This window comes from Blastococcus litoris, from assembly GCF_003075095.1.
Classification (GTDB): Bacteria; Actinomycetota; Actinomycetes; order Mycobacteriales; family Geodermatophilaceae; genus Blastococcus_B; species Blastococcus_B litoris.
The window spans coordinates 1-55,910 of record NZ_QCZF01000011.1; the positions used below are offsets into that span (position 1 = coordinate 1).

Annotated in this window: 54 protein-coding genes, 3 tRNA genes and 1 pseudogene (1 of these 58 running past the window's edge); 40 read left to right on the plus strand and 18 right to left on the minus strand. The window is 74.1% G+C overall.

The genetic code is table 11. From position 1 onward, the window contains the following. A pseudogene (locus DCS98_RS19540) lies at positions 1 to 458 on the minus strand (DUF222 domain-containing protein); the annotation flags it as partial. Between the two features lie 145 nt (positions 459 to 603). Then, entirely contained in the window at positions 604 to 1,770 is a 1,167-nt protein-coding gene (locus DCS98_RS19545) for a PQQ-dependent sugar dehydrogenase (protein ID WP_116453217.1), read from the minus strand. A gap of 48 nt (positions 1,771 to 1,818) precedes the next feature. Here DCS98_RS19545 and DCS98_RS19550 point away from each other — a divergent pair, with 48 nt between their 5' ends. Continuing rightward, complete coding sequence (locus tag DCS98_RS19550) at positions 1,819 to 2,766, plus strand: 2-hydroxyacid dehydrogenase (protein ID WP_206340355.1); 948 nt, start codon at positions 1,819 to 1,821, stop codon at positions 2,764 to 2,766. On the opposite strand, the gene DCS98_RS19555 is transcribed toward DCS98_RS19550, so the two are convergent. Continuing rightward, complete coding sequence (locus tag DCS98_RS19555; RefSeq protein ID WP_241038432.1) at positions 2,760 to 3,143, minus strand: PH domain-containing protein; 384 nt, start codon at positions 3,141 to 3,143, stop codon at positions 2,760 to 2,762. The genes DCS98_RS19550 and DCS98_RS19555 overlap by 7 nt on opposite strands. A 47-nt stretch (positions 3,144 to 3,190) precedes the next feature. Continuing rightward, a complete protein-coding gene (locus DCS98_RS19560; RefSeq protein ID WP_116453079.1) occupies positions 3,191 to 4,009 on the minus strand; it encodes a helix-turn-helix transcriptional regulator in 819 nt (272 codons plus the stop codon). 86 nt (positions 4,010 to 4,095) lie between these two features. On the opposite strand from DCS98_RS19560, the gene ilvD reads away from it, so the two are divergent. The 6 genes from ilvD (at position 4,096) to ilvC (ending at position 14,975) form a co-directional block, all read left to right on the plus strand. After that, positions 4,096 to 5,808, plus strand: coding sequence for a dihydroxy-acid dehydratase (gene ilvD / locus DCS98_RS19565; protein ID WP_116453080.1), 1,713 nt, complete (start codon positions 4,096 to 4,098; stop codon positions 5,806 to 5,808). A 108-nt stretch (positions 5,809 to 5,916) separates the two neighbouring features. Then, the gene (locus DCS98_RS19570; RefSeq protein WP_164704669.1) at positions 5,917 to 8,559 is read left to right on the plus strand and encodes a putative bifunctional diguanylate cyclase/phosphodiesterase; all 2,643 of its coding nucleotides are present in this window, start codon (positions 5,917 to 5,919) and stop codon (positions 8,557 to 8,559) included. Next, the gene (locus tag DCS98_RS19575) at positions 8,556 to 11,261 is read left to right on the plus strand and encodes a putative bifunctional diguanylate cyclase/phosphodiesterase (protein WP_116453082.1); all 2,706 of its coding nucleotides are present in this window, start codon (positions 8,556 to 8,558) and stop codon (positions 11,259 to 11,261) included. The genes DCS98_RS19570 and DCS98_RS19575 overlap by 4 nt, the downstream gene beginning before the upstream one ends. A 182-nt stretch (positions 11,262 to 11,443) precedes the next feature. Next, a complete protein-coding gene (locus DCS98_RS19580) occupies positions 11,444 to 13,354 on the plus strand; it encodes an acetolactate synthase large subunit (protein WP_116453083.1) in 1,911 nt (636 codons plus the stop codon). Between the two features lie 2 nt (positions 13,355 to 13,356). Next, positions 13,357 to 13,884 carry an acetolactate synthase small subunit gene (gene ilvN / locus DCS98_RS19585; RefSeq protein WP_116453084.1) on the plus strand — a complete coding sequence of 176 codons (528 nt, stop codon included), beginning with the start codon at positions 13,357 to 13,359 and terminating at the stop codon, positions 13,882 to 13,884. Between the two features lie 62 nt (positions 13,885 to 13,946). Next, positions 13,947 to 14,975 carry a ketol-acid reductoisomerase gene (gene ilvC, locus DCS98_RS19590; RefSeq protein WP_116453085.1) on the plus strand — a complete coding sequence of 343 codons (1,029 nt, stop codon included), beginning with the start codon at positions 13,947 to 13,949 and terminating at the stop codon, positions 14,973 to 14,975. A gap of 61 nt (positions 14,976 to 15,036) precedes the next feature. On the opposite strand, the gene DCS98_RS23150 is transcribed toward ilvC, so the two are convergent. Both DCS98_RS23150 and DCS98_RS19600 read right to left on the minus strand, forming a co-directional pair. Next, complete coding sequence (locus DCS98_RS23150) at positions 15,037 to 15,633, minus strand: hypothetical protein (protein ID WP_164704670.1); 597 nt, start codon at positions 15,631 to 15,633, stop codon at positions 15,037 to 15,039. A 110-nt stretch (positions 15,634 to 15,743) separates the two neighbouring features. After that, positions 15,744 to 16,526, minus strand: coding sequence for a hypothetical protein (locus DCS98_RS19600; RefSeq protein ID WP_116453087.1), 783 nt, complete (start codon positions 16,524 to 16,526; stop codon positions 15,744 to 15,746). A gap of 157 nt (positions 16,527 to 16,683) precedes the next feature. On the opposite strand from DCS98_RS19600, the gene serA reads away from it, so the two are divergent. Next, on the plus strand, positions 16,684 to 18,285 hold the full coding sequence (gene serA, locus DCS98_RS19605; protein ID WP_116453088.1) for a phosphoglycerate dehydrogenase: 1,602 nt from the start codon (positions 16,684 to 16,686) through the stop codon (positions 18,283 to 18,285). Positions 18,286 to 18,301: 16 nt separating this feature from the next. Then, positions 18,302 to 19,324, plus strand: coding sequence for a 3-isopropylmalate dehydrogenase (locus DCS98_RS19610; protein ID WP_116453089.1), 1,023 nt, complete (start codon positions 18,302 to 18,304; stop codon positions 19,322 to 19,324). Here the strand turns inward: DCS98_RS19610 and DCS98_RS19615 are convergent. Then, positions 19,321 to 19,722, minus strand: a complete 402-nt coding sequence (locus DCS98_RS19615) for a hypothetical protein (RefSeq protein WP_116453090.1) — start codon at positions 19,720 to 19,722, stop codon at positions 19,321 to 19,323. The two genes, DCS98_RS19610 and DCS98_RS19615, sit on opposite strands and share 4 nt — an antisense overlap. Before the next feature lie 215 nt (positions 19,723 to 19,937). On the opposite strand from DCS98_RS19615, the gene cimA reads away from it, so the two are divergent. Further along, the gene (gene cimA, locus DCS98_RS19620) at positions 19,938 to 21,539 is read left to right on the plus strand and encodes a citramalate synthase (RefSeq protein ID WP_116453091.1); all 1,602 of its coding nucleotides are present in this window, start codon (positions 19,938 to 19,940) and stop codon (positions 21,537 to 21,539) included. 1 nt (position 21,540) lies between these two features. On the opposite strand, the gene DCS98_RS19625 is transcribed toward cimA, so the two are convergent. Both DCS98_RS19625 and DCS98_RS19630 read right to left on the minus strand, forming a co-directional pair. Continuing rightward, on the minus strand, positions 21,541 to 21,870 hold the full coding sequence (locus DCS98_RS19625; protein WP_116453092.1) for a putative quinol monooxygenase: 330 nt from the start codon (positions 21,868 to 21,870) through the stop codon (positions 21,541 to 21,543). Between the two features lie 119 nt (positions 21,871 to 21,989). Beyond that, entirely contained in the window at positions 21,990 to 22,370 is a 381-nt protein-coding gene (locus tag DCS98_RS19630) for a VOC family protein (protein WP_116453093.1), read from the minus strand. 55 nt (positions 22,371 to 22,425) lie between these two features. Between DCS98_RS19630 and DCS98_RS19635 the strand changes: the two genes are divergently transcribed. The 10 genes from DCS98_RS19635 (at position 22,426) to DCS98_RS19675 (ending at position 30,810) form a co-directional block, all read left to right on the plus strand. After that, positions 22,426 to 23,238, plus strand: a complete 813-nt coding sequence (locus DCS98_RS19635) for a fumarylacetoacetate hydrolase family protein (protein ID WP_116453094.1) — start codon at positions 22,426 to 22,428, stop codon at positions 23,236 to 23,238. Continuing rightward, entirely contained in the window at positions 23,235 to 24,728 is a 1,494-nt protein-coding gene (gltX, locus tag DCS98_RS19640; protein WP_116453095.1) for a glutamate--tRNA ligase, read from the plus strand. The genes DCS98_RS19635 and gltX overlap by 4 nt, the downstream gene beginning before the upstream one ends. Beyond that, a complete protein-coding gene (locus DCS98_RS19645) occupies positions 24,725 to 25,957 on the plus strand; it encodes a CPBP family intramembrane glutamic endopeptidase (RefSeq protein ID WP_164704671.1) in 1,233 nt (410 codons plus the stop codon). The genes gltX and DCS98_RS19645 overlap by 4 nt, the downstream gene beginning before the upstream one ends. 67 nt (positions 25,958 to 26,024) lie before the next feature. Beyond that, positions 26,025 to 26,096 (plus strand) — tRNA-Gln (locus DCS98_RS19650). A gap of 49 nt (positions 26,097 to 26,145) precedes the next feature. Then, positions 26,146 to 26,218: transfer RNA gene (locus DCS98_RS19655), tRNA-Glu, on the plus strand. Between the two features lie 102 nt (positions 26,219 to 26,320). Further along, positions 26,321 to 26,393: transfer RNA gene (locus tag DCS98_RS19660), tRNA-Glu, on the plus strand. A gap of 154 nt (positions 26,394 to 26,547) precedes the next feature. Next, complete coding sequence (gene galT, locus DCS98_RS23380; RefSeq protein WP_206340356.1) at positions 26,548 to 27,633, plus strand: galactose-1-phosphate uridylyltransferase; 1,086 nt, start codon at positions 26,548 to 26,550, stop codon at positions 27,631 to 27,633. After that, positions 27,630 to 28,799, plus strand: a complete 1,170-nt coding sequence (gene galK, locus DCS98_RS23385; protein ID WP_206340357.1) for a galactokinase — start codon at positions 27,630 to 27,632, stop codon at positions 28,797 to 28,799. Before galT ends, galK begins: the two co-directional genes overlap by 4 nt. 24 nt (positions 28,800 to 28,823) lie before the next feature. Next, entirely contained in the window at positions 28,824 to 30,509 is a 1,686-nt protein-coding gene (locus DCS98_RS19670; RefSeq protein WP_116453097.1) for a sodium:solute symporter family protein, read from the plus strand. A gap of 16 nt (positions 30,510 to 30,525) precedes the next feature. Continuing rightward, a complete protein-coding gene (locus tag DCS98_RS19675; RefSeq protein WP_116453098.1) occupies positions 30,526 to 30,810 on the plus strand; it encodes a hypothetical protein in 285 nt (94 codons plus the stop codon). Here the strand turns inward: DCS98_RS19675 and DCS98_RS19680 are convergent. Next, positions 30,807 to 31,922 (minus strand): sulfite oxidase, encoded by a 1,116-nt coding sequence (locus DCS98_RS19680; protein ID WP_116453099.1) that lies wholly within the window; start codon positions 31,920 to 31,922, stop codon positions 30,807 to 30,809. The genes DCS98_RS19675 and DCS98_RS19680 overlap by 4 nt on opposite strands. Before the next feature lie 17 nt (positions 31,923 to 31,939). Beyond that, complete coding sequence (locus DCS98_RS19685) at positions 31,940 to 32,641, minus strand: IclR family transcriptional regulator domain-containing protein (RefSeq protein ID WP_116453100.1); 702 nt, start codon at positions 32,639 to 32,641, stop codon at positions 31,940 to 31,942. 74 nt (positions 32,642 to 32,715) lie between these two features. Between DCS98_RS19685 and leuC the strand changes: the two genes are divergently transcribed. Then, positions 32,716 to 34,128, plus strand: a complete 1,413-nt coding sequence (gene leuC, locus DCS98_RS19690; protein WP_116453101.1) for a 3-isopropylmalate dehydratase large subunit — start codon at positions 32,716 to 32,718, stop codon at positions 34,126 to 34,128. A 5-nt stretch (positions 34,129 to 34,133) separates the two neighbouring features. Beyond that, positions 34,134 to 34,733, plus strand: a complete 600-nt coding sequence (gene leuD, locus DCS98_RS19695) for a 3-isopropylmalate dehydratase small subunit (RefSeq protein WP_116453102.1) — start codon at positions 34,134 to 34,136, stop codon at positions 34,731 to 34,733. An 18-nt stretch (positions 34,734 to 34,751) separates the two neighbouring features. Here the strand turns inward: leuD and DCS98_RS19700 are convergent, their stop codons facing one another. Genes DCS98_RS19700 through cofC form a run of 3 tightly spaced genes read right to left on the minus strand, consistent with a single transcriptional unit; the run spans position 34,752 to position 38,416 of the window. Further along, positions 34,752 to 35,681 (minus strand): NUDIX hydrolase, encoded by a 930-nt coding sequence (locus DCS98_RS19700; RefSeq protein WP_116453103.1) that lies wholly within the window; start codon positions 35,679 to 35,681, stop codon positions 34,752 to 34,754. Beyond that, the gene (locus DCS98_RS19705; protein WP_241038443.1) at positions 35,665 to 37,734 is read right to left on the minus strand and encodes an RNA degradosome polyphosphate kinase; all 2,070 of its coding nucleotides are present in this window, start codon (positions 37,732 to 37,734) and stop codon (positions 35,665 to 35,667) included. Before DCS98_RS19705 ends, DCS98_RS19700 begins: the two co-directional genes overlap by 17 nt. Positions 37,735 to 37,771: 37 nt before the next feature. After that, positions 37,772 to 38,416 (minus strand): 2-phospho-L-lactate guanylyltransferase, encoded by a 645-nt coding sequence (gene cofC, locus DCS98_RS19710; protein WP_241038445.1) that lies wholly within the window; start codon positions 38,414 to 38,416, stop codon positions 37,772 to 37,774. Positions 38,417 to 38,534: 118 nt separating this feature from the next. Between cofC and DCS98_RS19715 the strand changes: the two genes are divergently transcribed. The 3 genes from DCS98_RS19715 to DCS98_RS19725 are packed head-to-tail and all read left to right on the plus strand — an operon-like array spanning position 38,535 to position 41,601. Further along, positions 38,535 to 39,368 (plus strand): lysophospholipid acyltransferase family protein, encoded by an 834-nt coding sequence (locus DCS98_RS19715; RefSeq protein ID WP_116453105.1) that lies wholly within the window; start codon positions 38,535 to 38,537, stop codon positions 39,366 to 39,368. After that, positions 39,365 to 40,360 carry an NAD(P)H-dependent glycerol-3-phosphate dehydrogenase gene (locus DCS98_RS19720; RefSeq protein ID WP_116453106.1) on the plus strand — a complete coding sequence of 332 codons (996 nt, stop codon included), beginning with the start codon at positions 39,365 to 39,367 and terminating at the stop codon, positions 40,358 to 40,360. The genes DCS98_RS19715 and DCS98_RS19720 overlap by 4 nt, the downstream gene beginning before the upstream one ends. Continuing rightward, positions 40,357 to 41,601: a cystathionine gamma-lyase gene (locus DCS98_RS19725; protein ID WP_116453107.1), complete on the plus strand. Its 1,245-nt coding sequence runs from the start codon at positions 40,357 to 40,359 to the stop codon at positions 41,599 to 41,601. Before DCS98_RS19720 ends, DCS98_RS19725 begins: the two co-directional genes overlap by 4 nt. Here the strand turns inward: DCS98_RS19725 and DCS98_RS19730 are convergent. Then, complete coding sequence (locus DCS98_RS19730) at positions 41,575 to 42,390, minus strand: CDP-alcohol phosphatidyltransferase family protein (protein ID WP_241038447.1); 816 nt, start codon at positions 42,388 to 42,390, stop codon at positions 41,575 to 41,577. The genes DCS98_RS19725 and DCS98_RS19730 overlap by 27 nt on opposite strands. A gap of 41 nt (positions 42,391 to 42,431) precedes the next feature. Here DCS98_RS19730 and DCS98_RS19735 point away from each other — a divergent pair, with 41 nt between their 5' ends. Further along, the gene (locus DCS98_RS19735; RefSeq protein ID WP_277394628.1) at positions 42,432 to 43,583 is read left to right on the plus strand and encodes a D-alanine--D-alanine ligase family protein; all 1,152 of its coding nucleotides are present in this window, start codon (positions 42,432 to 42,434) and stop codon (positions 43,581 to 43,583) included. Beyond that, positions 43,580 to 44,245, plus strand: a complete 666-nt coding sequence (locus DCS98_RS19740) for a hypothetical protein (RefSeq protein WP_116453109.1) — start codon at positions 43,580 to 43,582, stop codon at positions 44,243 to 44,245. The genes DCS98_RS19735 and DCS98_RS19740 overlap by 4 nt, the downstream gene beginning before the upstream one ends. Positions 44,246 to 44,252: 7 nt before the next feature. Here DCS98_RS19740 and DCS98_RS19745 read toward each other — a convergent pair whose 3' ends face one another. Both DCS98_RS19745 and DCS98_RS19750 read right to left on the minus strand, forming a co-directional pair. Further along, positions 44,253 to 44,867, minus strand: coding sequence for a DUF3515 domain-containing protein (locus DCS98_RS19745; protein WP_241038449.1), 615 nt, complete (start codon positions 44,865 to 44,867; stop codon positions 44,253 to 44,255). Further along, positions 44,868 to 45,101, minus strand: coding sequence for an Lrp/AsnC family transcriptional regulator (locus tag DCS98_RS19750; protein WP_116453110.1), 234 nt, complete (start codon positions 45,099 to 45,101; stop codon positions 44,868 to 44,870). 92 nt (positions 45,102 to 45,193) lie between these two features. On the opposite strand from DCS98_RS19750, the gene DCS98_RS19755 reads away from it, so the two are divergent. Genes DCS98_RS19755 through DCS98_RS19770 form a run of 4 tightly spaced genes read left to right on the plus strand, consistent with a single transcriptional unit; the run spans position 45,194 to position 47,554 of the window. Beyond that, positions 45,194 to 46,231 carry a thiamine-phosphate kinase gene (locus DCS98_RS19755; RefSeq protein ID WP_116453111.1) on the plus strand — a complete coding sequence of 346 codons (1,038 nt, stop codon included), beginning with the start codon at positions 45,194 to 45,196 and terminating at the stop codon, positions 46,229 to 46,231. Next, a complete protein-coding gene (locus tag DCS98_RS19760; RefSeq protein WP_116453112.1) occupies positions 46,215 to 46,751 on the plus strand; it encodes a GNAT family N-acetyltransferase in 537 nt (178 codons plus the stop codon). Before DCS98_RS19755 ends, DCS98_RS19760 begins: the two co-directional genes overlap by 17 nt. After that, the gene (locus DCS98_RS19765; protein WP_116453113.1) at positions 46,739 to 47,368 is read left to right on the plus strand and encodes a cytidylate kinase-like family protein; all 630 of its coding nucleotides are present in this window, start codon (positions 46,739 to 46,741) and stop codon (positions 47,366 to 47,368) included. Before DCS98_RS19760 ends, DCS98_RS19765 begins: the two co-directional genes overlap by 13 nt. 30 nt (positions 47,369 to 47,398) lie before the next feature. Continuing rightward, complete coding sequence (locus DCS98_RS19770; RefSeq protein ID WP_206340358.1) at positions 47,399 to 47,554, plus strand: hypothetical protein; 156 nt, start codon at positions 47,399 to 47,401, stop codon at positions 47,552 to 47,554. A gap of 32 nt (positions 47,555 to 47,586) precedes the next feature. Here the strand turns inward: DCS98_RS19770 and rpmB are convergent, their stop codons facing one another. Next, positions 47,587 to 47,829 (minus strand): 50S ribosomal protein L28, encoded by a 243-nt coding sequence (rpmB, locus tag DCS98_RS19775; protein ID WP_456557909.1) that lies wholly within the window; start codon positions 47,827 to 47,829, stop codon positions 47,587 to 47,589. A 120-nt stretch (positions 47,830 to 47,949) separates the two neighbouring features. On the opposite strand from rpmB, the gene DCS98_RS19780 reads away from it, so the two are divergent. From DCS98_RS19780 to mutM, 9 genes are all read left to right on the plus strand, one after another. Next, positions 47,950 to 49,560, plus strand: coding sequence for a DAK2 domain-containing protein (locus DCS98_RS19780; RefSeq protein ID WP_116453114.1), 1,611 nt, complete (start codon positions 47,950 to 47,952; stop codon positions 49,558 to 49,560). A 4-nt stretch (positions 49,561 to 49,564) separates the two neighbouring features. After that, positions 49,565 to 51,754 carry an ATP-dependent DNA helicase RecG gene (recG, locus tag DCS98_RS19785; protein ID WP_116453115.1) on the plus strand — a complete coding sequence of 730 codons (2,190 nt, stop codon included), beginning with the start codon at positions 49,565 to 49,567 and terminating at the stop codon, positions 51,752 to 51,754. Next, positions 51,751 to 52,305: a 16S rRNA (guanine(966)-N(2))-methyltransferase RsmD gene (gene rsmD, locus DCS98_RS19790; protein WP_116453116.1), complete on the plus strand. Its 555-nt coding sequence runs from the start codon at positions 51,751 to 51,753 to the stop codon at positions 52,303 to 52,305. Before recG ends, rsmD begins: the two co-directional genes overlap by 4 nt. After that, positions 52,302 to 52,790, plus strand: coding sequence for a pantetheine-phosphate adenylyltransferase (coaD, locus tag DCS98_RS19795; RefSeq protein ID WP_116453117.1), 489 nt, complete (start codon positions 52,302 to 52,304; stop codon positions 52,788 to 52,790). The genes rsmD and coaD overlap by 4 nt, the downstream gene beginning before the upstream one ends. 73 nt (positions 52,791 to 52,863) lie before the next feature. Next, the gene (locus DCS98_RS19800; protein ID WP_116453118.1) at positions 52,864 to 53,553 is read left to right on the plus strand and encodes a hypothetical protein; all 690 of its coding nucleotides are present in this window, start codon (positions 52,864 to 52,866) and stop codon (positions 53,551 to 53,553) included. 265 nt (positions 53,554 to 53,818) lie between these two features. Continuing rightward, positions 53,819 to 54,343, plus strand: a complete 525-nt coding sequence (locus DCS98_RS19805) for a YceD family protein (protein ID WP_241038457.1) — start codon at positions 53,819 to 53,821, stop codon at positions 54,341 to 54,343. A 2-nt stretch (positions 54,344 to 54,345) separates the two neighbouring features. Beyond that, the gene (gene rpmF, locus DCS98_RS19810) at positions 54,346 to 54,525 is read left to right on the plus strand and encodes a 50S ribosomal protein L32 (RefSeq protein WP_116453120.1); all 180 of its coding nucleotides are present in this window, start codon (positions 54,346 to 54,348) and stop codon (positions 54,523 to 54,525) included. Positions 54,526 to 54,575: 50 nt separating this feature from the next. Then, the gene (gene rnc / locus DCS98_RS19815) at positions 54,576 to 55,322 is read left to right on the plus strand and encodes a ribonuclease III (protein WP_241038466.1); all 747 of its coding nucleotides are present in this window, start codon (positions 54,576 to 54,578) and stop codon (positions 55,320 to 55,322) included. Between the two features lies 1 nt (position 55,323). Then, positions 55,324 to 55,910, plus strand: the 5' portion of a protein-coding gene (gene mutM / locus DCS98_RS19820; protein ID WP_116453121.1) for a bifunctional DNA-formamidopyrimidine glycosylase/DNA-(apurinic or apyrimidinic site) lyase. The gene runs 289 nt beyond the window's last position; 587 of the gene's 876 nt are visible here — the first part of the coding sequence; the start codon lies at positions 55,324 to 55,326; the stop codon falls past the right edge of the window.

Here is a 55,910-nt window from a genome sequence, read left to right on the forward strand (position 1 = left end):
AGCGCCCGGGCCCGCGGCCAGTCCACCTCCCCGTCGGCCAGCGCCGCCCACGTCGCGGGCAGCCGGTCGCGCAGCAGCAGCGCGCAGTCGGCCAGCTTCGTCGCCGCCGTCCGGGAGCAGCCCAGGATGATCGCCAGCTCGTCGGCGAAGAACTCGCTCACCCCCGCCGCCGGCTCCCGGCCCGGCCCGGGCAGCCAGTCCGGCGACGCCGCACCCGGCTCACCGATCTGCCGGTCGTGGGTGTCGGGGCGGCGGTCGGCGAGCTCGGCGACCACCTCCAGCTTGTAGGCGGCCAGCTGCCCCTCCGCCTGCTCGATCCGCTGCAGCTCGACGGCCAGCTCGGCGTCGGTGCGCGAGGAGACCGGCAGCAGCTCACCGAGCCGCGTATCCCGGGCGGTCACCCCCGCCGGCAGGAACTCCGGCTCCGGCGGGCCCACGTCGACGGACGTGACCGTCACGCCGACCCCGAACCCACCACCCTCGAACACATGAGCGAACGTACGCGCGGGGTACGACAGTTCTGGCTGGTCAGGCTCGCGGCCGCCGGCCCGACGGAACCGTCAGCGGCGGGAACGCCGGCGGCGCCGGCCGCGGCACCTCGGTTCAGAGCGGTGAGGTGCCTGCCGCGGACGGCGGGAGGATCCGGAGCACCCGGTCGTCCTCCTCGACCGGCGTACCGATGCCGTCGCGGTTGGACGTGGTGATCCACAGGGCGCCCTCGGCGTCGAGGACGACGGTGCGCAGCCGGCCGTACTGCCCGCCCAGGAACTCCTCCGGGTCGCCGACCACCGCACCGGTGCCGTCGAGGGCGAACGCGTGGATCCGCTGGCCGTCGAGCGCGCCCAGGAAGACCGCACCGCCGACCGCGGCGCACCCGCCCGGGCCGCCCTCCTCCGCCGGCACCTCGATCAGCGGCGCCACGACGCTGTAGTCGGCGCCCTCGGTGACCAGGTCGACCGCGTCGGGACCCTCGGTCGCGTCGTCCGTGGCGTAGAGGGTGGCGATCGGCTCCTCCTGGGCCTCCTCGTCGGCCACGACCACCTGGCACAGGGCCGTCACGTCGCGGTGCCCGCGGCTGTAGACCGGGGTGGGACCCACGGGCCGGCCGAAGACGTCGATCCGCAGCACCTTCCCGTTCAGGGAGTTCGGGTCCTGCGCTCGGACCGGGTCGCCCGCGTCGCCGGTGCCGACGAAGAGGTGGCCGTCGGGGCCGAAGACCAGGCCACCTCCGTTGTGCCGCTCGCCGCGCGGGATGCCGGTGAACACGGGGTTCGGGGTCCCGCCGAGGGGGAAGCGCACCACCCGGTTGTCGGTCGCGGTGGAGACGTACGCGTAGAGCAGCCCGTCCTCGAGGTAGGTCGGCGAGGCGGCCAGCCCGAGCAGCCCGCCGTCACCGGCGGTGTCGATGCCGGGCACGGTCATGAGCTCGCGCGCGGGGGAGCGGTCGGCGAACACCTGCAGCAGCCGGCCGGTGTCGCGCTCGCCGACGATCGCGCTGCCGTCCGGGAGCACCACGAGCCCGGTGGGCACCGCCAGCCCGGACGCGACGACGTTGGGGTCGCCGCCCTCCTCGCCCGAGCCCGGTTCCGCGGGCTGACCCGGCACCGGGGCCTGCGACGTGGGCGGCCCCACCTCCGGCGGCGCCCCCTCGGGGAGCGGGCGGAACGGGCCGCTGGGCTCGTAGCCGTCGTCGCCGCAGCCGGTCAGGACGGCGGCGGCCAGCACGACGGCGAGCACCCGCGCGGTGCGTCGTCCCGGCCGTCGTCCCACCCGGATCACAGTACGTGCGCCCGACGGGTCGCCGCCTAGAGTCCAGCCGTGCCGCAGCTCCCGCTGGACCCCGACGAGACCCTCCACGTCCTCGTGCCCTCCCGGGCCATCGGAGCGGCGGTCGAGGCGCTCTCCCCGCGCGTCCGAGCGCACCGCTTCGACCCGGCCGACGGTCTGCCCGCCGGTGAGGCCGCGCTCGCACAGGTGTGGGTGCCCCGGTCGGGCGGCGCCGCGCTACCGGGGCGGGACTTCTTCGACGCCCTGCCGGGGCTCCGGCTGGTCCAGCTGCTCAGCGCCGGGGCGGAGAACTTCGCCGGGCGGCTGCCCGAAGGTGTCCTGCTCTGCAACGCGCGCGGGGCGCACACGCCGTCGACTGCGGAGTGGGCGGTCGCCGCCACCCTGGCGGCGCAGCGCGGCATCCCGTTCTTCGTGCGGGAGCAGGAGGCGGGCCGGTGGACCTCGAGGACGCACCGGTCGCTCGTCGGCGCCCGCGTCCTCGTGGTGGGCGCCGGTGACATCGGCCGTGCGATCGGCCGGATGCTGGTCGGCTTCGACGTGCGGCTGACCTACGTCGCCCGCACCGCCCGCGACGGGGTCCACGCCATGGAGGAACTGCCGGCCCTGCTCCCGCACGCCGACGTCGTCGTCGTCGTCGTCCCGGTGACACCGGAGACCACCGGCATGGTCGACGCCGGCTTCCTGGCGGCCATGCCCGACGGCGCGCTCCTGGTCAACGCCGCCCGCGGGGTCGTCGTCGACACCGACGCGCTGCTGGCCGAGCTCGGCGCCGGCCGCCTCCGGGCCGCCCTCGACGTCACCGACCCCGAGCCGCTGCCCGGGGGTCACCCGCTGTGGGAGGCGCCCGGCCTGCTGCTGACCCCGCACGTCGGGGGAGCGGTGCCCGAGACCAACGCCCGGGCCGCGGCTGCCGTCACCGACCAGGTCGAGCGGATCCTGGCCGGTCAGCCGCTGGAGAACGTCGTCGGGAGCTACTGAGCCGGCGGCGGCGGGACGTCGATCCGGCCGCCCGAGGCGCTGGCGAGCAGGGGCAGGTCGCGCGCCCGCATCACCGGCAGGTGCACCTCCGTGCCGTGCGTCGTCACCAGCCACAGGTCGCCGCGGGGGGCGACGCGGAGCCCGGCGATCTCGGTCCACGGCACCCGGCGCTCGGCGGCGAGCGACCGCACGGTGACGGCGTCGTCGCCGATGTCCACGCCGACCCGCAGCACCCAGAGGGCGGCGACCACGGGGACGAGCAGGACCGGCAAGGTCCAGGGCGGGGCGCCGAACGCCAGCGGCACCGCGCACACCGCGAGCAGTCCGACGGGGAGCAGCGCGGTCCGGTTCATCCGCAGACGGGCAGGGGCGGCCACGTCTGCCGATGCTCCCAGACGGCGCCGGGACGCCGGCGGCCCGGCGCTCACGCCGTCATCCGTGCGAGCTTGGCGGCGGAGTCCGTGCCCACCGCGGCGGTGTAGACGACGAGTTGGAGCCCCGGCGCGTCGGCGGGGGTCAGCTGGTGGTGCTCGAGGAGCAGCGTCCCGACCTCCGGGTGCTCGAACCGCCGCTCGCCCGAGCTGAACCTGTCGACGTCGTGGCTGGCCCAGCCGGCCCGGAAGTGCGGGCTGGCCGCCTCCAGCCGGGCGACCAGGTCGACCACCTCCGGATCGGCGAGGCGGGGGCCGACCTCGGCGCGGAACTGGGTGAGGAAGCGCCGGCTGTCCGCGGTCCAGTCACCCAGCAGCTCCCGCACCGCGGGATCGGTGAACACCAGCCAGAGGAGGTTTCGCTCGTCGTCCGGGCAGGCCGCCACCCCCGGGTAGAACCGCTCGTAGGCGCGGTTCCACCCGACGATCGACCAGCTCGACGTGATGACGTAGGCGGGGGAGGAGCCGAGCGCGTCCACCAGCCGCTGCACGTGGGAGGGCATGCCGTCGGGCGCCCTGGCCGCGACCGACCCGCCGTGCCCGGCCAGGCGCAGGACGTACTCGTGCTCGGCCGGTGACATCCGGAGCGTGCGGGCGAGCGCGTCGACGACCTGCCGGGAGGGCCGGATGTCGCGTCCCTGCTCGAGCCACGTGTACCAGGTGTGGCTCACGCCCGACAGCAGCGCGACCTCCTCGCGGCGCAGCCCCGGTGTGCGCCGCGCGCCGCCGGACGGCAGGCCGGCCTCCCGCGGGTCGAGCTGACGACGGCGCGAGGCGAGGAAGTCGGCGAGCTCGCGACGGGACGACGACATGGGATCTCCCGGACTCGGTGGTGGTACCGGTACCAGTATCGACGCTCTCCTTGTCCCCGGCGACGACCGGCCTAGCATCGGCGCTCGTGACGACGCTCGAGGAACGCCCCGCAGGCACTGGCACCGCCGACCTGAAGCCCCGCAGCCGCGAGGTGACCGACGGGGACGCGAAGGCCCCCGCCCGCGCCATGCTGCGTGCCGTCGGCATGCAGGACGAGGACTTCAGCAAGCCGCAGATCGGCGTCGCGTCGTCCTGGAACGAGATCACCCCGTGCAACCTCTCCCTGGACCGGCTGGCCAAGCGCGCCAAGGAGGGCGTGCACGCCGCCGGCGGGTTCCCCCTGGAGTTCGGCACCATCTCGGTCTCCGACGGCATCTCGATGGGGCACGAGGGCATGCGCGCCTCGCTGGTCTCCCGGGAGGTCATCGCCGACTCGGTCGAGACGGTCATGTTCGCCGAGCGCCTGGACGGCTCGGTCCTGCTGGCCGGCTGCGACAAGTCGCTGCCCGGCATGCTCATGGCCGCCGCGCGCCTCGACCTGGCCAGCGTCTTCCTCTACTCCGGCTCCACGTTGCCCGGGACGCTCGGTGACCGCGACGACCTGACGATCATCGACGTCTTCGAGGCCGTCGGCGCCTGCGCGCGCGGCCTGATCACCCGCGACGAGCTGACCGCGATCGAGAAGGCCGCCTGCCCCGGTCAGGGCTCCTGCGGCGGCATGTACACCGCCAACACGATGGCCAGCGTCGCCGAGGCGCTCGGCATGGCACTGCCCGGCAGCGCCGCGCCGCCGGCGCCCGACAGCCGTCGAGACGCGTTCGCCGTCGCCTCGGGCGAGGCGGTCGTCAACCTGCTGCGCAAGGGCATCACCGCCCGCCAGATCATGACCAAGGAGGCGTTCGAGAACGCCATCACCGTCGTCATGGCCCTGGGTGGCTCGACCAACGCCGTCCTCCACCTGCTGGCCATCGCGCACGAGGCGCGGGTCGACCTCACGCTCGACGACTTCAACCGGATCGGGGACCGCACCCCGCACCTGGCCGACGTCAAGCCCTTCGGCCGCTTCGTCATGACCGACATCGACCGCGTCGGGGGCGTCCCGGTCGTGCTGCGGGCGCTGCTCGACGCCGGGCTGCTGCACGGCGACGCGCTCACCGTCACCGGCAAGACGATGGCCGAGAACCTGGCCGAGATCGCGCCGCCGGACCTCGACGGCACGATCGTGCACGCGATGAACAACCCGATCCACGCGACCGGCGGCCTCACCATCCTGCGCGGGTCGCTGTCGCCGGAGGGCGCGGTCGTGAAGTCGGCCGGGTTCGACGCGGAGGTCTTCGAGGGCACCGCGCGCGTCTTCGACGGCGAGCAGGGCGCGATGGACGCCGTCACCGAGGGCACGCTGCAGGCCGGCGACGTCGTCGTCATCCGGTACGAGGGCCCCCGTGGCGGCCCGGGCATGCGGGAGATGCTCGCCGTCACCGGCGCGATCAAGGGCGCGGGCCTCGGGAAGGACGTCCTGCTGCTCACCGACGGCCGGTTCTCCGGCGGGACGACGGGCCTGTGCGTCGGCCACGTCGCGCCCGAGGCGGCCGACGGCGGCCCGATCGCCCACGTCCGGGACGGCGACCGGATCCGGCTGGATCTCGCCGCCCGCACGCTCGACCTGCTCGTGGACGACGACGAGCTGGCCCGTCGGAAGGTCGGCTGGGAGCCGCTGCCCCCGCGCTACACCACCGGCGTCCTCGGCAAGTACGCCAAGCTCGTCGGATCGGCCGCGCAGGGCGCCATCTGCGGCTGATCGGGGCGCACCGTCACCCCTGGTCACCGGTTCGGGGCGCTTCACCCCGATGGGTGACGGCGTCCGCGGGCGGCTCGTCCTCCCCGGTGACGCTGCCGAGAGGACGGTGTGGACTCTCGTCGATGGTGGCTGCTCGCCGCCGCTGTGCCGGTCGCCCTCGGGTGCGCGCTGGCCGCGGCGCGCCCCGCGCTGCACGCCGCCGGTGAGATCGCCGTCGTGGGCGCCGGCCTGCTCGCCGCGGCCGTGCTCTGGACGACCGCTGCCCGCACGGCCCGCCCGCGGGCCTGGCGGCTGTTCGCGCTGGCACCCCTGTTCCCCGTGGCCGCCGCGCTCGTGGCGGCGGTCGCCTCTCCGGTCGAACCCGTCCAGCTGGCGGTCCTCCGCTGGGTGCCGACGGTCCCCGGCTACCTGATCGCCATCATCGCGATCCTCAGCCTGGTCGACTGCCGCGGGCTGCGCGCCCGGCCGAGGGCCGTGGTCGAGGTGGCCCTGTTCCTCTTCGCGTCGCTGATCATGGTCAGCCTGCTCGTCGTGGGTCCGGCCGGCCGCTGGTCCGCGCTCGGGCTCGACGAGCGCGTGGTGCTCGGCGCCGCGGTGCTCACGACCTCGGCGACGATGGCCGCGGCTCTCACGGCGCTGGGCGCCGTCGAGCCCAGCCGTCGGACGATGGCCGTCGTGCTCCTGGCCGGCACGGCCCTGCTGACCGCCGGCCGGGGGCTGAGCACGTCGGCGATGCTCGGCGGTTCGCCGGTGCCCCTGGGTGCGGCGCGCTTCCCGGTCGCCGCCGGGCTCCTGCTGCTCTCCCTCGCCGTCCTGCTGGACGCCCGGCCGGTCGAGGACACCCACCGACGACAGGGACGGCGCTCGTTCGACCTCGGGCAGGTCCTGCCGCACCTCGCGCTGTTCGCCGCCGTGGCCAGTGTCGGCGCCGTCTCGCTGACCGGTGAGCGTCCGACCAGCGGGATGGTCGTCGGTCTGGTCTTCTGCGTGGCGCTGGCCGCCCTGCACCGGTGGATGACCGCGCGCGAGGAGAACCGCCTCACCGCCCGTCTGCGGCGCAGCGAGTCCTACTTCCGGTCCGTGGTCCAGTCCTCGGGCGACGCCGTCGTCATCCTGGACGACGACCTGCGCATCACCTGGGCCTCGCCGGCGCTGGACCGGGCCCTCGGGGAGGCGGCGACGCGCCTGGTGGGGCAGCCCCTGCTCGCCTGCGTCCACCCCGACGACGTCCCGGCCCTGACGGCCGCGCTGCCGGAGGCCGGCGCCCTCTCCGCGCCGGTCGCCACCGACGCCGGCCTGCTGACCGTCCGCCTGCACGACGCGGAGGGGGACTGGCGCTACCTGGAGGCCGGCGTCTCCGACCTGCGCCGCGACCCCGATGTCGGCGCCGTCGTCCTGCACTGCCGCGACATGACCGAGCGGCACGCCCGCGAGCAGGCGCTGCAGGGCATCGCCTACACCGACCCGATGACGGGTCTGCCCAACCAGGCAGGTGTGCTGTCGACCCTGCAGGCGACGCTGACCGAGCCGCAGGACGTCCCGTCGACCTTCCTGATGATCGAGATCGTCGGGCTGGCCACGGTCCGCGAGAACGCCGGCCGCGACACCGCCAGCGCCGCGATGACCGAGATCGCCCGCCGGCTGCGCGCCACGGTGCGCGGCGAGGACACCGTCGCCCGGCTCGGCGGCGGCGCCTTCGCCGTCCTGGCCCTGGGCGAGGACGCCGACGCCGACCGGCTGGCCAACCGGTGCCTGTCGGTGGTCGAGCAGCCGATCGTCACGCAGGCCGGGCTCGTGGAGCTCACGGCCGGGATCGGGATCGTGTCCATCGAGCCCGGCATCGGTGTCGAGGCGGTCCTCGAGCGGGCCGATCTGGCCGTGCGCGCCGCCCACGAGGCGGGCGAGGGCACCGCCCGCCGCTACGACGTCTCGCTCGGCGACGCCGCCGCACGCCGGGAGCGGCTGCGGCACGACCTGCGCAGCGCCCGCGGCCGGGACGAGCTCTACCTGCTGTTCCAGCCGATCGTGTCCCTCGAGCAGCAGCGGATCACCGGCGTCGAAGCCGAGCTGCGGTGGCGGCACGGCACCCTCGGTGAGATCGCGCCGACCGAGTTCATCCCGGTCGCCGAGCGCGCCGGCCTGATCGGCGAGCTCGTCCGCTGGGGCCTCGAGGAGGCCGCCACCGCCGCCGCCGCGCTGCCCGTCAGCGGTGCGCCGCTGCGCATCGGGATGAAGGTCTCGGCCGGCTACCTCGCCGGCGGCACCGTCGTCGGCGACGTGGAGTCGGCCCTCGCCCGCTCCGGGCTGTCGGCCGAGCGCCTGGTCCTCCAGGTCGGCGCGCCGGCCGGCGGTGCCGACGACGAGCGCCTGCACCTCGACATCTCCAGCCTGCGGCTCATGGGCGTGCACGTGGCCCTCACCGGGTTCGGCGGCCAGTCGTCGGCGCTGGCCCACCTGACGCGGCTGCCGATCGACATCGTGAAGCTCGACCGCTCGCTGATCACCCGCATCGACCGGGACCCGCAGAGCCGGGCGCTGTGCGAGTCGGTCGTGGGCATCGGCCGGGCGCTGGGGCTCGACGTCGTCGCCGAGGGCGTCGAGACGACGGCCCAGCTCGCCGCGCTCACCGGCTTCGGCTGCGGGTTCGCCCAGGGCTTCGTCATCTCGCGCCCGCTGTCCCTGACCGGCTTCCTCGAGCTGCTCACCGACGGCGACGACGTGCTCCTGCCCGGTCTGGTGGGTGCCCGATGACCTCCGCCCTCCGGCGCGGCTCGCGGGCGACCTACCTCCTGCTCGCCGCGATCGCGCTCGTCATGACGGTGCTGCGGCTGGCCGCGCCTTCGGCCGCCGCCGCGCTGGCCGCGCCCCTGCTAGGCCTGGCCTCGGGCGTCGCCGCGGTGGTCCTGATCCGCCACGCGGCCCGGCTCCCGGCCCGCTCGGCGCGCCCCTGGCGGGCCGTCGGCCTCGCCGGGGCGCTCCTCGCGGTCGGGCAGGCGGTGGCCACCTTCACGTGGGGCGGCCCCGAGCGCGGCAACTGGGGCGACGTGCCCACGCTGCTGGCCGTCCCGACCGTCGTCACGGCCTGCCTCCTGCTCCTCCCGCCCAGCACGGGGCGCCGCATCGGCTCGCGCATCCTCCTCGACGGCGCCATCGTGCTGGTGGCCGTGGCGCTCCTCGGGGCCGTGGTCCTCCGCGACGTCGTGGCGCGCACCGACGGCCTCGCGTCGGCCCTCATCACCGTCGGCTACCCGGCGGTCGGCGCGCTGCTCTGCGGCGTCGGCCTGATCGCCCTGGCCCGCGTGCACGACACCCGCCGGCGCGCCGCCGCGTGGCTGCTCGCCGCGGTGGTCGCCATGACCGTCGTCGCGGTGTCCGGCGCACTGGGCCGGGTCCTCGGCAGCGCGATGTCGGAGATGCTGACCGTGGTGGCCTGGACGGCGATGCTCGCCGCCGCCGTCCGCGCCGTCGACTCCGACCCGGGTGAGCCCGCCGAGGTGCTCGAGCCCTCCGCCGGCCTGCCGCTGCTCGGGTTCTGCGTGAGCACGGTGTCGGCCTACGCGGTCGGGGCCTTCGTGCTCGTGCAGCTGTTCACCGGTCGCGCGCCCACGGTGCTCGAGGGCGTCGGCCTCGGCGGCCTGCTGAGCCTGAGCTTCGTCCGCCAGCTGCTCTGGGCCCGCGACGGCGCCCGGCTCACCGGGCGGCTCCAGCGGACCGAGGCGTACTTCCGCGCGCTGGTGTCCAGCGCCGAGGACGTGACCGCCGTGGTCGACGCCACCGGGACCGTCACCTGGCTCTCCGGTGCCGTCCGCACCCAGCTCGGCTGGACCTCGCAGGACCTCACCGGCCGCAACCTCACCGAGCTGCTGCACCCCGACGACCGGAGCATGGTCGCGCGGGCATCGGCCGTGCTGTCCGGCGCGCCGGCCGACGGCCTGCCCGCCACGGTCCGCCTCCGCACGCAGGACGGCGGGTGGCGCGACGTCGAGATCACCGGCGCCGCGCGCGCCGGCGTCCCCGGCACCGCCCTGCGGGACGGCCTGGTGCTGCACCTGCGCGACGTCACCGAGCGGCGCTCCAGCCAGCGGGAGCTCGAGCGGCTGGCGTACACCGACTTCCTCACCGGGCTGCCCAACCGCGCCCGCCTCATGGCCGGCCTGTCGGCCGCACGGGCACGTGTCGGCACGGGCCGGGCGGCCAGCCTGCTGCTCCTGGACCTCGACGGGTTCAAGCCGGTCAACGACGTCGCCGGGCACGAGGCCGGCGACCACCTGCTCGTCCAGGTGGCGGAACGGCTGCGGGCCAACGTCCGCGACGGCGACCTGGTGGGACGCCTGGGCGGTGACGAGTTCGCGGTGCTCGTGACCGACGGGCTGGAGGAGGCCACCGCGCTCGCCGAGCGGATCGTGGCCGACCTCCGCACGGTGCGGCCGGCGGTCGGGACCGCCGCCCACACCGACGGCGTGGTCTTCGACATCTCCGGCAGCATCGGCGTCACGGAGCTGGACCCGGCCGACGACACCTCCGCCACCATCCGGCGGGCCGACGTCGCGCTGCGCGCCGCCAAGGCCGCCGGCAAGAGCTGCGTGCGCACCGCCGGCCAGGCCGTCGACACGGCGATGGGCCGCCGGGCCCGGCTCGCCCACGACCTGCCCGAGGCGATCGAGCAGGGGCAGTTCCGCGTCGTCTACCAGCCGGTCGCCGGCGTCGAGGAGCGCCGCATCCTGGGCCTGGAGGCGCTCGTGCGGTGGGACCACCCGGTCCTCGGCACCGTGCCGCCCGACGAGTTCATCGCCCTCGCCGAGGGTGACGGTCTGATCGTGCCCCTGCAGCAGTGGGTGCTGCGGCGGGCGACCGCGGACTTCGCCGGCCTCGTGTCCGAGGGGCGCGACCTCAAGCTCGGCGTCAACGTGTCCGTCCGGCACCTGCAGGCCGGCTGCCTCGCGCCGGACGTGGCGCAGGCGCTCGCCGACTCGGGTCTGGCCCCGGACCGGCTCATGATCGAGGTCACCGAGTCGGTGCTCCTCGACGCCGAGGACCGGCTGGAGAGCGACCTGGCGACGCTGCGCGAGATGGGCTGCATCATCTCGCTGGACGACTTCGGCCGCGGCTACTCCTCGCTGGCCTACCTCGCCCGGCTGCCGGTCGACGTCCTGAAGATGGACCGCGAGTTCATCGGCGACATCGAGGGCGACCCCCGCGGCGCGGCGCTCGTCGCGGCGGTCGTGGACCTGGGCCGGACGCTGGGCATGGACGTCGTCGCGGAGGGGGTCGAGACCCTCGGGCAGCTGCGCGCGCTGCAGGAGATGCGCTGCCGGTACGTCCAGGGCTGGCTCCTGGGCCGCCCGATGGATCTGGTGGACCTGCGGCCCTTCCTCGCCTCGTTCGACCCCGCGCTGTTCGACCCGGCCACGGAAATGGACAGCGATGTCCATCTGGTGGGACGGGCTGGTTGACGGGCCCCTCCGACCAGGCGCACAGTGTGCAGGTGCCTCGCGCCAGCATGCTTCTCGTAGTCGCCTAGCGCGCCGGTCCTGCGACCGACGCGCTGACCCCTCCGTGCCTGTGGCACGAGGGGTTTTTTGTTGCCCACGCCCCACCCGCTCCCTCGACGTTGCAAGGCCAGGAGAACGCCGCGATGACCACCACCCCGAGCGAGCCCGCCGCTCGCCACTCCTCAGGGGACCCGGCCGCCCGGGACGCTGCCACCCGCGAGGCGGCGGCCGCCCTCGCCGGTGTCGAGACCACCGCCCGGTCCGTCGCCGAGGCCGCCGCCCAGCCGGCGACCGGCATCACCGGGGCGCAGAGCCTCATCCGTTCCCTCGAAGCGGTCGGGGTCGAGGTCATCTTCGGCATCCCGGGCGGGGCGATCCTGCCCGCGTACGACCCGCTGTTCGACTCGTCGGTGCGCCACGTCCTCGTGCGGCACGAGCAGGGCGCCGGGCACGCCGCCACCGGGTACGCGCAGGCCACCGGCAAGGTCGGCGTCTGCATGGCGACGTCCGGCCCGGGCGCGACCAACCTGGTCACCCCGCTGGCCGACGCGCACATGGACTCGGTGCCGATCGTCGCGATCACCGGCCAGGTGCCCAGCCGCTCGATCGGCACGGACGCCTTCCAGGAGGCGGACATCCGCGGCATCACCATGCCGGTGACCAAGCACAACTTCCTCATCACCGACCCGGACGAGATCCCGCAGCGGATCGCCGAGGCCTTCCACCTGGCCGCCACCGGCCGCCCCGGCCCCGTGCTGGTCGACATCTCCAAGGACGCCCTCCAGGCGAGCACCGACTTCTCCTGGCCGCCGCGCCTGGACCTGCCCGGCTACAAGCCGACCACCCGGCCGCACGGCAAGCAGGTCCGCGAGGCCGCCGCGCTGCTCGCCGCCGCGCGGCAGCCGGTGCTCTACGTCGGTGGCGGCGTGCTCAAGGCCGCGGCCACCGAGGAGCTGGCCGAGCTGGCCGCGCTCACCGGCGCGCCGGTCGTCACCACGCTGATGGCCCGGGGCGCGTTCCCCGACAGCCACCCGCAGAACCTCGGCATGCCGGGCATGCACGGCAACGTCACCGCGGTCACCGCGCTGCAGAAGGCCGACCTGCTGGTGGCCCTCGGCGCCCGGTTCGACGACCGCGTGACCGGCGACCTGGCCAGCTTCGCCCCGCACGCGCAGGTCATCCACGCCGACATCGACCCCGCCGAGATCGGCAAGAACCGCAAGGCCGACGTCCCGATCGTGGGCGACGCCAAGGAGACCATCGGCCAGCTGGTCGAGGCGCTGCGCGGCGAGCAGGAGGCCGGCCGCACCCCGGACCTCGCCGCCTGGTGGGCCCAGCTGGACGACTGGCGGACCCGCTACCCGCTCGGCTACGACTGGCCCGAGGACGGCTCGCTGTCGCCGCAGTACGTGATCGAGCGGCTGGGCGCCATCGCCGGCCCCGACGCGATCTACGCCGCGGGCGTCGGCCAGCACCAGATGTGGGCCGCCCAGTTCGTGAAGTACGAGAAGCCGGGCACGTGGCTCAACAGCGGCGGCCTCGGGACCATGGGCTACGCCGTCCCCGCCGCCATGGGCGCCAAGTACGGCTGCCCGGAGACGACGGTGTGGGCCATCGACGGCGACGGCTGCTTCCAGATGACCAACCAGGAGCTCGCCACCTGCGCCATGGAGGGCATCCCGGTCAAGGTCGCCGTCATCAACAACGGCAACCTGGGCATGGTGCGGCAGTGGCAGACGCTCTTCTACGAGGGCCGCTATTCCAACACCAAGCTGCACGCCCGGAACCCCGACGGGACGCCGAAGCCGGTGCGCATCCCCGACTTCGTGACCCTGGCCGAGGCGCTCGGGTGCGTGGGGCTGCGGTGCGAGACCAAGGACGACGTCGACGCGGTCATCGAGAAGGCCATGTCGATCGACGACGCCCCGGTGGTCATCGACTTCGTCGTCGGCCACGACGCCCAGGTGTGGCCGATGGTCGCCGCCGGCGCCAGCAACGACGACATCCTCGCCGCGCGAGACGTGCGGCCCGTGTTCGGAGAGGGCCAGGTCTAGAGATGTCCCGCCACACGCTCTCGGTCCTCGTCGAGAACAAGTCCGGTGTCCTGGCCCGCGTCGCGGCCCTGTTCAGCCGCCGCGGGTTCAACATCGAGTCGCTGGCCGTGGGGCCGACGGAGAACCCCGACCTGTCCCGCATGACGATCGTGGTCGACGCCGACACCCAGCCGCTCGAGCAGATCACCAAGCAGCTGAACAAGCTCATCGAGATCATCAAGATCGTCGAACTGGACTCCGGTGCCGCCGTCCAGCGCGAGCTGCTGCTGGTCAAGGTGCGCGCACCCATGGCGGAGCGCACGCAGGTGCTGCAGACCGCCGAGCTGTTCCGCGCGCGGGTGGTCGACGTCAACCCCGACACCGTCACCCTCGAGGCGACCGGCACGCCGGACAAGCTGCAGGCGCTGCTCGCCGTCCTCGCCCCCCTGGGCATCAAGGAGATGGCGCAGTCGGGCACCGTCGCCCTGGGCCGGGGTCCGCGCTCGATGAGCGGCGCCGGTACCTTGCGGCCGGTCGAGCGCACCGCCTGAACCCGCCCCACCCCATCCGAGCTTTATCGCCATAAAGCACAACTCGAAGGAGCACGCACCGCATGGCCGCCGAGATCTTCTACGACGACGACGCCGACCTCTCGATCATCCAGGGGCGCACCGTCGCCGTCCTCGGGTACGGCAGCCAGGGGCACGCGCACGCGCTCTCCCTGCGCGACTCGGGTGTCGACGTCCGCGTCGGCCTGCCCGAGGGCAGCAAGAGCCGGCCGAAGGCCGAGGCCGAGGGCCTCCGCGTCGTCACGCCCGCCGAGGCGGCCGCCGAGGCCGACCTGATCATGATCCTGGCGCCGGACCACGTGCAGCGGACGCTCTACGCCGAGTCCGTCGAGCCCAACCTGCAGGACGGCGACGCGCTGTTCTTCGGCCACGGCTTCAACATCCGCTTCGGCTACATCAAGCCCCCGGCCGGCGTCGACGTCGCCATGGTGGCGCCGAAGGGCCCCGGTCACCTGGTGCGCCGCGAGTTCAGCGACGGCAAGGGCGTGCCCTGCCTGGTCGCCGTCGAGCAGGACGCCAGCGGCAACGCCCTGCAGCTCGCGCTGTCCTACGCGAAGGGGATCGGCGGCACCCGCGCCGGCGTCATCAGGACGACGTTCGCCGAGGAGACCGAGACCGACCTGTTCGGCGAGCAGGCGGTGCTGTGCGGTGGCGCCAGCGCGCTGATCACCGCGGGCTTCGAGACCCTGACCGAGGCCGGCTACCAGCCCGAGGTCGCCTACTTCGAGTGCCTCCACGAGCTGAAGCTGATCGTCGACCTCATGTACGAGGGCGGCATCGCCAAGCAGCGCTGGTCGGTGTCGGACACCGCCGAGTACGGCGACTACACCTCCGGCCCGAAGGTCATCGACGCCCGCGTCAAGCAGTCGATGGGCGAGGTGCTCGCCGCGATCAAGGACGGCTCCTGGGCCGCCGCGTTCATCGCCGACCAGGACGCCGGGGCGCCGGACTTCAAGCGCCGCCGGGCCGAGGCCGAGGCGCACCCGATCGAGGAGACCGGCCGCAAGCTCCGCGGCCTCATGAGCTGGGTGTCGGCGTCGGACGACTACACCGGCACCGCCGCCCGCAGCTGAACCACGCGACACGGCCCCCACCGCCTCGAGGCGGTGGGGGCCGTGTCGCGTGAGGGGGCGGTCAGTAGCCGATGCCCCGCGAGGCGTAGTACTGCTTCGACTGCGGCTGGAGCAGCAGGAACACGATCAGGATCGGCAGCACGAACGACAGCAGCCCGGAGAACCAGGTCTCCCCGTACGAGATCGCGAAGATCGTGTAGAGCAGCTGGACGCCGATCGAGGCGTAGCTGCCGAGCAGGAGGAGCCTCGGGGACTTGCCCTGGATGGCCTGGATGCCGCCCACCAGGACGACGACCGCGGTGGCCAGCGAGAGCAGGAACAGCAGGCCGAGGATCGCGCTGATCTGGAACAGCAGCCCGAGCGCGAACAGGCCGAGCAGCCCGAACAGCGACCCGATGCCGCCGATGACGATGCCGATGACCGCGGCAGCGGTCACCTGACCGGGGCGCTGACCCGCCCCGTAGCCGGCCGGAGCGCCGTAGCCGCCGGGGGCGCCGTAACCGCCCGGGGCCCCCGGAGCAGCGCCGTAGCCCTGCGGCGCCGGCGGCGGCGGAGGAGCGCTCCAGCCCTGCTGCCCGGGCGGCGGCGGAGGAGCACTTCCCTGCGGGTGGTTCGGGTTCGGACCTGGCTGGTCCGAACCGTAGGTGGGGCTGGACATGGGGCGTCTCCTCCTAGGCGTCCACTCCGCCGTGGCGGCGGTCGGTGGCGGAGTGTAGGGCCCGCCACCCGGTCATGGGAGCTTCCCGTGGACGGGGCGGATACAGCGCGTCAGCGCCCGCGACGCGCCCGGTGGGCGGCGAAGAAGTCCGCCGCCGGTCGGCGCGACAGCAGGATCACGATCGCGAGGGACCCCGCGAGGAGCAGCAGGCTCCAGATGATCCCGCCGGCGCCGTTCCCGTTGCCGGCGTCCCCGAGGCTGCCCAGGAAGCCGAGCAGGGTGAAGGCCAGCGCGATCGAGCCGGCCACCAGGAGCAGCACCCGGCTGCGGCCGGTCAGTGCCCAGACCGACCCCCAGATGGTCGCGGCCGTCCAGGCGGCCATGAGCACCGCGAACAGGATGACGACGGCGAGGATCGAGTTCTCGACGTCGTCGTTGTCGGTGAAGTCGCCGAAGAACGTCGAGGCCGCGGACCCGGCCACCAGCAGGAGCAGGGTGAAGATGACGCCCAGCGCGCCGAAGACGAAGCCCAGCACCGACGCGGTGACGACCGAGCCCGGCTTGGCCGGCTGGGCCGACCCGTACTGGCCGTAGGCCGGCGCCTGGCCGTACTGCCCGTAGGCGCCGGGGTACTGCTGCTGGCCGTACCCCGTGGGGTCCTGGGCAGGCTGGCCGTACTGCTGCCCGTAGGGCTGCTGGCCGTACTGGGGCTGGCCGTAGGGCTGCTGCCCGTACTGCTGCTGCCCGTACTGCTGGTGCCCGTACTGCTGGTCCCCGTACGGGGGCTGCCCGTACTGCTGCTCGCCGTACCGGGGCTGCTGCCCGTAGGCGGGGTCGCCGCCCGAACCGGGGGTGCTGGACTCGGAACGACCCTGGTCGTCGGACTGGCTCATGATCTCCTCCGTCGGCGCCGGCGTTCCCGGACTCCCGCGGTCAGGATGTCGGGGCGGTCGGACGGGCACAAGCGTGCCGCTCCGCGGCGTGGACGAGCGCCCCCTGCTCCGGGTGCGGTGTCGTCCCACTGGGTGGACGCTCCTAGGCTGTCGCGCTGTGACCACGCCGCGGCCCGTCGTCCTCATCGCCGAAGAGCTGGCCCCGAGCGTGCTCGAGGTCCTCGGTGCCGATGTCGAGATCCGGCACGTCGACGGCGCGGACCGGTCGGCCCTGCTCCCGGCGCTGGCCGACGCGGCCGCCGTGATGATCCGCAGCGCCACGCAGATCGACGCCGAGGCGCTGGCCGCCGGTCCCCACCTCAAGGTCGTCGCCCGCGCCGGGATCGGCCTGGACAACGTCGACGTCGCCGCCGCCACCGAGCGCGGTGTCATGGTGGTCAACGCCCCGACGTCGAACATCGTCAGCGCCGCCGAGCACGCCGTCGCCCTCCTGCTCGCCGCGGCCCGACAGATCCCCGCTGCCGACGCGACCCTGCGCCAGGGGCAGTGGAAGCGCTCGACGTTCATGGGCGTCGAGGTCACCGGCAAGACCGTCGGCGTCGTCGGCCTGGGCCGGATCGGCGTCCTCGTGGCCCAGCGCCTGGCCGCGTTCGGCGTCACCCTGATCGCCTACGACCCCTACATCCAGGCCGGGCGTGCGGCCCAGCTCGGCGTCCGGCTGGTCTCCCTGGACGAGCTGCTCCGCGAATCGGACTTCATCACCGTCCACCTGCCGAAGACCCCGGAGACGGTGGGCCTGATCGGTGCCGCAGAGCTGGCCACCACCAAGCGCGGCGTGATCATCGTGAACGCCGCGCGCGGCGGGCTGGTGGACGAGGCGGCGCTGGCCGACGCCCTGAAGACGGGGCAGGTCGGTGCGGCCGGGCTCGACGTCTACGCCACGGAGCCGACCACCGACAGCCCGCTGTTCGGCCTGCCGAACACCGTCGTCACCCCCCACCTCGGCGCCTCGACCACCGAGGCGCAGGACAAGGCGGGCACGGCGGTCGCCCACTCGGTGCGCCTGGCCCTGCAGGGCGAGTTCGTCCCGGACGCGGTCAACGTCCAGGCCGGCGGGATCGTCGCCGAGGACGTGCGCCCCGGCCTGCCGCTGGCCGAGAAGCTCGGCCGGGTCTTCACCGCCGTCGCCGGTGGCCTCGCCCAGTCGGTCACCGTCGACGTGCGCGGCAAGCTCGCCGAGTTCGACGACTCGGTGCTCCAGCTCGCCGTGCTCAAGGGCGTGTTCTCCGACGTCGTCGAGGAGCAGGTCACCTACGTGAACGCGCCCCTGCTCGCCGAGCAGCGCGGCCTCGACGTCGGTCTCACCAGCGACGTCGAGAGCCCCGACTACCGGAACCTCGTGGCGCTGCGCGGAGCCATGGCCGACGGCGCCGAGGTCACCGTCTCGGGCACGCTCTTCGGCAAGAACCAGGTGCCCAAGCTGGTCGAGGTGCTCGGCTTCGACATGGACCTCGACCTGTCGGGCTACCTGCTGTTCTTCGTCTACACCGACCGCCCGGGCGTCGTCGGCACCGTGGGCGCGGCCCTGGGCGAGGCCGGCATCAACATCGCCGGGGCCCAGGTCAGCCGCACCACCCGCGGGGGAGAGGCGCTCATGGCCGTGACCGTGGACAGCCCCGTGCCGACCGAGCTGCTCGGCGACATCGCCGTCCGCATCGGTGCCCGCGAAGCCCGGGCCGCCGACCTCAACCCCCTCTGAACCAGGAGTCGTCCGCATGCGCTTGGCAGTGATCGCCGGAGACGGGATCGGCCCCGAGGTGGTGGCCGAGGGCCTCAAGGTCCTGCGGGAGGTGGCTCCCGACATCGAGCCCACGCACTACGACCTGGGCGCGATGCGCTGGCAGCGGACGGGTGAGCTGCTGCCCGACACCGTCCTCGACGAGCTGCGCGGGCACGACGCGATCCTGCTCGGCGCGATCGGCGACCCGAGCGTCCCGCCGGGCATCCTCGAGCGGGGCCTGCTGCTGCGGTTGCGCTTCGAGCTCGACCACCACGTCAACCTGCGCCCGGCGAAGCTCTACGACGGCGTCACCAGCCCGCTGGCCGACCCGGGACCGATCGACATGCTCTGCGTCCGCGAGGGCACCGAGGGGCCCTACGTGGGCAACGGCGGGGTCCTGCGCAAGGACACGCCGCAGGAGATCGCCACCGAGGTCAGCCTCAACACCGCCTTCGGCGTCGAACGGGTGGTCCGCTACGCCTTCGAGCGTGCCGTCGCCCGCCCCCGCAAGCACCTCACCCTGATCCACAAGACCAACGTGCTGACCCACGCGGGCGGGCTCTGGTCGCGGGTGGTCGAGGAGGTGTCCGCGGAGTTCCCCGAGGTCACCGTGGCCTACCAGCACGTCGACGCCGCCTCGATGTTCTTCATCACCGACCCGGGCCGCTACGACGTGATCGTCACCGACAACCTCTTCGGCGACATCGTCACCGACGTCGCTGCGGCGGTGACCGGCGGCATCGGGCTGGCCGCCAGCGGCAACCTCGACGCGTCGGGCACCAACCCGAGCATGTTCGAGCCGGTGCACGGCTCGGCCCCGGACATCGCCGGGCAGGGCATCGCCGACCCCACCGCGACGGTGCTCTCCGTCGGTCTGCTCCTCGAGCACCTGGGCCGCACCGAGCAGGCGAGGAAGGTCAACGCCGCCGTGGCGTTCGACCTCTCCACCCGCTCGCCGCAGGGACCGGTGCGCACCACCGACGTGGGCGACCGGCTCGCCGCCCTCGCCGGGGGTTAGGCCGGCGGATCGGTCAGGAGCAGGTCGCCCACCGGCACGGGCAGCCGGGCCTGCGCCCGGAGCTCGGCGGGCTCGCCCCACTCGAGCCTGACCCGGCAGCCGGTCGGCGAGGCCTCGACCAGCACGACGGCCGACCAGGCCCACTCCTCCGCGGGCTGCCCGGCGTCGGTCCCGTCGGTCAGCGGCGCCGGCAGCCGGCACCACCACCGGCGGTCGAGCGCGGCCAGGCCGTGCGATCGCAGGTGCGCCGTCGCCGTCGCCCGCTCCTGGGCCGGCCCGAGCGCCGTCCCCACCAGGGTGGTGGGGACGACGAGGTCCGGCGAGCCGTCCGGCACCAGGTAGCCGACGTGCTCGCCGTCCTCGGGGCGGTGCACCGGGTGCCAGTCCGTCGGGATCACCGGGGTTGTCTACCTGGCCGCAGGTCGCCCGTCCTCCGATTTCCGGGGCGGGGGACCGCCACGGCGCGGGTGAGCGTGCTTTCATGGTGGCGATGCACACCGTCGGCACGATCATCATCAGCTAGCGCGCAGTCACCACCCCGACTGCGCGCCGACCTCCCGTACCCGGGGGGTCTTTTTCGTGTTCGGGCCGGATCACCGCTCCAGGAGTCCCCATGACCAGCACCGACTTCCACGTCTTCGACACGACCCTGCGCGACGGCGCCCAGCGCGAGGGCGTCAGCTACTCGGTGGCCGACAAGCTCGCCGTCGCGCGGCTCCTCGACGAGATCGGGGTGGGGTTCATCGAGGGCGGCTGGCCGGGGGCCCTGCCGAAGGACACCGAGTTCTTCGCGCGTGCCCGCGCCGAGCTCAAGCTGCGGCACGCCCAGCTGGTCGCGTTCGGGGCGACCCGCAAGGCCGGGGTCCGCGTCGAGGAGGACCCGCAGGTCCGCGCCCTGCTCGACGCCGAGACGCCGGTCGTGTGCCTGGTCGCCAAGTCCGACGTCCGGCACGTGCGGGAGGCGCTGCGCACCACGCTCGAGGAGAACCTCGCCATGGTCGCCGACACCGTCGAGTTCTTCGTGGCGCACGGCCGCCGGGTGTTCCTCGACTGCGAGCACTTCTTCGACGGCTACGCCGCCGACCCCGACTACGGGGTCCGGGTCCTCGAGACGGCGTTCGCGGCGGGAGCCGAGGTGGGCGTCCTGTGCGACACCAACGGCGGGATGCTGCCGATGGGCGTCGGCCGCGTGGTCGCCGAGGTGCGCTCGCGGACGGCCGGCAGGCTCGGCATCCACTGCCAGGACGACACCGGGTGCGCGGTGGCGAACACCCTCGCCGCCGTCGAGGCGGGCGTCACGCACGTCCAGGGCACGGCCAACGGCTACGGCGAGCGGGCCGGCAACGCCGACACGTTCGCGCTCATCGGGAACCTGGTCACCAAGATGGGTCTGCCCGTCGTGCCGGCGGAGTGCCTGCCCGAGCTGCAGCGGGTGAGCCACGCGATCGCCGAGCTGGCCAACATCGCCCCCGACGAGCACCAGCCCTTCGTCGGCGCCTCCGCGTTCGCCCACAAGGCGGGTCTGCACGCCAGCGCCATCAAGGTGCGCCCCGAGCTCTACAACCACCTCGACCCGGCCGTCGTCGGCAACGACATGCGCATCCTGGTCACCGAGATGGCCGGCCGCGCCTCCGTCGAGCTCAAGGGCCGGGAACTCGGCGTGGACCTCGCGGGGCACGGCGACGCGATCGGCCGCGTCGTCGACCAGGTGAAGGTGCTCGAGGCCGACGGCTGGTCGTTCGAGGCCGCGGACGCGTCGTTCGAGCTGCTGCTGCGTGCGCAGCTGCCCGAGGCGCCGCCGCCGCTGTTCGAGCTGGAGAGCTACCGCACCTCCGTCGAGCACTGGGGCAACGGGGTGGTCGTCAGCGAGGCGACGGTGAAGGTGCACCTGCCGAACCCCGACGGCACCCGCGAGCGGGTCATCAGCACCGGCGAGGGCAACGGGCCGGTCAACGCCCTGGACAACGCGCTGCGCCAGGCGCTGGTCAGCCGCTACCCGCAGCTGGCAGACGTGTCGCTGGCCGACTACAAGGTCCGCATCCTCGGGTGGAAGGGCGGCACCAGCGCGACCACGCGGGTGCTCATCGACACCACGGACGGGGTGGGGGAGTGGACCACCGTCGGCGTCCACGCCAACATCGTCGAGGCCTCGTGGCACGCGCTGGTCGACGCGCTCGCCTACGCCGTCCTGCGCCGGCCGTCCACGGCCGGGTGAGTCAGCCGCGCGGCTGGATCTCGCCCATCGGTCCCCAGCCGGGGACGTCGGCGGCGTCGACGTAGATGATCTGCGGCTGGGCCGCCACCAGGTCGGGTGCCTTCTCGACGAAGTCCGTGAAGGCCTGCGTGCGGACGTGGGCCGCCCCGGCGTCGGCGTCGCGGAACCCCTCGACGCACACCCACGTGCCCGGCTCCTCGACGCTGCGCGACCACTCGAAGAACAGGCTCCCCTCCTCGGCGTTCACCGCGCGGGCGTAGTCGGCGGCCAGCGCCGCCCACTCGTCCTCGCGCTCGGGCCGGACGGGCATCTTCACGACGATGAGAATCACGGGAGTTCCTCACTGTCGTGGCGAGCGGGGCCCGAAGGGCTCCGCGCAGCCACGACGAGACGGCTCAGCGGGACGGGGGTACGGCACCTGGCCGCGGTGTCGGCCGGAGGCCGACGGTGTCACAGCGGGTCGAGGCGCCGCTTCAGCAGGCAGAACTCGTTGCCCTCCGGGTCGGCGAGCACGTGCCAGTTCATCTCCGGCGTCTGCCCGACGTCGGTCCGGGTGGCGCCCAGCCCCAGCAGCCGCTCCAGCTCGGCGTCCTGGTCCCGATCGGTCGGGTTGACGTCGACGTGCAGCCGCACCTTCCCGGGCGTGGGGTCGGGCACCGGCGCGAACACGAGAGTGGGTGCGGCGCCGCCGAAGCCGACCTCGGGCCCGATCTCCACCGCGCCGTCGTCCTCCCGGCCCAGGACCCGGTAGTCCAGGACGGCGGCCCAGAAGGCGGCCAGCGCCTCGGGGTCGCGACTGTCGACGACGAGCTCGGAGAAGCGGCAGGCCATGGCGGTAGACGGTAGGGCGCCGGGGCGGCCCCCGCCCGGCGACTAACCTCGCCGTGTGCGCATCGTCCGTTTCGCCTCGCCCCAGGGCATGTCCTTCGGCGTCCTCGACGGGGACGGCCAGGTGGCCCAGATCGAGGGCCACCCCTTCGGCCGCATCTCCTTCACCGGCGCCCGCTTCGCGCAGGCCGACATCCGGCTGCTCTCGCCGATCCTCCCCAGCAAGGTGGTGTGCGTCGGAAAGAACTACGCCGCCCACATCGCGGAGATGAACACCGGCGACGCCCCCAAGGAGCCGCTGCTGTTCCTGAAGCCGTCGACGGCGGTGATCGGCCCCGGTGACGCGATCCGCATCCCGCCCGGCAGCACCAACGTCCACCACGAGGCCGAGCTGGCCGTGGTCATCGGCGCCCGGGGCGCCCGCAACGTCACGCCGGAGCAGGCCGGCGCGAGCATCTTCGGCTACACGATCGGCAACGACGTCACCGAGCGGGACATGCAGAAGAGCGACGGGCAGTGGACCCGCGCCAAGGGCTTCGACTCGTTCTGCCCGATCGGCCCGTGGATCGAGACCGACCTCCCCGGGCTGGGGCTCGACCCCGCCGACCTCGAGGTCACGTGCACCGTCGACGGCGAGCCCCGCCAGCAGGGCCGCACCAGCCAGCTGATCTTCGACGTGCCCACCCTGATCTCCTACATCTCCCGGGTCATGACGCTGCTGCCCGGTGACGTCGTGCTCACCGGGACGCCGTCGGGCGTCGGGCCGATCCGGCCCGGCCAGCAGGTGGAGGTCACCATCCAGGGGCTGGGCTCGCTGACCAACGGCGTGGCCGCCGCCGAGGGCGTCTCGACGGCGGGCGGCGCCCGATGAGCCGTGTCCGCACCCGCTTCTGCCCGTCGCCCACCGGCATGGTGCACGTCGGCCTGATGCGGACGGCGCTGTTCAACTGGGCGCACGCCCGGCACACGGGCGGCACCTTCGTCTTCCGGATCGAGGACACCGACGCCGCGCGCGACTCCGAGGAGTCCTACCGGCACATCGTCGACTCGTTGCGCTGGCTCGGGCTCGACTGGGACGAGGGCCCGGAGGCGGGGGGACCGCACGGTCCGTACCGGCAGTCCGAGCGGCACGACATCTACCGCGAGGTGGCCGCCAAGCTGCTCGCGGCCGGGCACGCCTACGAGTCCTTCTCCACCAACGAGGAGGTCGACGCCCGCCGGCGGGCGGCCGGGCAGGACCCCAAGCTCGGCTACGACAACCACGACCGGTTCCTCACCGACGCGCAGAAGGCGGCCTTCCGCGCCGAGGGGCGCGAGCCGGTGCTCCGCCTGCGGATGCCCGACGAGGACCTGGTCTGGACCGACCTGGTGCGCGGCGAGGTGCGCTTCGCCGCGGGGTCGGTCCCCGACTTCGTGCTCGTGCGCGGCAACGGGGCCCCGCTCTACCCGTTCGTGAACCCGGTCGACGACGCGCTGATGGAGATCACCGACGTCCTCCGCGGTGAGGACCTGCTGCCCTCGACGCCGCGCCAGCTGGCCCTCTACGCCGCCCTCACCGACATCGGCGTCGCCCAGGGCACCCCGCGTTTCGGCCACCTGCCCTACGTCACCGGCGAGGGCAACAAGAAGCTGTCCAAGCGCGACCCGCAGTCCAACCTGGACATCTACCGCGAGCGCGGGTTCCTCCCCGAGGGCTTCGCGAACTACCTGGCCCTGCTCGGGTGGTCCATCGCCGAGGACCGCGACATCTTCTCGACGGCCGAGATGGTCGAGGCCTTCGACGTCACGCGGGTGAGCGCCAACCCGGCGCGCTTCGACCTGAAGAAGGCCGAGGCGATCAACGCCACGCACCTGCGCGCGCTCCCGGTCGAGCAGTTCATCGAGCGGGTGACGCCGTACCTGTCGGCGGCCGGCCTGGTCGAGGAGCAGCCGACCGCCGAGCAGCGGCGCGTCCTGGAGGTCATCGCCCCGATGGCGCAGGAACGGATGATCGTCCTCTCCGAGGCCGTCGGCCTGCTGCGCTTCCTGTTCGTCGAGGACGTCGACATCGAGCCGGCCGCGGCCGAGAAGCAGCTGGCCGGCCCGGAGGCCGCCGAGGTGCTCGACGCCGCCACGACGGCCCTGCAGGAGACCGACTGGTCGACCGAGGCGATCGAGCAGGCCCTCAAGTCGGCGCTGGTCGACGGCCTGGGCCGCAAGCCGCGCCAGGCCTTCGGGCCGGTCCGCGTGGCGATCAGCGGCCGCACGGTCTCCCCGCCCCTGTACGAGTCGATCGAGCTCCTCGGCCGCGACCGCACGCTGGCGCGGCTGGCCGCTGCCCGCGCCGTCGTGGGGGGCGCTGCCGGTCCTGCCGCCGGATGACCGGACCGGGGGAGGAGCCCCTCGCCGAGCGTTACGACGGCCCCCCGCCCACGCGCCGCCCCGAGCCCTGGCAGGGACCGGTGCGGGGGCCGGCGGTCCTGCCCCCGCCCTGGCCGCCGCACCCCCCGCCGTGGGCGTTGCCGCCGGAGCCGCCGCCCTGGGCTGTGGCGCGGTGGGGGACGCAGGCGTGGGGCCCCGGGCAGTGGGCCCCGCCCGGCTGGGTTCCCGCGCCCCCGCCCCCCGCGGTCCGCTGGGCGCCGCCGGCCGGGACGCCGCCGCACGACGTCCCGCAGACGTTCCTGCAGGCCATGCGGGCGCGCGACTGGGCGTGGTGGCGGCCGCTGCTGGGCCTGCTCCTGCTGTCGGTCGTGTACCTCGCGCTGTCGATCGCGACCGCCGTGGCCGGCGTCCTCGGCCTGCTGGCCGGTGGCGCCGACCCCGGCACCCTCCCGGACCTCGCGGTCGACGGGCTCACCGATCCCTGGGTGCTGCTGTTCCTCAACGCGTCGCTGATCGTCGCGATCCCGTGCGTGTGGATGGTCTGGACCGTGGCGCACGGCATGGGACGCGGCTGGTCGTCATCGGTGCTCGCCCGCCTGCGCCGGCGGCTGTTCGCGCCGTACGCGCTGATGGCCCTGGCCACCCTGGGGGTCGGGATCGGGCTGTCGGTGCTGGTCACGTTCACGGTGGGGGAGGAGGAGGTCACGGGACCGACCGCGTCCTTCGGCTGGCTGCTCGTCGTCGTCCTGCTCACGACACCGCTGCAGTCGGCCGCCGAGGAGTACGTCTTCCGCGGCTACCTCAGCCAGGCCGTCGCGGGCTGGATCCGGGCGCCGCAGGCCGGTGCCGTGCTCGCCGCGGTGATCAGCGCGCTGTTGTTCGCCGCCGCGCACGGCTCGCAGGACGCCCTGACCTTCCTCGACCGGTTCGCCTTCGGCCTGGCCGCCTCGGCCGTCGTCTGGCTCACCGGCGGGCTGGAGGCGGCCATCGTGCTCCACGCGGTCAACAACGTCCTCGTCTTCGTCCTGGCCGGCGCCCTCGGGGAGGGCGTCGCCACGGAGGAGGTCCCGGCGGGCATCGGCATCGGCTTCGCGCTGCTCAGCCTGGCGTCCATGGGCGCCTACGTCGCCGTCGTCGCCCGGTCCCGTCGCCGGCTGCTCCCGGAGACCCGGACGGCGGCCGTCGACCTGCGGTGGCCGGTCGCGGCCGTGCCGGTCCCGGCTCGCTGAAGGGGGGTGCCCGTCCGGCCGGGAGGCGTCAGGTAGAGTCTTCTCCGGCGCCGCGAGGTGCCACCCATGGGGTATGGGGTAATTGGCAGCCCGACGGTTTCTGGTTCCGTTAGTCTAGGTTCGAGTCCTGGTACCCCAGCGAGGAAGCTGACGTCCTGGCAGCACGATTCCTCCGGCACCACCCGCACGGCCCCGTCGTCTAGCGGCCCAGGACGCCGCCCTCTCACGGCGGTAGCGAGGGTTCGAATCCCTTCGGGGCTACGCATCGAGAGCCCCCGGCCTCCACGGCCGGGGGCTCTCGGCGTCTCCGGGTCCGGCCCCGTGCACGCCCGCTCCCGGCAGCGTGGCAGACTGTGGGGGCACGGCCCCGTCGTCTAGCGGCCTAGGACGCCGCCCTCTCACGGCGGTAGCGAGGGTTCGAATCCCTTCGGGGCTACACCGTGCGCGAGCCCCCGACCTCACCGGTCGGGGGCTCTCGCCGTTTCCGGTGAACCCGTCACCCCGGAGTGGCCCGTGATCACCGGGCGGACTAGCGTCGATGCGGCCCCTCACGCTCGGTGATCCGGCCGACGAGGAGGGGTGGCGCCGCAGTGATCCGCACGAGCCGTCGTCTGGCCGACGGCCGGGAGATCCTGTACTTCGACCGCGAGCCGACCCAGCGCGAGGCCGTCGACACCCGCGACCTGCCCGCCGTCTCGAACCGCTCGCAGCTGCGCTACGACGCGCTGCTCGGCGAGTGGGTCGCCATCGCCTCGCACCGGCAGAGCCGCACCTACCTGCCCCCGGCCGACGAGTGCCCCCTGGACCCCTCGAGCCCGGGGCGGCCCACGGAGATCCCCGAGAGCAGCTACCAGGTCGTCGTCTTCGAGAACCGGTTCCCGTCGCTGGCGACGGGGGTCGAGCGGGACGTCCCGCCCACCGCGCCGGGAGCGCCGCTGGCGGAGCTGCGGCCGGGCTTCGGGCGGGCGGAGGTCGTGTGCTTCACCGACGACCACGACCGCGTGTTCGCCGACCTCGGCCACGACCGGGCCCGCCTGGTCGTCGACGTCTGGGCCGACCGCACGGAGGCGCTCAGCGCCATCGACGGCATCGAGTACGTCTTCCCGTTCGAGAACCACGGCGAGGAGATCGGGGTGACGCTGTCGCACCCCCACGGGCAGATCTACGCCTACCCGTACCTCCCGCCCCGCATCGAGCGGATCCAGGCATCCGTCCGCCGGCACCGCGAGGCGACCGGCGGCGACCTCTTCGCGGAGGTGGTCGGGTCGGAGCGGTCGGGTCCCCGCGTGGTCACCGCCAACGAGCACTGGACGGCGTTCGTCCCGGCGGCCACCCGCTGGCCGTACGAGGTGCAGCTGTTCCCGACCCGGCGGGTGCCCGACATCCCCTCGCTCACCGGCGAGGAACGCGACGCCTTCGTCGACGTCTACCTCGACGTCCTCGGCCGGTTCGCGCACCGCATGGACACGCCCATGCCCTACATCGCGTCCTGGAACCAGGCCCCGGTGCACGTCGGGCGCGAGGACTGGTGGCTTCACCTCCAGGTGTTCTCGTTCCGGCGGGCGCCCGGGAAACTGAAGTACCTCGCCGGCTCCGAGTCCGGGATGGGCGCCTTCATCACCGACACCGACCCCGAGGACGTCGCCGAGCAGCTGCGCGCCGTGGTGCTGCCGTGAGCTCCGACCAGGACGCCGCGCACCGCGCGCGGGAGGCCTTCACCGCGCGGTTCGGCGGGGAGCCCGAGGGGGTCTGGGCGGCGCCCGGCCGGGTCAACGTCATCGGCGAGCACACCGACTACAACGGCGGCTTCGTCCTCCCGATCGCCCTCGAGCACACCACGCGCGCGGCGGTCGCCCGGCGCGGCGACGGACGGTTCGCCGCGGCCTCCCTGCAGGACGACGGCGGGGCCGTGGAACTCGACCTCGCCGACCTGGCGCCCGGCAGCCCCGAGGGCTGGGCCGGGTACCCGGCGGGGGTCGTCACCGGCCTGCGCGACCGGCTCCCCGGCGGCATCAGCGTCCTGGTCGACAGCGAGGTCCCGGTCGGGGCGGGGCTGTCGTCCTCGGCAGCGCTGACCTGCTCGGTCGCCCTGGCCCTGCGCGACCTCGTCGCCCCGGAGCTGGACGGGCCCGACCTGGTGGAGATCGCCCGCGGTGCGGAGAACGACTTCGTCGGCGCCCCGACCGGGATCCTCGACCAGTCCGCCTCCGTGCTCTGCACCGCCGGTCACGCCCTGTTCCTCGACACCCGCGACCGGTCCAGCGAGCAGGTGCCCCTGGATCTCGCCGGCGCCGGCCTCGCGCTGCTCGTCGTCGACTCGGGCGTCACGCACGAGCACGCCGGCGGCGGCTACGGCGACCGGCGCCGGGAGTGCGAGGAGGCCGCCCGGCGGCTGGGCGTGGACCTCCTCCGCGAGGTCGAGGACGTCGACCGGCTCGCCGTGCTGTCCGACGGCACGGCCGAGGGCGAGCTGCTGCTGCGCCGGGCGCGGCACATCGTCACCGAGGACGCCCGCGTGCTCGAGGTGGTCTCCGCGCTGCGCGGGGACGCCGATCCCCGGACGATCGGACCCGTGCTGACGGCCGGCCACGAGTCGCTCCGGGACGACTTCGAGATCTCCGTCCCGCTGCTGGACGCGATCGTCGAGTCGGCCCTCGATGCGGGCGCGCACGGCGCCCGCATGGTGGGCGGCGGCTTCGGCGGCAGCGCGATCGCGCTGGTCGACGCCGACGCGGTCGACGCGGTCACCGCGGCCGTCACCACCCGTTTCGAGCGCGAGGGAGCCCCCGCGCCCCGCACCTTCGTCACCGTCCCGTCCGCCGGGGCGCGACGGCTCGCGTGACCGCATCCGAGAAGAGGATCTGAGATGGACGGCTCCCTGCAGCTCGACGCGAACGTCGTCGACTACGCGCTCGTCGCGGCCTACTTCGCCGTCGTCCTGGGCATCGGGTTCGCCGCCCGCCGGCGCGTGTCCGACAGCCTCGACTTCTTCCTCTCCGGGCGGTCGCTGCCGGCATGGGTGACCGGCCTGGCGTTCATCTCCGCGAACCTGGGCGCGGTCGAGATCGTCGGCATGTCGGCCAACGGGGCCCAGTTCGGCATGGCGACGATGCACTACTTCTGGATCGGCGCCGTCCCGGCCATGCTGTTCCTGGGCGTCGTGATGATGCCCTTCTACTACGGGTCGAAGGTCCGCAGCGTCCCCGAGTTCATGCGCCGCCGGTTCGGCACCGGGGCGCACCTGGTCAACGCGATCAGCTTCGCCGTCGCCCAGGTCCTCATCGCCGGCATCAACCTGTACCTGCTGGCGCACATCGTCGAGCTGCTGCTGGGCTGGCCGCTGTGGGTCTCGCTGATCGTGGCCGCCATCGTCGTGCTCAGCTACATCACGCTGGGCGGGTTGTCGGCCGCCATCTACAACGAGGTCCTGCAGTTCTTCGTCATCGTGGCGGCCCTGCTGCCCCTGACCCTGATCGGCCTGCACCGGGTGGGCGGGGTCGGCGGGCTGATCGACGAGATCACCGACGCCGGCAACGAGGACATGCTCTCGTCCTGGCCCGCGACCAACCTGACCGGCTTCGAGAGCCCGTTCTGGTCGGTCGTCGGCATCATCTTCGGCCTGGGGTTCGTGCTGTCCTTCGGCTACTGGACGACGAACTTCGTCGAGGTGCAGCGGGCGATGGCCACGCACTCGATCTCCGCCGCGCGGGCGACGCCGATCATCGGGTCGTTCCCGAAGATGTTCATCCCCTTCATCGTGGTCATCCCCGGCATGATCGCCACGGTCCTGGTGCCGGAGGTCGTGGAGGCCAAGGCGTCCGGGGATCCGGACTTCGACTACAACAATTCGATCCTCTACCTGATCAGCGACGTGCTGCCCAACGGCCTGCTGGGCGTCGCGCTGGCGGGCTTGCTGGCCGCCTTCATGGCCGGCATGGCCGCCAACATCTCGGCCTTCAACACCGTCTTCAGCTACGACCTGTGGCAGCAGTACGTGAAGAAGGACCGGCCGGACGGCTACTACCTGAAGGTCGGGCGCTGGGCGACGGTCGGCGCCACCGTGATCGCCATCGGCACCGCGCTGATCGCGTCGGGCTACACGAACCTGATGGACTACCTGCAGACGCTGTTCGGCTTCTTCAACGCGCCGCTGTTCGCCACGTTCATCCTCGGCATGTTCTGGAAGCGGATGACGCCGACCGCCGGTTGGACCGGTCTGGTGTCGGGCACCCTGGCGGCGGTGCTGGTCGCCGTGCTGAGCGAGGACTCGCTGGGCGCGCTGTCCACGGGCGTGATCCCGCTCAGCGGCCAGGGTGCGAGCTTCGTCGCCGCCGGCGCGGCCTTCGTCGTCGACATCGTCGTCAGCGTCCTGGTCACGCAGGTGACCGCGCCGAAGCCGGCCGCCGAGCTGGTCGGGCTCGTCTACTCCGAGACGCCGAAGGAGCAGCGCACCGACCCGGAGGCGAGCCGGCTGCCCTGGTACCGGTCGCCCACGAAGCTGGCCGGGATCTCGCTGGTCATGGTCATCGCCCTGAACCTGATCTTCCGCTGAGCCAGGAGGCACTCCGATGAGCAGCTCCCCGAACGGGTCCGGCGAGAAGCACGCCGCCGGTGCCTTCGACGTCCGCAACGTCATCGCCGCGCTGATCGGCTTCTACGGCGTCGTGCTGCTCGTCGTGGGACTGGTGGACGGCGACGAGGCGCTGGAGAAGACCGACGGCTTCGACGCCAACCTCTGGGTCGGCCTCGGCATGATCGTCTTCGCGCTGGCGTTCGCGCTGTGGTCGCGCCTGCGGCCGATCGTGGTCGCTTCGCCCGAGACCAGGGACGACGAGGAGAGCCGGCCCGCCTAGCCCACGGCCGCGCCCAGCACGGTGACCGGCACGCGCTGGACGAGGTTGTTCGCCATGCCCTGGCGGTTCCACTCCGGCTCGACCGGCTGGGCGCCCTGCTCGTCGGTGGCGCGGACGAGCAGCTCGGCCGGCCCCGGTGACGCCGACCAGTCGTACGTCCAGGCCCGCCAGGCGAACGGGTGCGCCGGGTCGGCGGCGGCGAGGGCCGCCTCGTGCCAGGACGAGCCGGCATCGGTGCTGACCTCGACCCGGGTGACCGGCGCCCGTCCCGACCAGGCCCGGCCCGACAGCGGCACGACGCCGGCACGGACGAAGCGCTCCCGGGTCATGAAGTCGGGCCAGCCGGGCGGGGCCACGAGCGCCCGGGGCCGGATGCGGGTCACCGGCTCGCCGGCGTCCTCGGCGTCGACCTTCAGCCGGTAGGCGGTCGCGTTCTGGTAGCCGGTGAAGGGCTCGGTCAGGACGTCGATCCGCGTCAGCCACTTCACGTGCGCCATGCCGTACCAGCCGGGGATCACCAGCCGCACCGGGGCGCCGTGCTGCGGCGGCAGCGGCTGCCCGTTCATCGCCCAGACCAGCAGGGCCTCGGGGCGCAGCGCCTCGGCCACCGGGAGCCCGCGCGCGTAGTCCTGCTCCACCCCGCGCTCGACGCCGTGGTCGGCGCCGGTGAACACGACGTCGACGGCGCCGGGGGAGAGGCCCGCCTCCTCCAGCAGCGGCGCCAGCGGGGTGCCGGTCCACTCCGCGGTGCCGACGGCCTCCAGCAGCCACGGCTGGCTCACCGGGCGCGGTTCGAGCCGGGCCCGCCCGTTGCCCGCGCACTCGAGCAGCACCCGGGCGGTGACCGCGGGCCGGGCGGTGAGGTCCGCCAGGTCCAGGGTGACCGGCCTGTCGACGGCCCCACCGATCTCCAGCCGCCACGACCCCGGATCGACGGCCGGGATGTCGAAGTGGGTGAGCACGTAGTGCAGCCCGGGCGGGGTCACCTCGTAGCGCAGCGCCTCCAGCGGGAGGCCGTGGTTGCGGGTGGCGAGGGCCAGCTCGTCCAGGCCGATGCCCTCGCCGGGCTCGGCGATCCGGGCGCTCCCGGCGTACCTGTCAACGACGGTCACCGGTGCAGTGTGGTCCGTCAGCGCGCCGAGCGGGAGATGGCTGCCGCCGCGTCGAGCACCGCGCCGATGACCTCGGGGCTGGGCCGCCGTCCCAGCCGCTCGACCGGCCCGGAGATGGAGACCGCTCCGAGGACCGCACCCGAGCTGTCGCGCACCGGCGCGGACAGCGAGGCGACGCCCGGCTCCCGCTCGGCCACGCTGTGCGCCCACCCGCGCCGGCGGACGTCGAGCAGCGTGCGGGCGGTGAAGCTGGCGTTGGGCAGCAGCCGGTTCACCTCGTCGGCGGGGGTGAAGGCCAGCAGCGCGTGCGCGGCCGAGCCGGCGGTCATGGGCAGCCGGGCCCCGACCGGCACGGTGTCGCGCAGCCCGCTGGTCCGCTCCGCGGCGGCCACGCACACACGGGTGGCGCCGTCGCGCACGTAGAACTGGGCGCTCTCCCCGCTGGCGTCGCGGAGGGTCACCAGGTGGCGGCCCGCCAGGTCCCCGAGGTCGGCACCGCCGCGGCCGAGTTCCGCGAGGGCGGGCCCCGGCGCCCAGGCGCCCTCCTGGTTCCGCCGGACCAGCCGGTGGCCCTCCAGCGCGACCGCCAGCCGGTGGGCGGTGGCCCGGGGCAGGCCGGTGCGGCTGACCAGCTCGGCGAGGGTGGCCGGCTCGTCGGCCACGGCGCGCAGGATGGTCACCGCTTTGTCCAAGACGGCGACGGGGTTAGGCTGTCCCATACAGCAATACTTGCATCCCACAGTGTGAGATCGCTACCGCGACGCACCGGGATGCCCCGGTGAGAGGACGGATCGTGCCGAAGACCCTGGCGGAGAAGGTCTACGAGGCCCACGTGGTGCGCAGCGCCGCGGGCGAGCCCGACCTGCTCTACATCGACCTGCACCTCGTGCACGAAGTGACCAGCCCCCAGGCGTTCGACGGCCTCCGCGCCGCCGGCCGCACGGTGCGCCGGCCCGACCTCACCATGGCGACGGAGGACCACAACGTCCCCACCCTCGACATCCTCGCGCCGATCGCCGACCCGGTGAGCCGCGCGCAGATCGAGGCGCTGCGCGCGAACGCCGCGGAGTTCGGGATCCGGCTGGCCCCGATGGGCGACCGCGACCAGGGCATCGTGCACGTCATCGGCCCCCAGCTCGGGCTCACCCAGCCCGGCATGACGATCGTCTGCGGCGACAGCCACACCTCCACGCACGGTGCGTTCGGTGCTCTGGCCTTCGGCATCGGCACCAGCGAGGTCGAGCACGTGCTCGCGACCCAGACGCTGCCGCAGTACAGGCCCAAGCAGATGGCCGTGACGGTGAACGGGGAGCTGCCGCCCGGCGTCTCGGCGAAGGACATCATCCTGGCCGTCATCGCGCAGATCGGCACCAACGGCGCACAGGGCCACGTCATCGAGTACCGCGGCAGCGCGATCGAGGCGCTGTCCATGGAGGCCCGGATGACGATCTGCAACATGTCGATCGAGGCCGGCGCCAAGGCGGGGCTGATCGCCCCCGACCAGACGACCACCGACTTCCTGAAGGGCCGCCCGCACGCCCCGCAGGGCGCGGACTGGGACGCCGCGGTCGAGTACTGGTCGACCCTGCGCACCGACGAGGGCGCGGTCTTCGACGCCGAGGTGGTCATCGACGCCGCGACGCTGAGCCCGTTCGTCACCTGGGGCACCAACCCCGGCCAGGGCCTGCCCATCGAGGGCGTCGTCCCGGACCCCGCCGACTTCGCCGACGAGGGCCAGCGCAAGGCGGCCGAGCAGGCGCTGGCCTACATGGGGCTCACGCCGGGCACGCCGCTGCGCGAGATCGAGGTCGACACCGTCTTCCTGGGCTCCTGCACGAACGGCCGGATCGAGGACCTGCGGGTCGCCGCCGAGCTGCTGCGCGGCAGGAAGATCGACCCGGGGACCCGCATGCTCGTCGTCCCCGGCTCCGTGGGGGTCAAGGCCCAGGCCGAGGCGGAGGGACTCGACACCGTCTTCCTCGAGGCCGGCGCCGAGTGGCGAGGTGCGGGGTGCTCGATGTGCCTGGGCATGAACCCCGACCAGCTCAAGCCGGGCGAGCGGTCGGCGTCGACCAGCAACCGCAACTTCCAGGGCCGGCAGGGCAAGGGCGGGCGCACCCACCTGGTGTCGCCGTCGGTCGCCGCCGCGACCGCCCTCACCGGCAAGCTGACCGCCCCCGCCGACCTCGAGATGGCTGGAGTCTGAGACCGATGGACGCCTTCACCACGCACACCGGCACGGCCGCGCCCCTGCGACGCTCCGCCGTCGACACCGACCAGATCATCCCGGCCGAGTACCTCAAGCGGATCACCCGCACCGGCTTCGAGGACGGCCTGTTCATCGCCTGGCGCACCAACGAGCCCGACTTCGTGCTCAACCAGCCGCAGTACGCCGCCGCGTCGATCCTCGTCGCCGGCCCCGACTTCGGCACCGGCTCCTCCCGCGAGCACGCCAACTGGGCGCTGCTCGACGGCGGCTTCCGGGTGGTCATCAGCTCCCGGTTCGCCGACATCTTCCGCAACAACTCGACCAAGTCCGGTCTGCTGACCGTCGTCCTCCCGCAGGACCAGGTCGAGGCGCTCTGGACGGCGGTCGAGGCGGACCCGGCGCTGCCGGTCACGGTCGACCTGCAGGCGAGGACCGTCGCCTACGGCGACACGGTGGTGCCCTTCGAGATCGACGACTACGTCCGCTGGCGGCTGCTGGAGGGCCTGGACGACGTCGGCCTCACCGAGCGCCACCTCGGCGACATCGAGGCCTTCGAGGCGAACCGGCCGGGTTTCCTGCCGAAGGCGCAGCCGGTCGCCTGACCCGGACGGTGCAGCAGCTCAGGCGGGCGCGTCCGGGTCGGCGTCGAGGTCGCGGTAGTAGTCCGCGCTCAGCCCGCCCGGGCGCCCGCCGAGCACCCAGACGCTGCCCTTCGCGGAGGGCGGGTAGAGCCTGACCCCCTCCACCCGCACCCCGAGCGCCATGAGCACCGACGGGATCGCCCCGCCCTGGCTGCAGACGACGGTGACGCCGGGGGCCGGCCGGGGGGCCATCAGCTGCTCGACGGCGGCCAGCCCGGCCTGCGGATCGGCGGCGAACTCCTCCTCGCCCAGCTCGTCGAGCGGCTCCACGGGCAGCCCCAGCCGCTCGGCCAGCGGGGCCACCGTCTCCTCGCACCGGGTGCGCCGGGCCGAGAGCACGGCGGTCGGCGCGAACGCCGGCAGCACCTCGGCGAGCCGGGCGGCCTCGCGGCGGCCGCGGCCGTCCAGCGGCCGGAGGTCGTCGGGCCCGTCCCAGTCGCGCCGGCTGCCGGCGTGCCCGTGCCGGACCAGGAGCAGGGTGGGCATCCGCGGGACGTCCTCGCGCAGGAGGTCGGCGACCACCGCGCGGTCGTGCTCGTGGGTGCACAGCGCAGCGGCCTCCCCGGGCGGGAGCCAGCGCAGCTCGTCGACCTCGTCGTTGGGCTCGAAGGCGCCCCCGACGGCCTGCATCACCCAGTAGTCGACACGCTTGACGCCCTCGACGACCGGATAGGTGGTGCGGATGCCGCGACGGCCGACCACCACCTCCAGGCCGGTCTCCTCCCGGACCTCGCGGACGGCGGCGCCGAGCGCGTGCTCCCCGCGGTCGAGCTTGCCCTTCGGCAGCGACCAGTCGTCGTAGCGCGGCCGGTGGGCGACGGCGACCTCGAGGCCACCGTCCGTGCCGGGGCGCCAGACCGCGCCACCGGCCGCGGCGACGGTCGGGGGTGCCTCAGCCAGCGTGCTCACCGACCGAGGCCAGGCGCTGCGCGTGGTAGTCGGCGTCCCCGGTGCGCGTCCACTCGCCGTCCCCGCCCAGCTGCCAGCTGCGGATGTCGGGCGCCATGGCGGAGTCGAACATGCCCGCCAGCTGCCGGCGTGCCGTCTCGTCGCACACGCGGAGCAGCACCTCGACGCGGCGGTCGAGGTTGCGGTGCATCAGGTCGGCGCTGCCGAGCCACCACTCCTCGTCCCCGTCGTTGAGGAAGGACATCACGCGGGAGTGCTCCAGGAAGCGGCCGACGATCGAGCGCACCTGGATGGTCTCCGAGAGCCCCGGTACCCCGGGACGCAGGGAGCAGATGCCGCGGATGAACAGCTCGACCGGGACGCCGGCCGCCGAGGCCTCGTAGAGGCCGTCGATGATCCGTTCGTCGACCAGGGAGTTGAGCTTGAACCGGATCCCCGACCGCTTGCCCTCGGCGGCGTTGCGGGCCTCCCGGCGGATCTTCTCCAGCAGCCCCGAGCGGATGCCGTGCGGGGCGACCATCAGCATCCGGTAGTTGGTCTGGCGCGAGTAGCCGGTCAGCGTGTTGAACAGGTCGGTGAGGTCGGCGCCCACGCGGGGGTCGGCCGTCAGGATGCCGAGGTCCTCGTAGATGCGCGCCGTCTTCGGGTTGTAGTTGCCGGTCCCGATGTGGCAGTACCGGCGGAGCACGCCGTGCTCGCGCCGGACGACCAGCGCGGTCTTGCAGTGCGTCTTGAGCCCGACCAGTCCGTAGACGACGTGGCAGCCGGCCTGCTCCAGCCGTCGTGCCCAGCTGATGTTGGCCTCCTCGTCGAAGCGCGCCTTGATCTCGACGAGGACGACGACCTGCTTGCCCGCCTCGGCCGCGTCGATGAGCGCGTTCACGATCGGGGAGTCGCCGGACGTGCGGTACAGCGTCTGCTTGATAGCCAGCACGTTCGGATCGGCGGCCGCCTGCTCGATGAACCGCTGCACGCTCGTGGCGAACGAGTCGTAGGGGTGGTGGACCAGGACGTCGCCCTCGCGCAGCGTGGCGAACACGCTCTTGGGGGTCTCGCCCTCCGACAGCCGCGGGTGCGTGGCCGGCACGAAGGTCTCGTCCTTGAGCTCGGGACGGTCCAGGTCGTAGAGGGCCATCAGCGCCGCGAGGTCCAGCGGGCCGGGCACGGTCACCACGTCCGCGGGGCTGATCTCCAGCTCGGAGAGCAGGACCTCGAGGATCTGCGGATCCATCGAGTCGGTGACCTCGAGGCGCACCGCCGGACCGAACCGGCGCCGGGCCAGCTCCCGCTCCAGGGCCTGCAGGAGGTCCTCGTCGCGGTCCTCCTCGACCTCCAGGTCCGCGTTGCGGGTCACCCGGAACAGGTGGTGGTCGAGCACGTCGAGGCCCGGGAAGAGCTGCGTGAGGTGGGCGGAGATGAGGTCCTCCAGCAGGAGGAACGTCGTCTCGTCGGCCGGCCCCACGGGGATGAAGCGCGGGACGTTGTTCGGCACCTTGAGCCGGGCGAACCGGGGTGCGCCGGTGTCGGGGTCGCGCACCGACACGGCCAGGTTCAGCGACAGCCCGCTGATGTAGGGGAACGGGTGCGCCGGGTCGACCGCCAGCGGGGTGAGCACGGGGAAGACCTGGTCGCGGAAGTACTCGCGCAGCCGCCGCGCGTCGTCGTCGGCCAGGTCGGTCCAGTGGACGATCCGTACGCCCTCGTCCTCGAGCCGTGGGGCGACGTCCTTGATGAACACGTCGGCGTGCCGCTGGACCAGCTCCTGGGTGCGGGCGGTGATCAGCTCCAGCTGCTCGCGGATGGTCAGGCCGTCGGGGGAGCGGACGGTGAGCCCGGTGGTCTGGCGGCGCTTGAGACCGGCGATCCGCACCATGAAGAACTCGTCGAGGTTGCTGGCGAAGATCGACAGGAACTTCACCCGCTCCAGCAGCGGCAGCTGCTCGTCCTCGGCGAGGTCCAGCACCCGCGCGTTGAAGTCCAGCCAGGAGAGCTCCCGGTTCAGGAAGCGATCGGCCGGCAGGGGACTGGTCCGCGACGGGCTCTCGGCAGGCACCGGTTCATCGTGCCGCACCCAGGTGAACGGCGAGTGATCAACTGCGCGGGTCCGGTGCGGCCAGCCGGGACGCCAGCGCGGTCGTCCGGGGCCCCGCCCCCAGCTGCACGGCCGCCCGCAGGTCGGCCTCCGTGTCCACGTCCCGCAGCAGCCCGGGCCAGGCGCCGGTCAACGCGACGGCGCCCCCGGCGAGGTGCGCCGCCGCCGAACCGGGGCCGAAGCGCGGGCGCAGGTCGGTGCCGACGGCGGTCAGCAGGGTGGTCCCGGTGCCCTGCGCGTCGGCGACGAAGGCGCGCGGAGCGGCGGCGGCGGCCGCGAGGGCGGCGCCGAGCTCCTCGGGGCGCAGCCCCGGCAGGTCCGACGACAGGGCCGCCACCGCCGGCCCGGGAGCGCTGCGCGCCCCGTGCTCCAGGGCGGCGTTGAGGCCGCGGTCGGGTGCGTCGGGGACGGTGCGCGCGCCCAGCTCGCGGACCAGCGACGCCGCGGCCGGCTCGTCGGTGACCACGACCACGGTGCCGACGGCGGGGCAGGCCGCCGCGGCGGCCACCGTGTCCGCGAGCAGCGCCAGCACGAGCTCCCGGTGGGCGGTCGCGGCGTCGTCCCGGCCGGCGGTGAGCGGCCGGAGGCGGGTCTTCGCGACGTCCAGCCGCTTCGCGGGGACGACGACCGACCAGCTGCGCACGCCCCCATGTGAGCACATGCGCGCGTGGGTGCCGCACGGACGGGGGACCCGGTGCGCGGCGGACGGGCGTGCAGGGTCGATCATGGGCAGGATCACACGGGACGAGGGGAGGCGGCCGATGGAGCAGACGTCCTCGGGCGGTGCAGGAGCCGGCAGCACGGCGGCGGTCGCCCGGCCGGGCGGGCGCCGACCGGCCAAGTGGCGTACCCGCGGCCGGCTGTCGTACGGGATGGTCGCCGCGGTGGCGGTCATCTACCCCGTCTCCTCGCTGATGTTCCGCCTGCGGTACCGGCACGGCGAGCGCATCCCCGTGACCGGGCCGGTCCTGCTGGTCGCCAACCACGTGTCGGTCCTCGATCCCCTCGCCTGCGCGCGGCTGGTCTTCGACAACGGCCGGCTCCCGCACTTCCTGGCCAAGCAGTCGGTCTTCAAGGGCTACGCGGGCACCCTGCTGCGCAGCGCGGGCCAGATCCCGGTGGCCCGGTACAGCGCCGAGGCGCACGGGGCCCTCGATGCGGCGAAGGCCGACCTGGACGCGGGCAACGTCGTCGTCATCTACCCCGAGGGGTCGGTGACCCGCGACCCGGACTGGTGGCCGATGCAGGCCCGGACCGGCGTCGCGCGGCTGGCGCTGACCACCGACGCCGTCGTCCTCCCGGTCGCCCAGTGGGGCCCGCAGGACGTGCACGACTACCACAGCAAGAAGCTGCACCTGCGGCTCCGGGCGCCGGCCGACTACCTGGTCGGGGAGCCGGTCGACCTGTCGGCCCAGCGGGCCGCGGTACAGGAAGGCAAGCCGTTGAGCGTGGATCTGCTGAGGGAGACGACCGACCTGATCATGACCCGGGTCCGCGACCAGCTGGCCGAGCTGCGCGGCGAGCCCGCACCCCTGACCTTCCACGCGCGCCCGCGGCGCGAGCTACCCGGCGACCTGTCCGGGAGCGCGGCGTGACGCGCGCGGCGGTCCTCGGGGCGGGCTCCTGGGGCACCACCTTCGCCAAGGTGCTCGCCGACGCCGGCTGCGACGTCATGCTGCACGCCCGCCGTCCCGAGCTGGCCAAGTCCATCACCGAGGACGGCGAGAACCGCGACTACCTCCCGGGCGTGCGGCTGCCCGGGGCGGTGCGGGCCACCGCCGACCCGGCCGAGGCGCTGCTCGACGCCGACGTGGTGGTGCTCGCGGTGCCGTCCCAGTCGCTCCGGGACAACCTGACCTCGTGGTCCTCCCTGCTGCCCGGCGACGCCACGCTGCTGTCGCTGATGAAGGGGATCGAGCTGGGCTCCACCAAGCGGATGAGCGAGGTCATCTGCGAGGTGACCGGCGCCGGCACCGACCGGGTCGCGGTGCTGTCGGGCCCGAACCTGGCCCGCGAGATCGCCGAGGAGCAGCCGGCGGCCACCGTCATCGCCTGCCCCGACACCGAGCGGGCACGGCGGCTCCAGGCGGCCTGCCACACCCCGTACTTCCGGCCCTACACGAACCCCGACATGGTCGGCTGCGAGCTCGGCGGGGCGGTCAAGAACGTCATCGCGCTGGCCTGCGGCGTCGCGGAGGGGCTGGGCTTCGGCGACAACACCCGCGCCTCGCTGATCACGCGCGGCCTGGCCGAGACCGCCCGGCTGGGCATGGCCCTCGGCGCCGAGCTGACGACCTTCGCCGGCCTGGCGGGTCTCGGCGACCTGGTGGCCACCTGCAGCTCGCCGCTGTCCCGCAACCGCACCTTCGGCGAGAAGCTGGGACGCGGCATGACCGTCGCCGAGGTGCAGGAGAGCACCCGGCAGACGGCCGAGGGCGTGAAGAGCTGCCGGTCGGTGCTCGACCTGGCCCGGGCGCACGGCATCGACGTCCCGATCACCGAGGCCGTCGTGCGCGTCTGCCACGAGGGCGAGGCGCCGGCGCAGATGGTGAAGGAGATCATGTCGCGCGAGGCCAAGCCGGAGTGAGCGACCACTCCTCGGGCGGTGACACGACCCCCGGGTCCTGGGGCGATGACACGACCCCCGGGTCCTGGGGCGATGACACGACCCCCGGGTCCTGGGGCGATGACACGACCCCCGGGTCCTGGGGCGATGGCACGCGGTCGGTCCGGGCGGGGGAGAGCAGCCCTGTCGCAGGCGCGCCCCTGCGCCCGTCCCCGGTCTTCGCCGCCCCCTTCCACCTCGCCGACCTGCCGCCGCGCGCGAACGGTGCCGACGCCTACGCCCGCACCGAGCAACCCACGCTGCGCGAGTTCGAGGCGGCGGTCGGCGAGCTCGACGGCGGCCGCTGCCTGTCCTTCGCGACCGGCATGGCCGCGCTCACCGCCGCCGTCCTGTCCTGCACGGCCTCCGGTGACCGCGTGGTGCTCCCCTCGGACGGCTACTACACGACCCGGCTGCTCGCGGCCGAGGAGCTGCAGCGGTTCGGCATCGCGGTCGAGTACGTGGCCACCACGGAGGTCGGCGCCTTCGCACGCGACGGCGGGCTGGACGGCGTCCGGCTGGTGCTCCTGGAGACGCCGAGCAACCCGCTGCTCGACGTCTGCGACATCGCGGCGGTCGCCCGTGCCGCGCGGGCCGGCGGCACGCTCGTCGCCGTCGACAACACGACGGCGACACCGCTGGGCCAGCGCCCGCTCGAGCTCGGCGCGCACATGACCGTCGGCAGCGACACCAAGGCGCTCACCGGGCACAGCGACCTGCTGCTCGGGCACGTGAGCACCGCCGACGACGAGCTGCATTCCCGGCTGAAGGGCTTCCGCGACCGGACGGGGGGCACGCCGGGCCCGTTCGAGGCCTGGCTGGGCCACCGCTCGATGAGCACCCTGGACCTGCGGCTGACCCGGCAGGCGGTCAACGCGGCGGCGGTCGCGGAGGTGCTGGCCTCCTCGCCGGCGGTCACCGGCGTCCGGTGGCCGTGGCGCCCCGACGACCCCTCCTTCGCCCTGGCGACGACGCAGATGCTCCGCCCGAACGGTGTGGTGTCCGCCGAGCTGGCCGACGAGGCGGCTGTCTCGCGCCTCCTGGCCGGCACCCGGCTCTGGACGGCGGCCACCAGTTTCGGCGGCGTGCACAGCACCATCGACCGGCGGGCGCAGTGGGGCGGTGACGCCGTCGCCCCGGGGTTCGTGCGGCTGTCGTGCGGCATCGAGGACACCGCCGACCTGGTGGCGGACCTGTCAGTCGCCCTGGCTGCCCTGGACTGACCGCCAGATCCGCCGGGCTCCGCCGCCGCGGGCGGTCAGCCAGATGCTCAGGCCCCAGTAGTAGGCCATGTAGCCGAGCGACACCGCGACCACCCACGGGTTCGGGTCGGGCAGCTGCACGACCAGCACGGCGTAGGTGACGAGCCAGACGAGCGTCAGCGTCAGCGTCAGCGCCTGCAGCGACCGCATCCGGGAGGGGTAGAGGTACCGGATCGGGACGAAGACCAGCACGGCGAAGACCAGGAGCACCACGGTCGTCCAGGCATGGCCGAGGTCGAGCACGATCACGTAGAACGCGAGGACGTTCCAGTAGCTCGGCCAGCCGAGGAAGAAGTGGTCGGCGGTCTTCGCGTCGACCCGGCAGAACTGGTAGCAGGACGCCAGGAGGGGGACGGCCGCGACCACCCAGCCCGGGGTGCCCTCCGGGAGGTAGCCGGCCGTCCACAGCAGCACGATCGGTGCGAACACGTAGGTGAGGTAGTCGACGATGTTGTCGAGCAGCGCGCCGTCGAACCAGGGGATCGTCTCCTTGACCCGGAAGCGGCGGGCCAGCATGCCGTCGGTGCCGTCGATGAAGAGCGTGGCCAGCCCGAGCCAGAGCGCCGTCTCCACCTCGCCCTCGAACGCCGCGAAGACGATGAGCAGGCCGAGGACCGAGCCGCTGGCGGTGTAGACGTGCACCGCCAGGCCCGCCAGCCGCATGCCCAGGGAGAACCGCTCGGCGGGGACCACGGCAGGCGTCGTCCCCGGGGTGGAGGGGACGGCCGCCGCGGCCGCGTCGTCGCGCACGCGGGAAAGGTTGTCACACCGGCTCCACTAGGGTCGCGGTGATGAGTGGGATGGCGGGCAGCGGGTCGGGCGGCCGGATTCGGATCGCGGTCGTGTTCGGGGGCCGCAGCGCCGAGCACGCCATCTCCTGCGTCTCGGCGGGCAGCGTGATCGCGGCGCTCGACCCCGACCGCTACGAGGTCGTGAAGGTCGGCATCGCCCCCGACGGCGGCTGGGTCCTCGCCGACCCGGACCAGCGGCTCGCGATCACCGACGGCAAGCTGCCGGAGGTCACCGGGGGCACCGCCGTCTCCCTCGTCGGTGACCCGGCGGGCCGCGGCCTCGCCGTGCTCGACCCCGGCGCCGCGATCGGGCCGGCGTTCACCCGTGTCGACGTGGTCTTCCCGGTGCTGCACGGCGCCTACGGCGAGGACGGCACGATCCAGGGGCTGCTCGAGATGGCCGGCCTGCCCTACGTCGGGTCCGGGGTGTTCGCCAGCGCCGCCTCCATGGACAAGGAGTTCACGAAGAAGCTCCTCGCCGCCGCGGGGCTCCCGCAGGGCGACCACGTCGTCCTCCGGGACGCCACCGGCGCGATCAGCGCCGACCCCGCCCTGCTGGACGAGGCAGCCCGTCAGCGGCTGGGGCTGCCGGTGTTCGTGAAGCCGTCGCGGGCCGGCTCCAGCATCGGCATCAGCAAGGTCACCGACTGGGCGCAGTTCCCCGAGGCGGTCGCCACCGCCGCGGCCGTCGACCCCAAGGTCGTCGTCGAGGCGTCCGTCCCGGGCCGGGAGATCGAGTGCGGCGTGCTGGCCCGCGCCGAGGGCGGCCGGCCCGACGCGAGCCTGCCGGCGGAGATCCGGCTGCGCCCCGGGGTCGACTGGTACGACTTCTCGGCGAAGTACCTCGACGACTCCGTCGACTTCGACGTCCCCGCCGACCTGACGCCCGAGCAGACCGCCGCCGTGCAGGCCGCGTCGCTGAAGGCCTACGAGGCCATGGACTGCCAGGGCCTGGCCCGGGTCGACTTCTTCCTCGCCACCGGCCCCGACGGCCGCGACCGGCTGGTGATCAACGAGGTGAACACGATGCCCGGCTTCACCCCGATCTCGATGTTCCCGCGCATGTGGGCCGCCAGCGGCGTCAGCTACCCGGAACTCGTCGACCGGCTGGTCCGGTCGGCACTGGACGGCGGCACCCGGATCGCTCGGTGAGCCGCGGACGGCGGCCCCGGCCGGACCGGGGAGCCGTCCTGCTCGCGCTGCTGCCGTGCCTGCTGGTCCTGACCGGCTGCACGCGGGCCGTCGACGGCACACCCACCGCCGCCGGTCCGGGACCGCTGCCGTCGTCGGCCGAGGAGCTCGGCGAGCTGGTCGTGACCGACGTCGCCTCCGGGCTGCCCCGGCTGCCCGACGACGAGCTGGAGCCGCCCGCGGGCCGCAAGGAGGCGGCCGACGTCGCCGCGTACGCCGACGACCCGGAACGCGAGCGGGAGGTCCTCGAGGACTACGGCTACCGGTTCGGCTGGGAGCGGTTCTGGGGCGAGGGGCCGGCCGCGATGACCGGCGTGTTCGTCGACCAGTTCGACACCCGCGCCGGGGCGGGCGCCTACGCCGCGGACCTCGCGCGCAACGACGCCGAGCACTACGGCGCAGATCTCGACGAGCAACCGCTCGACCTGCCCGGCGGGTGCCGGCTGCTGTCGGTCGAGGACCCCGGGCCCGGCAGCGGGCTGACCGGGCCGGCCGCCCTCGTCTGGTGCGGCTCCGGCGTCTTCAGCGTGGGGGTCACGGCCGTCGCGGCGTCGGTCGACGACGCCGAGGACGAGGTCCGCGCGGTCCTGGCCGAGCAGCTGGACCGGCTCCCACCCGCGTGAGCGGGGATCAGCCGGGCTGGGGCTCGCGGTAGGGCAGCGCCGCAGCGATCTGCGGGGTCAGCGCGGTGACGGGAGCGCTGTCGACCTCGGGCGGCAGGGTGATCTGCACGTACACCGGCCGGTCGACCGTCGTCCAGACGGTGGCGTCGGGATCGCTGGTGTCGACGTACCACTGCACGCCGTTGATCTGGATGGCCGAGACCCCGACGACGTAGCCGGCCGGGCGGTCGACGCCGCAGATCAGCACCGTGGCGGGATCCCCCCACGCGTACGCGTACGGGGTGTCCGAGTCGACCCGGCGGGACGGCTCGCCGGCCAGCTCCAGCGGCAGCGTGCCCATGAGGGCCGGGCAGGACGCGTCTGCCTCCGGGGTCGCCGGGGGCACCTCGACGGGGAGCACCGGGAGGTCCTCCCGCTGCGCCGGGGTGCTGCCGTCGACCGTGGCCGGGCCGTCCCCGTCGTCCGCGGGGTCGGACCCGCCGAGGACGTTCACCAGCACGACCAGCCCGACGACCAGCGGGACCAGGACGGCGGCCGCGATCAGGGCGATCCGCCGCAGGGGGTCCTCGGGTGGCCGGGCCGGTGCCGGGACGTCCTCGGTCAGGGCTGCCTCAGCGGGCACTCAGATGTTCACGACCGGGCAGGTCAGCGTGCGCGTGATGCCGTCGACCGACTGCACGCGCGCCACCACGAGGCGGCCGAGCTCGTCGACGGAGTCGGCCTCGGCCCGGACGATGACGTCGTAGGGGCCGGTGACATCCTCGGCCTTGGTCACCCCGTCGATCTCGCTGATCGTCGCTGCTACCTGGGCGGCCTTGCCGACTTCGGTCTGGATGAGGATGTAGGCGTGGACCACGGGAAACCTCTCTCGGGCAGCACTGCCGGTTCGTCGTCCCCGCCGGCTGGCGGTCAGTTCGCCGAACCTACCTCAGCACCGGAAGGGAACCGATGACTCGCCCCCGCCCGCTGGTCCCGCGAGGTGACCCGGCCGACACCGTCAAGGTGGTCGGCGAGTTCGGCGTCATCGGGCGGGTGCTGGCCCAGGCGGGCACGGCACGGGCCGCCCAGGTCGGGCCCGGGGACGACGCCGCCGTGCTGCGTGCGCCCGACCGGCGCGTCGTCGCGACGACCGACGTCCTCGTGGAGGGGCGGCACTTCCGCCGGGACTGGTCGTCGGCCGAGGACATCGGCCACAAGGCGGCGGCGGCGAACCTGGCCGACGTGGCGGCGATGGGCGGCGTGGCGACGGCCCTGCTGGTGGGTCTCGCCTGCCCGCCGACCACCCAGACGGCGTGGCTCGAGGGCGTCGCGGCGGGGCTCGCCGCCGAGTGCGCTCCGCTGGGCGCGGCGGTCGTGGGCGGGGACCTCGTCGCCGCGGCGGCCGACAGCGACTCCGTCGTCCTCTCGGTCACGGCGCTGGGCGACCTGGCCGGCCGCCCGCCGGTCCTGCGGTCGGGCGCCCGGCCGGGCGACGTCGTCGCGCTCGCCGGCCGTCTCGGCTGGTCGGCCTGCGGGCTCGCCGTCCTCCGGCGGGGGTTCAGCAGCCCGATCGCGGTGGTCGCCGCGCACCGTCGGCCCACGCCGCCCTACGCGGCCGGCCCGGGTGCGGCGGAGGCGGGCGCCACCGCGATGTGCGACGTGAGCGACGGGCTGCTCGCCGACCTCGGCCACATCGCCACCGGCAGCGGCGTGGTGGTCGACCTCGAGCGGGCCGCCGTCGAGCGCGCCTGCCTGGAGCCCGCAGGGCCGCTGCAGCAGGTCGGCTCGGCGCTGGGCGTGGATCCGATGGCGTGGGTGCTCACCGGGGGCGAGGACCATGCGCTGGTGGCGACCTTCCCGGCCCGCGCGGCCCTGCCCGTCGGGTGGACCCCCGTCGGCCGCGTGCGCAAGGGGCGGACGGCCGGCGTGCAGGTGGACGGGGAACCGGCGCCGGACGTCGTCCGGGCGATCGGCGCGGAGGGAGCGGGACATGTGCACTTCGGCTGACGGGCACCTCGGGGGCGTCCTGCGCGACGGGACGGTCGCGACCCTGCGCCCCCTGCCCTACGACGACCCGCTGGCGCAGTACCTCGTCGAGGCGGTCCAGCAGGAGTACGTCCAGCGGTACGGCGGCCGGGACGCCGCCGTCGTCGAGCCCGCCGAGTTCCTGCCGCCGCAGGGGCTGTTCCTGGTGGCCGAGGTCGACGGCGTGCCGGCCGGCTGCGGCGCCTGGCGGGCGATGCCCGACGGGGCGGCGGAGATCAAGCGCGTGTACGTGGAGCCGGGCTTCCGCCGACGGGGCGTGGCCCGGCTGGTGGTCGCGGCGCTCGAGCAGAGCGCGGCGGCCGCCGGGCACCCGGAGGTCGTGCTCAACTCCGGCCGGGAGCAGCCGGAGGCCCTGGCGCTGTACGCCGACATGGGGTACCGCCCCGTCGCCGGGTACGGCATCTACGCCTGCGCGCCCGGCGCGGTGTTCCTGGGGAAGCGGATCGGCGGACCGGAGGAGGAGTCGTCATGGGCGTCGTGACGATCTCGGCGGCCTACGGGGCCGCGGGCGCGGAGGTCGCGCCGGCCGTGGCGGAGCGGCTGGGTCTGCCCTTCCACGACCGGGCCATCCCCGCGCAGGTCGCCGGGCGGCTGGGCGTGCCGGTGGAGGAGGCGGAGGCCAACGACGAGACGGTCGTCCGAGGGCTGTGGCGGCTGGTGGCGTCGCTCGGCACGATGCCCGACCCGGTCGGCGGGGTGGTGCCGACCGCCGGGATCCCCGACGCGCGGGCCTACCGCGAGCAGACCGAGCGGATCCTCGGCGAGATCGCCGGCGCCGCCGGGGGAGTGGTCCTCGGCCGCGGGGGCGCCATGGTGCTGCGCGAGCGGCCCGACGTCCTGCACGTGCGCCTGGACGGGCCGCCCGAGCGGCGGCTCGCGGCGGCGGTCCGCAGGTCGGGACGGCCGGTCGAGGAGGTGCGGCGCGAGATGGAGGCCAGCGACCGCGCACGGGAGGCCTACGTGCGGCACTTCTACCGGTGCGATCCCGCGGCCGCCCGGCACTACCACCTGGTGGTCGACGCGACGGAGCTGCCGGTGGACACGATGGTGGACCTCGTGGTCACGGCGGCCAGGGCGCGGGGCATCGGCCGGGACTGATCCGGGGGTGGCGGCGGCCACGGTGCCGCCGTGACCGATCCCGCGCGCCCCTGGGAACCGCCGATCGCCGGCAGCGAGACCGCGCACCTGGTGGGTGCGCTCGAGCGGCTGCGGGCGACCTCCCGCCGGAAGGCCGACGACCTCGACGCGGCCGGGCCGAACGCGACGAACCCCGGAGGTCGGTGACCTCCGGGGTTCGTCGCGCAGTCAGGCGTGCGTCAGGCGCGGACGACCTTGCCGGCGCGGATGCACGAGGTGCACGCGTTGATCCGGCGACGGTTGCCGGGGGCGATCAGCGCCCGCACGGACTGGATGTTCGGGTTCCAACGGCGCGGCGTGCGGCGGTGCGAGTGCGACACCGACATACCGAAACCGGGCCCCTTGCCACACACATCGCACACGGCAGCCACGGTTGAATCACTCCCAGAGAATCGTTCACAGACGGCGGGGCAAGGCAGCACCCGCAGAAGACCGTCGGCCAGTCTAGCCGCTCCGCGCGCGTCGTGTCGCCGGACCCCCCGGAGAGGTGCCCGCCGCCGCGGACCACCGGTCCTGTCGGCTCCTCTGGGTACCCTCCGCCCGTGGTGGAGGCGCTGGACGACACCGCGGTCGGGCAGTGGTACCGGACCGCGGTCGAGGTCCTGTCCGAGTCCCGTGGGCGCCTCGACGACCTCAACGTCTTCCCCGTCCCCGACGGGGACACCGGCACGAACCTGCTGCTGACCGCCCAGGCCGCGGTCGCCGCGCTCGACGCCGAGGGCTCGCGCACCACCGAGCCGGCGTGGTCGGTCCTGGCCCGTGGCGCGGTGCTCGGCGCGCGCGGCAACTCCGGCACGATCCTCGCCCAGCTGCTGCGGGGTCTGGCCGACCAGCTCGCCGGTCAGCCACCCGCCGACGGGCCGGCCTTCGCGGCGGCGCTGCAGAAGGCCGCCGACGCCGCCTACGGCGCGGTCGCCGACCCGGAGGAGGGCACCTTCCTCACGGTCGCGCGGGCGGGCGCCGAAGCCGCGGGTGCGGCCGTCGACGAGGGGCGCACCGCGCTGGCCGACGTCGTCCGGGCGGCGGCGGACGGCGCCCGCGTCGCCCTCGAGGCCACGCCCGGTCAGCTCGCGGCGCTCCGCGAGGCCGGCGTCGTGGACGCCGGGGGTGCGGGGCTGTGCCTGGTCCTCGACGCCCTGGTGACGACGGTGACCGGCGTCGAGCCGGCGCGCCCCCCGCTGGCCCGCCGCGACGAGGGCCACAGGCACCACTCCGGCGAGCACCTGCCGCACCCGCCGCCGGCGGGGCCGGGCAGCGAGGTCCAGTACCTGCTGGCAGACACCGACGAGGAGTCGGTCGCCCGGCTGCAGGAGCGCCTGGCCGCGCTCGGCGACAGCCTGGTCGTGGTCGGCGTCGACACCCCGTCCGGCCGCGAGTGGAACGTGCACGTCCACGTGGCCGACGTCGGGGCCGCGATCGAGGCCGGCATCGAGGCCGGCCGGCCGTACCGCATCTCGGTCACCCCGCTGGCGCCGGTGGCGCCGAGCTCGCCCATGCCCGGCACCCGCGCGGTCGTCGCGGTCGTGTCGAGCGACGGTCTGGCCGAGCTGTTCAGCGGTGAGGGCGTCCGCGTGGTCACCTGCGGGCCCGAGGGCGTGGGGGAGGAGGACGTGCTGGAGGAGGTGCTGGCCTCCACCGCCCACGAGGTCGTCGTGCTGCCCAACGACGCGGCGCTGCTGCCGGTCGCCGGCCGGGCGGCCACCCGCGCCCGGGAGACGGGGCGCGACGTCGGCGTCGTCCCCACCCGGTCCCCGGTCCAGGGGCTGGCCGCCATCGCCGTGTCCGACCCCGCCCGCCGGTTCGGCGACGACGTCATCGCGATGGCGGAGGCGGCGGCGGCAACGCGGTGGGCAGAGGTGACCGTCGCCGACCAGGAGGCCCTCACCTCGGCCGGGCGGTGCCAGCCCGGCGACGCCCTGGGCTCGGCAGAGGGCGACGTCGTCGTGATCGGCTCCGACCTCGCGGCCGTCGCCTGCGAGCTGCTCGACCGGATGCTCTCGGCAGGTGGCGAGATGGCCACCCTGCTGGTGGGGGAGGACGACGAGCTGGGGGACACCGTCTGCCGGCACCTGGCGACGGCCCACCCCACGATCGAGGTGATCCGCTACGGCGGAGGGCCCAGCGGGATCCCGCTGCAGGTGGGGGTCGAGTGATCGCATGGCGGTGACCCTCGAGACGCCGCTGAGCCGGGTGCTCGGCCCGAAGACGGCGACGAGCATGGCCGAGCAGCTCTCGCTGCACACCGTGCGCGACCTGCTCCGGCACTACCCCCGCCGCTACGCCAGCCGCGGCGAGCAGGCCGACCTCGCCGACGTGCAGGTGGGCGACCGCGTCACGGTCCTGGCCCAGGTCCGCAGCGTCACCACCCGCCCGATGCGCAACCGCAGGGGCAGCCTCACCGAGGTGGTCGTCGGCGACGGCAGCGGCCGGATGAAGCTGGTGTTCTTCAACCACCGGCACACCGCGCTCAAGGTCAACGCGTGGGGGATGTTCGCCGGCACGGTCGGGGAGTACCGCGGCGAGAAGCAGTTCGCCCACCCCGACATGCACCTGCTGGACGGCGACACCGGCGACGACGACTGGGCGCGGGCGCTCATCCCGATCTACCCGGCGACCAAGGACGTCTCGAGCTGGGTCATCCAGAAGTCGCTCAAGCTGCTCCTGGGCCCGCAGGGCAACCTCGCCGGCCTGGTCGAGGACCCGCTGCCCGAGGACATGCGGACCAGGCACGGGATCCTGCCTCTGGCCGCCGCCCTGCTCGACATCCACCGGCCCACCACGATGGAGGACGTCGAGCGCGCGGCGCACCGGCTGAAGTGGGACGAGGCGCTGGTCCTGCAGCTCACCCTCGCCGCCCGCCGGCGGGCGGCGGCCCTGGAGCCGGGAACCGCGCGGCCGCGCCGTGGCGGTGCCCTCCTCGACGCCGTCGACGCGGCGCTGCCCTTCGCCCTGACCGAGGGCCAGCGCGCGGTGGGGGAGGAACTGGCTGCCGAGCTGGACCGCGACCAGCCGATGCACCGGCTGCTGCAGGGCGAGGTGGGCTCGGGCAAGACCGTGGTCGCGCTGCGCGCGATGGCCCAGGTCGTCGACGCGGGCGGCCAGGCCGCACTGCTCGCGCCGACCGAGGTGCTGGCCGCTCAGCACGCCCGTGGGATCCGCGACCTGCTCGGCCCGCTCGGCCGGGCGGGGGAGCTCGACGGCGACCCGGCCGGCACCCGCGTGACGTTGCTCACCGGCTCCCTCAAGGCCGCCGCCCGGCGCGAGGCCCGCGCCGAGGTCGCCGAGGGGCGCGCCGGGATCGTCGTCGGGACGCACGCCCTCCTGCAGGAGGGCGTCGACTTCGCCGACCTGGGGCTGGTCGTGGTCGACGAGCAGCACCGCTTCGGCGTCGAGCAGCGCGACGCGCTGCGCGCGAAGGGCAACCGCCCGCCGCACGTCCTCGTGATGACGGCCACCCCCATCCCCCGGACGGTCGCCATGACCGTCTACGGCGACCTCGAGGTGTCGACGCTGCGCCAGCTGCCCAGCGGTCGTGGCGGGGTGTCCAGCTCGGTCGTGCCGGTGGTCGAGAAGCGCGCCTGGCTCGACCGCGCCTGGGAGCGGCTGCGCGAGGAGGTGGCAGCCGGCCGGCAGGCCTACGTCGTCTGCCCGCGCATCGGCGACGAGACCGGCGCCGACGACGAGCCCGCGGACGTCGACGGCGCACCCGACGACGAGCCGCAGACCGACCGCCGACCGCCGCTCGCGGTCCTCGACGTGCTCGAGCTGCTGCGGAGCGGCCCGCTCGCCGGGCTGCGGCTCGAGGCCCTCCACGGGCGGCTCACCCCCGAGGAGAAGGACGCCCGCATGCGCGCCTTCGCCGCCCGGGAGATCGACGTCCTCGTGGCCACGACCGTCGTCGAGGTCGGCGTCGACGTGCCCAACGCCACCGTCATGGTCGTCATGGACGCCGACAGGTTCGGCGTGAGCCAGCTGCACCAGCTGCGCGGCCGGGTCGCGCGTGGCAAGCACCCAGGGCTGTGCCTGCTCGTCACCGAGGCGCCGTCGGCCTCGGCGACCGGCCAGCGGCTGGCCGCCGTGGCGTCCACGTCCGACGGCTTCGAGCTGGCACGCCTCGACCTCGAGACGCGGCGGGAGGGCGACGTCCTCGGCGCGGCCCAGTCCGGCAAGCGCTCCGGGGTCCGCCTGCTCTCCCTGCTCGAGGACGAGGAGCTCATCGCCGCCGCCCGTGGCGAGGCGACGGCGCTGCTCGAGACCGAGCGCGGCCTGGCCGACCACCCGGGCCTGGCCGCCGAGGTGGCCCGGCTGGCCACCGACGAGCGCGCGGACTACCTGGAGAAGGCATGACCCGGCTCATCTCGGGGAGCGCCGGAGGGCGCCGGCTCAAGGTCCCGAAGGCCGGCGTCCGGCCGACCGGTGACCGCGCCCGGGAAGCGCTGTTCAACGCGCTCACCCACCTGACCGACCTCCGCGGCGCGACGGTGCTCGACCTGTACGCCGGGACCGGCGCCCTGGGCCTGGAGGCGCTGTCGCGCGGCGCGTCCACCGTCGTCTTCGTCGAGTCGGGGCCTGCGGTGCTGCCGGTGCTGAAGGAGAACCTCGCCGCGGTCGGGCTCCCCGGCGGCCGGGTGGTCAAGGGGTCGGTGCCGACCGTCGTCGGCGGTGCGCCGCCGGCCCGCTTCGACCTCGTCCTGGCAGATCCGCCCTACGAGACGCCCGTAGACGAGGTGCTCACGGTGCTCGGGTCGCTGGTCCGCGGCGACTGGCTGGCGCCGGAGGCGGTCGTGGTCGTCGAGCGCAGCAGCCGCGAGGAGCCGTGGGAGTGGCCGACACCCCTCGTCGGGTTGCGCGACCGGCGCTACGGCGAGGCCCAGCTCCGGTACGGTCGCTCCCCGTGAGGCGTGCCGTCTGCCCGGGATCCTTCGACCCGGTGACCAACGGGCACGTCGACGTCATCACCCGGGCGGCCGGGCTCTACGACGAGCTCGTCGTCGCCGTCCTGGTCAACCCCGGGAAGGCCGGCCTCTTCACGGTCACCGAGCGCATGGAGCTGCTGCGCGAGTCGGTCGCCGACCTGCCCAACGTCACCGTCGACAGCTTCGAGGGGCTACTGGTCGACTACTGCCGCGCCCACGAGATCCCGGTGATCGTCAAGGGCCTGCGCGCGGTGAGCGACTTCGAGTACGAGCTGCAGATGGCGCAGATGAACCGCGAGCTGGCCGCGATCGAGACGCTCTTCGTGCCCACCGCGCCGCAGGTCGGCCACCTCTCCTCGAGCCTGGTCAAGCAGATCGCCACCTTCGGCGGGGACGTCTCCCGGCTGGTGCCGAAAGCCGTCGACGACCGGCTGCGGGAGCGCACGCGGCGGGACGCGTCGACGTGACCGAGCTTGCGAGGGCACGCAGGGACAGAGCACCGTCGGGCCCGTGGACGCCGAGCGCCAGCGAGGTGGACGCGTGACCGAGGTCGTCTACCGGCTGTACGAGACCGTCGACGAGCTGACGACGGTCATCGAGAACGCCCGCAGCGTGCCCATGTCGAGCTCCTGCATGGTTCCCCGCGACCACCTGCTGGACCTGCTCGACGACCTCCGCGAGTCGCTGCCCGAGGACGTCCAGGCGGCCGGTGCGATCGTGGAGCAGCGCACCGAGATCCTGCAGCAGGCGCAGGCCGAGGCGGAGCGGCTGACCGGCCGCACCCGCGGCGAGAGCGAGCAGCTGCTGTCGTCGGCGCGGCGCCAGCGCGAGGAGCTCCTCGGTACGGCCCGCCGCCAGCGCGACGACATGCTGGCCCAGGCGCAGGCCGACGCCGAGGACATGCTGGCCGAGGCGGAGGCCGAGGCGCAGCGCCTCGTGGCCGAGGCGGTCGCCCACCGCGAGGCCGTGATCGCCGACGCCCAGGCGCAGCACGCCGAGATCCTCGCGGCCGCGCAGGCGGAGCACGAGCGGCTGATCACCGAGACCGAGGTCTACCGGGGTGCGGTCTCCCGCGCCGACGAGCTCGGCGCCCAGGCGCACGCCGAGGCCGCGCACACGCGCGCGGAGGTCGACCAGTACGTCGACAGCCGGCTCGCCGACTTCGAGTCGACCCTGGAGAACATGCTGCACTCGGTCGAGAAGGCGCGGACGACGCTGCGGGAGACCTGAGGGAGCCCGGGGTCACCTCCGCTCCCCGCCGGCCGGTCGGGGGGATCGGGTAGTCTCGTCTCCTGGTCCGACCGCCGGTGGTGCCCCTGACGGGGTCGTCCCGGCCGGCCTCCCCCCACTGCCTACCGCGAGTACTGACATGTCTGCCGCTTCTCCGCTCCGCTCAGGTGCCGGGTCTTCTGGTCTCCGACCTCAAGACGCCCGGCGCCCCGCTGCCAACCCCTGGCGCGTGGACCTGCGGGAACTCGGCCGTCGCGCGGGATCGATGCAGGAGATCGACCGGTCCGCCCCGGCGCCCGACGACTGGCGCGTCGAGCTGATCGGCGTCCCGGCGGGCACCGAGGTGCACCTGCACCTGCGTCTGGAGTCGGTCATGGAGGGCGTGCTCGTCAGCGGCGAGATCGACGCCCCCGTGACGGGGTCGTGCGCCCGCTGCCTCGAGCCGATCGAGGACACCATCTCCCTGGACGTCCAGGAGCTGTACGCCTACGAGGGCAGCACCACCGAGGCGACCAGCGAGGAGGACGAGGTCCGCCGCATCGAAGGCGACTTCCTCGACCTCGAGCCGCTGGCCCGCGACAGCATCGTCCTCGCCCTGCCCCTGGCGCCGGTCTGCACCGAGGACTGCGCCGGTCTCTGCGCCGACTGCGGGCAGCGCCTCGACGACCTGCCGGCCGACCACGCGCACGAGGTCGTCGACGCCCGCTGGGCCGGCCTCGCGACCAAGTTCGGCACCCCTTCTTCCTCGCCGGGCGCCCCCGGCGAGAGCCCCACCACTGAGGAGAACTGACCGTGGCTGTCCCGAAGCGGAAGATGTCCCGCGCCAACACCCGTTCGCGCCGCTCGATGTGGAAGGCCTCCGCGCCGACCCTCGCGCCGTGCCCGAACCGCGCCTGCGGTGCCCTCAAGCCCCCGCACCAGGCGTGCCCGACCTGCGGTCAGTACGACGGCCGCCAGGTTCTCTCGGTCTGATCGCCGGATCGACGGTGGGCACGGTCGCCGGGGTGCGCTCCTCCGGGAGCGTGGCTGACGGCCGCCCACCGGGCGGTCCCGTGCACGCCGAGCGGTCCGCCGCCTGGCTCCGGGACGCCCTCGGGGTGGAGCTGCCCGACGGGCTGCTCGGCCTGGCGCTCACGCACCGGTCCTTCGCGTACGAGAACGGCGGTCTGCCGACCAACGAGCGCCTGGAGTTCCTCGGCGACTCCGTGCTCGGCCTGGTCGTCACCGACGAGCTCTACCGCAGCCAGCCGGACCTCCCCGAGGGCCAGCTGGCCAAGCTGCGTGCCTCGGTGGTCAACATGACCTCGCTCGCGGGCGTCGCCCGGCGGCTCGGCGACGGCGGGGTCGGCCCGCACCTCCTGCTCGGCAGGGGCGAGGAGACGACCGGCGGCCGGGAGAAGGACTCGATCCTCGCCGACGCCGTCGAGGCGCTCATCGGCGCGATCCACCTCGGCTGCGGTCTCGACACCGCCTCGTCGATCGTGCACCGGCTCTTCGACCCGATGCTGGTCGAGGCCGCGACCCGGGGCGCCGGCCTGGACTGGAAGACCAGCCTCCAGGAGCTCGGCGCCGCCCGCGGTCTGGGCGCACCCAGCTACCGCGTCGAGGACGAGGGCCCCGACCACGCCAAGACCTTCGCCGCCGAGGTCCTCCTCGCCGGGACGGTCTACGGCCGCGGCGGCGGGAAGACGAAGAAGGCCGCCGAGCAGGAAGCCGCCGAGGTCGCCTGGCGCACCTTGTCGCAGGACATCTCCTCCCAGGACGGCTGACGTGCCCGAGCTCCCCGAGGTCGAGGTCGTGCGCCGGGGCCTCGAGCAGTGGGTCGCGGGGCGCACCGTCGCCTCCGTCGAGGTGCACCACCCGCGCGCCGTCCGCCGGCACCTGGAGGGCACGGAGCACTTCGTCGCGGCCCTGACCGGCCGGACGCTCACCGCCGCGCACCGCCGCGGCAAGTACCTGTGGCTTCCGGTGGCCGAGCCCGACGGGGCGTCGTCGGGGCGGGCGCTGGTCGCCCACCTGGGCATGAGCGGGCAGCTGCTGGTCGAGAAGCCGAGCCAGCCCGACGAGACGCACCTGCGCGCCCGCTTCACCTTCGCCGACGGGGGGCGCGAGCTGCGCTTCGTCGACCAGCGGACGTTCGGCGGGCTCGCCGTCGAGGAGAGCGCGGGCGAGGACATCCCCTCCCGGCTGGCGCACATCGCGATCGACCCCCTCGATGCGACGTTCGACGAGGCGGCGTTCAGCGCCGCCCTGCGCCGGCGGCGCACCGAGGTCAAGCGGGCACTGCTGGACCAGACCCTGATCGGCGGCGTCGGCAACATCTACGCCGACGAGGCGCTGTGGCGGGCCCGGCTGCA

Bases quoted from the DNA above. Each gene is read 5' to 3' on its own strand.
- DCS98_RS19580 (WP_116453083.1), top strand. From the start codon at position 11,444: ATGACCACCACCCCGAGCGAGCCCGCCGCTCGCCACTCCTCAGGGGAC.
- ilvC (WP_116453085.1), top strand. From the start codon at position 13,947: ATGGCCGCCGAGATCTTCTACGACGACGACGCCGACCTCTCGATCATC.
- ilvN (WP_116453084.1), top strand. From the start codon at position 13,357: ATGTCCCGCCACACGCTCTCGGTCCTCGTCGAGAACAAGTCCGGTGTC.
- DCS98_RS19575 (WP_116453082.1), top strand. From the start codon at position 8,556: ATGACCTCCGCCCTCCGGCGCGGCTCGCGGGCGACCTACCTCCTGCTC.
- DCS98_RS19765 (WP_116453113.1), top strand. From the start codon at position 46,739: ATGGGCGTCGTGACGATCTCGGCGGCCTACGGGGCCGCGGGCGCGGAG.
- DCS98_RS19685 (WP_116453100.1), bottom strand. From the start codon at position 32,641: ATGGGACAGCCTAACCCCGTCGCCGTCTTGGACAAAGCGGTGACCATC.
- DCS98_RS19610 (WP_116453089.1), top strand. From the start codon at position 18,302: ATGCGCTTGGCAGTGATCGCCGGAGACGGGATCGGCCCCGAGGTGGTG.
- cimA (WP_116453091.1), top strand. From the start codon at position 19,938: ATGACCAGCACCGACTTCCACGTCTTCGACACGACCCTGCGCGACGGC.
- DCS98_RS19600 (WP_116453087.1), bottom strand. From the start codon at position 16,526: ATGAGCCAGTCCGACGACCAGGGTCGTTCCGAGTCCAGCACCCCCGGT.
- DCS98_RS19675 (WP_116453098.1), top strand. From the start codon at position 30,526: ATGAGCAGCTCCCCGAACGGGTCCGGCGAGAAGCACGCCGCCGGTGCC.
- gltX (WP_116453095.1), top strand. From the start codon at position 23,235: ATGAGCCGTGTCCGCACCCGCTTCTGCCCGTCGCCCACCGGCATGGTG.
- DCS98_RS19630 (WP_116453093.1), bottom strand. From the start codon at position 22,370: ATGGCCTGCCGCTTCTCCGAGCTCGTCGTCGACAGTCGCGACCCCGAG.
- DCS98_RS19670 (WP_116453097.1), top strand. From the start codon at position 28,824: ATGGACGGCTCCCTGCAGCTCGACGCGAACGTCGTCGACTACGCGCTC.
- leuD (WP_116453102.1), top strand. From the start codon at position 34,134: ATGGACGCCTTCACCACGCACACCGGCACGGCCGCGCCCCTGCGACGC.
- DCS98_RS19645 (WP_164704671.1), top strand. From the start codon at position 24,725: ATGACCGGACCGGGGGAGGAGCCCCTCGCCGAGCGTTACGACGGCCCC.
- recG (WP_116453115.1), top strand. From the start codon at position 49,565: ATGGCGGTGACCCTCGAGACGCCGCTGAGCCGGGTGCTCGGCCCGAAG.
- DCS98_RS19755 (WP_116453111.1), top strand. From the start codon at position 45,194: ATGACTCGCCCCCGCCCGCTGGTCCCGCGAGGTGACCCGGCCGACACC.
- DCS98_RS19760 (WP_116453112.1), top strand. From the start codon at position 46,215: ATGTGCACTTCGGCTGACGGGCACCTCGGGGGCGTCCTGCGCGACGGG.
- DCS98_RS19805 (WP_241038457.1), top strand. From the start codon at position 53,819: ATGCAGGAGATCGACCGGTCCGCCCCGGCGCCCGACGACTGGCGCGTC.
- DCS98_RS19560 (WP_116453079.1), bottom strand. From the start codon at position 4,009: ATGTCGTCGTCCCGTCGCGAGCTCGCCGACTTCCTCGCCTCGCGCCGT.
- rsmD (WP_116453116.1), top strand. From the start codon at position 51,751: ATGACCCGGCTCATCTCGGGGAGCGCCGGAGGGCGCCGGCTCAAGGTC.
- DCS98_RS19715 (WP_116453105.1), top strand. From the start codon at position 38,535: ATGGAGCAGACGTCCTCGGGCGGTGCAGGAGCCGGCAGCACGGCGGCG.
- DCS98_RS19735 (WP_277394628.1), top strand. From the start codon at position 42,432: ATGAGTGGGATGGCGGGCAGCGGGTCGGGCGGCCGGATTCGGATCGCG.
- DCS98_RS23150 (WP_164704670.1), bottom strand. From the start codon at position 15,633: ATGTCCAGCCCCACCTACGGTTCGGACCAGCCAGGTCCGAACCCGAAC.